General features: G+C 49.2%; 43 protein-coding genes, 2 tRNA genes, 1 rRNA gene and 1 pseudogene. 37 read left to right on the top strand and 10 right to left on the bottom strand.

What is annotated here, in order from left to right; all coding sequences use genetic code 11:
* Positions 1 to 10 precede the first annotated feature (10 nt).
* Positions 11 to 126 (top strand): 5S ribosomal RNA (rrf, locus tag AYY16_RS17615).
* Positions 127 to 1,507: 1,381 nt separating this feature from the next.
* Entirely contained in the window at positions 1,508 to 3,661 is a 2,154-nt protein-coding gene (locus AYY16_RS17610) for an autotransporter outer membrane beta-barrel domain-containing protein (protein WP_067369632.1), read from the top strand.
* Between the two features lie 62 nt (positions 3,662 to 3,723).
* Here AYY16_RS17610 and AYY16_RS17605 read toward each other — a convergent pair whose 3' ends face one another.
* Positions 3,724 to 4,167 (bottom strand): PACE efflux transporter, encoded by a 444-nt coding sequence (locus AYY16_RS17605; protein WP_067369629.1) that lies wholly within the window; start codon positions 4,165 to 4,167, stop codon positions 3,724 to 3,726.
* Positions 4,168 to 4,276: 109 nt separating this feature from the next.
* Here AYY16_RS17605 and AYY16_RS17600 point away from each other — a divergent pair, with 109 nt between their 5' ends.
* From AYY16_RS17600 to AYY16_RS17575, 5 genes are all read left to right on the top strand, one after another.
* The gene (locus AYY16_RS17600) at positions 4,277 to 5,173 is read left to right on the top strand and encodes a LysR family transcriptional regulator (RefSeq protein WP_067369626.1); all 897 of its coding nucleotides are present in this window, start codon (positions 4,277 to 4,279) and stop codon (positions 5,171 to 5,173) included.
* A gap of 40 nt (positions 5,174 to 5,213) precedes the next feature.
* Positions 5,214 to 5,873 (top strand): ATP-binding cassette domain-containing protein, encoded by a 660-nt coding sequence (locus tag AYY16_RS17595; protein WP_067369623.1) that lies wholly within the window; start codon positions 5,214 to 5,216, stop codon positions 5,871 to 5,873.
* A gap of 446 nt (positions 5,874 to 6,319) precedes the next feature.
* A complete protein-coding gene (gene phoA, locus AYY16_RS17585; protein WP_067369617.1) occupies positions 6,320 to 7,756 on the top strand; it encodes an alkaline phosphatase in 1,437 nt (478 codons plus the stop codon).
* A gap of 381 nt (positions 7,757 to 8,137) precedes the next feature.
* Positions 8,138 to 9,802, top strand: coding sequence for a Na/Pi cotransporter family protein (locus tag AYY16_RS17580; protein ID WP_067369615.1), 1,665 nt, complete (start codon positions 8,138 to 8,140; stop codon positions 9,800 to 9,802).
* A gap of 241 nt (positions 9,803 to 10,043) precedes the next feature.
* Positions 10,044 to 10,304, top strand: a complete 261-nt coding sequence (locus AYY16_RS17575) for a DUF1435 family protein (protein WP_067369612.1) — start codon at positions 10,044 to 10,046, stop codon at positions 10,302 to 10,304.
* A gap of 62 nt (positions 10,305 to 10,366) precedes the next feature.
* Here AYY16_RS17575 and AYY16_RS17570 read toward each other — a convergent pair.
* The 3 genes from AYY16_RS17570 to rsmC all read right to left on the bottom strand — a co-directional run bounded on the left by AYY16_RS17570 (position 10,367) and on the right by rsmC (position 11,703).
* Positions 10,367 to 10,453: transfer RNA gene (locus AYY16_RS17570), tRNA-Leu, on the bottom strand.
* Positions 10,454 to 10,501: 48 nt separating this feature from the next.
* Positions 10,502 to 10,588 (bottom strand) — tRNA-Leu (locus AYY16_RS17565).
* A gap of 101 nt (positions 10,589 to 10,689) precedes the next feature.
* On the bottom strand, positions 10,690 to 11,703 hold the full coding sequence (rsmC, locus tag AYY16_RS17560; protein WP_067369609.1) for a 16S rRNA (guanine(1207)-N(2))-methyltransferase RsmC: 1,014 nt from the start codon (positions 11,701 to 11,703) through the stop codon (positions 10,690 to 10,692).
* A gap of 91 nt (positions 11,704 to 11,794) precedes the next feature.
* Here rsmC and AYY16_RS17555 point away from each other — a divergent pair, with 91 nt between their 5' ends.
* The 14 genes from AYY16_RS17555 to deoD all read left to right on the top strand — a co-directional run bounded on the left by AYY16_RS17555 (position 11,795) and on the right by deoD (position 24,505).
* Positions 11,795 to 12,202, top strand: coding sequence for a DNA polymerase III subunit psi (locus tag AYY16_RS17555; protein ID WP_067369608.1), 408 nt, complete (start codon positions 11,795 to 11,797; stop codon positions 12,200 to 12,202).
* On the top strand, positions 12,174 to 12,626 hold the full coding sequence (gene rimI / locus AYY16_RS17550) for a ribosomal protein S18-alanine N-acetyltransferase (RefSeq protein WP_067369605.1): 453 nt from the start codon (positions 12,174 to 12,176) through the stop codon (positions 12,624 to 12,626). Before AYY16_RS17555 ends, rimI begins: the two co-directional genes overlap by 29 nt.
* A 100-nt stretch (positions 12,627 to 12,726) precedes the next feature.
* The gene (locus AYY16_RS20655; RefSeq protein ID WP_208020748.1) at positions 12,727 to 13,053 is read left to right on the top strand and encodes a hypothetical protein; all 327 of its coding nucleotides are present in this window, start codon (positions 12,727 to 12,729) and stop codon (positions 13,051 to 13,053) included.
* Positions 12,983 to 13,720 carry a flagellin lysine-N-methylase gene (fliB, locus tag AYY16_RS20650; RefSeq protein WP_208020747.1) on the top strand — a complete coding sequence of 246 codons (738 nt, stop codon included), beginning with the start codon at positions 12,983 to 12,985 and terminating at the stop codon, positions 13,718 to 13,720. Before AYY16_RS20655 ends, fliB begins: the two co-directional genes overlap by 71 nt.
* Positions 13,689 to 13,961, top strand: a complete 273-nt coding sequence (locus AYY16_RS20645; RefSeq protein ID WP_208020746.1) for a hypothetical protein — start codon at positions 13,689 to 13,691, stop codon at positions 13,959 to 13,961. Before fliB ends, AYY16_RS20645 begins: the two co-directional genes overlap by 32 nt.
* Before the next feature lie 161 nt (positions 13,962 to 14,122).
* Complete coding sequence (prfC, locus tag AYY16_RS17540; RefSeq protein ID WP_067369602.1) at positions 14,123 to 15,712, top strand: peptide chain release factor 3; 1,590 nt, start codon at positions 14,123 to 14,125, stop codon at positions 15,710 to 15,712.
* 121 nt (positions 15,713 to 15,833) lie between these two features.
* A complete protein-coding gene (locus AYY16_RS17535) occupies positions 15,834 to 16,244 on the top strand; it encodes a BON domain-containing protein (RefSeq protein ID WP_067369599.1) in 411 nt (136 codons plus the stop codon).
* Between the two features lie 30 nt (positions 16,245 to 16,274).
* Positions 16,275 to 17,327 carry a patatin-like phospholipase family protein gene (locus AYY16_RS17530; RefSeq protein WP_067369596.1) on the top strand — a complete coding sequence of 351 codons (1,053 nt, stop codon included), beginning with the start codon at positions 16,275 to 16,277 and terminating at the stop codon, positions 17,325 to 17,327.
* Between the two features lie 9 nt (positions 17,328 to 17,336).
* On the top strand, positions 17,337 to 18,119 hold the full coding sequence (locus tag AYY16_RS17525) for a TatD family hydrolase (protein ID WP_067369593.1): 783 nt from the start codon (positions 17,337 to 17,339) through the stop codon (positions 18,117 to 18,119).
* Between the two features lie 374 nt (positions 18,120 to 18,493).
* Positions 18,494 to 19,756: a NupC/NupG family nucleoside CNT transporter gene (locus tag AYY16_RS17520; protein WP_190973113.1), complete on the top strand. Its 1,263-nt coding sequence runs from the start codon at positions 18,494 to 18,496 to the stop codon at positions 19,754 to 19,756.
* Between the two features lie 477 nt (positions 19,757 to 20,233).
* Complete coding sequence (deoC, locus tag AYY16_RS17515) at positions 20,234 to 21,016, top strand: deoxyribose-phosphate aldolase (protein WP_067369588.1); 783 nt, start codon at positions 20,234 to 20,236, stop codon at positions 21,014 to 21,016.
* Positions 21,017 to 21,107: 91 nt separating this feature from the next.
* Positions 21,108 to 22,430: a thymidine phosphorylase gene (deoA, locus tag AYY16_RS17510; protein WP_067369585.1), complete on the top strand. Its 1,323-nt coding sequence runs from the start codon at positions 21,108 to 21,110 to the stop codon at positions 22,428 to 22,430.
* 60 nt (positions 22,431 to 22,490) lie between these two features.
* On the top strand, positions 22,491 to 23,714 hold the full coding sequence (gene deoB, locus AYY16_RS17505; protein ID WP_067369582.1) for a phosphopentomutase: 1,224 nt from the start codon (positions 22,491 to 22,493) through the stop codon (positions 23,712 to 23,714).
* Positions 23,715 to 23,785: 71 nt separating this feature from the next.
* The gene (gene deoD, locus AYY16_RS17500; RefSeq protein ID WP_067369579.1) at positions 23,786 to 24,505 is read left to right on the top strand and encodes a purine-nucleoside phosphorylase; all 720 of its coding nucleotides are present in this window, start codon (positions 23,786 to 23,788) and stop codon (positions 24,503 to 24,505) included.
* 840 nt (positions 24,506 to 25,345) lie between these two features.
* On the opposite strand, the gene AYY16_RS17495 is transcribed toward deoD, so the two are convergent.
* From AYY16_RS17495 to AYY16_RS17475, 5 genes are all read right to left on the bottom strand, one after another.
* Entirely contained in the window at positions 25,346 to 28,132 is a 2,787-nt protein-coding gene (locus AYY16_RS17495) for a M16 family metallopeptidase (protein WP_067369576.1), read from the bottom strand.
* Positions 28,122 to 29,822, bottom strand: coding sequence for an ABC transporter ATP-binding protein/permease (locus tag AYY16_RS17490; RefSeq protein WP_067369574.1), 1,701 nt, complete (start codon positions 29,820 to 29,822; stop codon positions 28,122 to 28,124). The genes AYY16_RS17495 and AYY16_RS17490 overlap by 11 nt, the downstream gene beginning before the upstream one ends.
* Before the next feature lie 42 nt (positions 29,823 to 29,864).
* On the bottom strand, positions 29,865 to 32,627 hold the full coding sequence (locus tag AYY16_RS17485; protein WP_067369571.1) for a secretin and TonB N-terminal domain-containing protein: 2,763 nt from the start codon (positions 32,625 to 32,627) through the stop codon (positions 29,865 to 29,867).
* A gap of 89 nt (positions 32,628 to 32,716) precedes the next feature.
* On the bottom strand, positions 32,717 to 33,682 hold the full coding sequence (locus AYY16_RS17480; RefSeq protein ID WP_067369568.1) for a FecR family protein: 966 nt from the start codon (positions 33,680 to 33,682) through the stop codon (positions 32,717 to 32,719).
* Entirely contained in the window at positions 33,682 to 34,221 is a 540-nt protein-coding gene (locus AYY16_RS17475) for an RNA polymerase sigma factor (RefSeq protein ID WP_067369565.1), read from the bottom strand. The genes AYY16_RS17480 and AYY16_RS17475 overlap by 1 nt, the downstream gene beginning before the upstream one ends.
* Before the next feature lie 245 nt (positions 34,222 to 34,466).
* On the opposite strand from AYY16_RS17475, the gene AYY16_RS17470 reads away from it, so the two are divergent.
* From AYY16_RS17470 to crcB, 16 genes and pseudogenes are all read left to right on the top strand, one after another.
* Positions 34,467 to 35,189, top strand: a complete 723-nt coding sequence (locus AYY16_RS17470; protein ID WP_223861242.1) for an energy transducer TonB family protein — start codon at positions 34,467 to 34,469, stop codon at positions 35,187 to 35,189.
* A gap of 672 nt (positions 35,190 to 35,861) precedes the next feature.
* Positions 35,862 to 37,457, top strand: coding sequence for an ABC transporter substrate-binding protein (locus tag AYY16_RS17465; protein WP_067369559.1), 1,596 nt, complete (start codon positions 35,862 to 35,864; stop codon positions 37,455 to 37,457).
* Entirely contained in the window at positions 37,457 to 38,425 is a 969-nt protein-coding gene (locus AYY16_RS17460) for an ABC transporter permease (RefSeq protein ID WP_067369556.1), read from the top strand. The genes AYY16_RS17465 and AYY16_RS17460 overlap by 1 nt, the downstream gene beginning before the upstream one ends.
* Positions 38,422 to 39,228, top strand: coding sequence for an ABC transporter permease (locus AYY16_RS17455; protein WP_067369553.1), 807 nt, complete (start codon positions 38,422 to 38,424; stop codon positions 39,226 to 39,228). Before AYY16_RS17460 ends, AYY16_RS17455 begins: the two co-directional genes overlap by 4 nt.
* The gene (locus AYY16_RS17450; RefSeq protein ID WP_067369549.1) at positions 39,228 to 40,028 is read left to right on the top strand and encodes an ATP-binding cassette domain-containing protein; all 801 of its coding nucleotides are present in this window, start codon (positions 39,228 to 39,230) and stop codon (positions 40,026 to 40,028) included. Before AYY16_RS17455 ends, AYY16_RS17450 begins: the two co-directional genes overlap by 1 nt.
* 453 nt (positions 40,029 to 40,481) lie before the next feature.
* Positions 40,482 to 40,784: an urease subunit gamma gene (locus AYY16_RS17445; RefSeq protein WP_067369547.1), complete on the top strand. Its 303-nt coding sequence runs from the start codon at positions 40,482 to 40,484 to the stop codon at positions 40,782 to 40,784.
* A gap of 28 nt (positions 40,785 to 40,812) precedes the next feature.
* On the top strand, positions 40,813 to 41,235 hold the full coding sequence (locus tag AYY16_RS17440; protein ID WP_067369545.1) for an urease subunit beta: 423 nt from the start codon (positions 40,813 to 40,815) through the stop codon (positions 41,233 to 41,235).
* 64 nt (positions 41,236 to 41,299) lie between these two features.
* Positions 41,300 to 43,018: an urease subunit alpha gene (locus tag AYY16_RS17435; RefSeq protein ID WP_067369542.1), complete on the top strand. Its 1,719-nt coding sequence runs from the start codon at positions 41,300 to 41,302 to the stop codon at positions 43,016 to 43,018.
* A gap of 85 nt (positions 43,019 to 43,103) precedes the next feature.
* Entirely contained in the window at positions 43,104 to 43,793 is a 690-nt protein-coding gene (locus AYY16_RS17430) for an urease accessory protein UreE (RefSeq protein ID WP_067369539.1), read from the top strand.
* 24 nt (positions 43,794 to 43,817) lie between these two features.
* Complete coding sequence (locus tag AYY16_RS17425; protein WP_067369536.1) at positions 43,818 to 44,504, top strand: urease accessory protein UreF; 687 nt, start codon at positions 43,818 to 43,820, stop codon at positions 44,502 to 44,504.
* 33 nt (positions 44,505 to 44,537) lie between these two features.
* Positions 44,538 to 45,177: pseudogene (gene ureG, locus AYY16_RS17420) on the top strand (urease accessory protein UreG).
* Positions 45,174 to 46,139, top strand: a complete 966-nt coding sequence (locus tag AYY16_RS17415) for an urease accessory protein UreD (RefSeq protein WP_067369534.1) — start codon at positions 45,174 to 45,176, stop codon at positions 46,137 to 46,139. Before ureG ends, AYY16_RS17415 begins: the two are co-directional and overlap by 4 nt.
* A 93-nt stretch (positions 46,140 to 46,232) precedes the next feature.
* Positions 46,233 to 47,225 carry an urea transporter gene (gene yut / locus AYY16_RS17410; protein WP_067369668.1) on the top strand — a complete coding sequence of 331 codons (993 nt, stop codon included), beginning with the start codon at positions 46,233 to 46,235 and terminating at the stop codon, positions 47,223 to 47,225.
* 12 nt (positions 47,226 to 47,237) lie between these two features.
* Positions 47,238 to 48,404 (top strand): NAD-binding protein, encoded by a 1,167-nt coding sequence (locus AYY16_RS17405; protein ID WP_067369531.1) that lies wholly within the window; start codon positions 47,238 to 47,240, stop codon positions 48,402 to 48,404.
* Positions 48,405 to 48,416: 12 nt separating this feature from the next.
* Positions 48,417 to 49,496 (top strand): FUSC family protein, encoded by a 1,080-nt coding sequence (locus tag AYY16_RS17400; RefSeq protein ID WP_223861243.1) that lies wholly within the window; start codon positions 48,417 to 48,419, stop codon positions 49,494 to 49,496.
* An 8-nt stretch (positions 49,497 to 49,504) separates the two neighbouring features.
* Complete coding sequence (gene crcB / locus AYY16_RS17395) at positions 49,505 to 49,888, top strand: fluoride efflux transporter CrcB (protein ID WP_067369525.1); 384 nt, start codon at positions 49,505 to 49,507, stop codon at positions 49,886 to 49,888.
* A gap of 52 nt (positions 49,889 to 49,940) precedes the next feature.
* On the opposite strand, the gene nadS is transcribed toward crcB, so the two are convergent.
* Complete coding sequence (gene nadS / locus AYY16_RS17390; protein ID WP_067369523.1) at positions 49,941 to 50,246, bottom strand: NadS family protein; 306 nt, start codon at positions 50,244 to 50,246, stop codon at positions 49,941 to 49,943.
* Positions 50,247 to 50,383: the final 137 nt, after the last annotated feature.

Raw genomic sequence — 50,383 nt, 5'->3', positions numbered from 1 at the left:
ACAGAATTTGCCTGGCGGCACTAGCGCGGTGGTCCCACCTGACCCCATGCCGAACTCAGAAGTGAAACGCCGTAGCGCCGATGGTAGTGTGGGGTCTCCCCATGTGAGAGTAGGGAACCGCCAGGTTATTATTTAAGCCAAGAAGCCACCCTTTGGGTGGCTTTTTTGCGTTTGGGCGAAAAAGTAATCAACAATCAGCCTGACTGTAATAAATTCACTGAATAAACAACACTACCGCTATTTTTTACCTGCCTGATATCCCCCGGTTATCCTCCTCCTGACCTGATGCAGTAAACCCCGATACTATCCATGAATGAAACAACGGTTTCTATTTTGCGCCGCTGGCGGTAAATTAAATGTCCATAATAAAAACCGTATAGTGCTGCATTCCCGGTTGTATCACCGAGATGAGCAACGCAGAGGAAATAACTGTATACCCCGCCGGATGTATGGGAATGGAAGTAAGGCTAGCTGCTCCATTTCCGGGGCCACACATGATAAATACACTGTATGTGATAGTGTTTTTCCGGAAAGGGTATTGCTTTCGTCCCGGGGGCGTATTTATTCGGACTCTGAAAGTCTGCCCTTCATCTATTTCTTTATGATTTATATAGTTATACCCGCGGTATATGCACTGTATCCTCCCGCTCAAAAGTGATTTTCCTAACGCCCTTTTTTTTTAATACGAATATTTACTGAATAACCTCTGTGCTTGTCTGATCTTTTAAATGGTCTGATATGTGGGAAACTGATAAATTATATACTGTCTTCTTCTACACATTTCCTTGTAGTCTTCTGAACCGGTATTTTATCGTACGGACTCTGTTATATTGATAACTCACAAATCAATGCTATGTACGGGCTGTAACCGTGCGAAAAATTGTAAAATGTCGGCACAATATCGCATAGATCACTGGCAGTGACGTCCACTGTAATCCTCTGTTAAATATATAATAAAACTATGCCTGAAAGTATATTGATCAATCACTAAGAATAAGTGTATATATTATTAATGTTAATTTTCGGATAATTATAATTTTATTAAGATGGTGCAGGTGAGATATCACTATATGCATCTTTGTATTATATTGGTACATGATTATTCTTCATGATAAAGATGCGGGTTAAATATTTTGTTGTATATTGTAAATATATGGAATTTTATGGATATTAGAATGCGCCATATAATGATCTATCTTTTTAAGAATAGAGTAAATAATGAATTTTATATTAATTTTTAATTTTTTTATATTATACGCGATTAGTAAAAATATATTATTTATATGATTAATATCGCTGTGTTTAAGTTATATATTTGCAGGTTATGAAAACCACATCATCATTAATAATTGTTATATTATGTTTGTGTATTTTTGACGGAAAATTATGATTTTTATCATGATGAATTACCAAATATCCCGTTTGACCTGATAGCCATGTCTGGTGGAATTTTGTTCTAATTTTTGTTTGTTAGCAGGAAATAACTTATAGAATATGGAATAACATAATGATGAAAAGAACAGTACTGGCAACCGCTATTTGTAGTGGATTAACATTGAATACAGCATCAGCTGCCATAACATATGTATATGATAAAGTTATTGAAAATGATACTGTTTATGATAATCAGGTTGGTATTAATCCTAATCAGAACCCGAATGCTCCCATAGATAATGGTGCTCAGGATATCCGGAAAGGCGGGAAATCAGTTAACAGCTGGGTTTTTGATCGAGGAACAGTGACTGTTTTCAATGGTGGTATCCTTGATAAAGCCAAAGTGGGTGCACCAAGAACAGCTGATGAGTTGAATAATACCAGCAGACAAAATTTATATTTGCCATCATCCTATGACGGGCAGGTTGATATCACGGATGGTGGTCTGGTAACCGATTCTCAGATTATGGGTAAAGGAAACATTAATGTACACGAAGGCGGAACAGCCAATAATACCTCAGTCAATCAAATGGGGGTCTTACGGTTTAATGTCGGTGGGAAAAGTACAGGTGCACTGAATGTCGGACAACAAGCTTTTGTTATCATCGATAATGATAACTTTTACGATTCCGATGATAATACATTAATTGAAAAAATGAATCTCTCCGGTAATCTTTATATTCAGGATATGTCGACGGAAAGAAACAATGATTTATTTGGTTTTGAGTGGGAAGGCCGTGATGTTGAGGTTGATGCTGCCAGTGATTTCCAGGTTGCCAATATTGATAATCTTAACCTTAATAATGGTTCAGTTAGCTTAAAGCCTAAAATAGATAATAAAAATGTAATTTTTAACCAATTAGTTGTCAAGGATCTCAGTGGTCAGGGGGCATTTTCATTTCATTCGCAAATTGCCGATGATGTTAGTGATAAACTGGTTGTGACAAATAATGCAACCGGTGATTTTAAAGTCAATGTCTATGATACCGGTAAAGATATTGTTGATCCTGATGAGACAGTCGAGCTAATTGAAATTAATAAAGGGGATGCTGAATTCAAACTGGCCGGAAATACTGGTGTAGTCGATCTGGGACTTTATAAATACCGTTTAATCAAAGGTGTAAAAAGTAACGGAAAATCAACCTGGTATTTAGCTACTAAGGCCGACCATATACCATATCCGGATATCGACCCGGATGGTGAGACACAGGCCGAACCTGAAATAGATAAAGACGATAAATATGTTCAGGAAATTGATACTGAAACCGGTAAAGATGTCAGTCATGATACCGGCACTCCAGCTCTCCGGGACTCTTTGTCCAATAGTGCGTTGGCGGGGTTGAGTATGGCCTCTGTAAATCGTCACATTTTACATAGTGAAAATTTATTCGGTCCGTCACGTCGTCATATCACAGATACACAGTCAGATAAAAAATACGGAATGTGGATGAATTACCGCTATGATAAATCAAAATTCAGCGATAATCGCGGTGTTGCATTTAAAAATAGCATGAATCTCGTGGAAATAGGATATGACAAATTAAATCAGGCTCGTTTTGGTGAAATTGCATTTGGTTTATTTACCAGTACCGGAAAAACAAAAACGACATTTGATTATGTTACCGGGCAGGGAAATACGGATAGCTTTGCTATCGGCGGATATACCCACTGGCAATATCAGGATTGGTATGTTGATGGCATGCTGAAAGGTTCGCATTTTAAAAATAGTCTGCATACACAAAGCAGTGGCGGCGGAGCAGTTAATGGTTCTTTTAAACAGAATGCGCTGACTGTTAGTTCTGAAACCGGAAAAAAATTACAGATTACGCCTGAGGTATCATTAACACCTTATGGGCGGATGAGTTACAGCCGGTTTAGTCAGGCAAAATACCCGTTATCCAACGGTATGGATATTCATGAGTTTAACAGTGATAGCGCTGTCGGTGAGGTAGGTTCACGGTTGACTATGGATACTCATATTAATGATATAAAGGTTAAACCGTTTATTAATGTAGGTGTCTCCCGTGAATTTGTTAAAAACAATAAAGTGGCACTGAATAATAAAGTATTTTCTAATGGTAACGAGTCTGTAACCGGGAAATATCAGATGGGGGCAACGGTTGCTTTAACGCCGGATACAATGCTTTCCGCAAGTCTGGGTTATAGCCATGGTGACAAAATGGAATCACCTGTCAGCGCATATATCGGATTAAAAGTCAGTTTTTGATTTTTTATTCGTATGCTAAATTTTGCCATACCGTTTTTGGTATGGCTTTTTTGGTTATTGCATCAGTGAAGAATTTTTTCCTGCCGTGGACGGGCTGAATCCGGCACACCAAATATTTTGTCAAATGCCCAATTGAAGAAAAAGGTATAGATCGGAATAAAAATAATTAATGCGAAATCCAGTAAGAATGCCTGTAATAAACTGACGGATAACCACCACGCAATTAACGGAATAAGAAATACCACGAGTGTCAGCTGAAATAATACAGCGTGTACCAGCCTGCGGCGCAATGTCCGCGTACGCGATATCTGACGTGATTCCCAATATTCAAACAGGCTGTTAAAAATAAAATTCCAGCTCACTGCGATAGTGGTAATAACCAGTGCCAGCGGGCCGGTAACACCTGCTGAATTACCGGAGAGCAGCGCCAGTCCCAGAGATGAAATTATCCAGCCAATCACTTCATAGGCGGCAATAAAGACCATTTTCCGTTTTAAACCCTGCATACTTTTTGTGTCCTGTTTCTTTTGCTGTGTGAACCGGGAAGCAAATTAAATCAATAGAGATGATAAATAAAGTCAGCTACTATCAGTTTTTCTGACAGAGGGAGGGCGTATGCCTTTTACCAGTGATAATTTACAGCTCTTTCTTACCGTGCTTGAGAAGGGATCGTTTTCAGCGGCAGCACGGGCATTGCACCGGGTGCCTTCTGCGGTCAGTATGGCTATCGGTAATCTGGAAGCTGAGCTGGGATTTGCGCTATTTGACCGGGATGGCAGGGCGCCGGTGCCGACAGAAAATGCGGTCGCACTCGCACCTTATGCAAAAGAAATTACAGATAAACTTCATCAGTTGAATGTGTTTACCCGCGAACTGACGCAGGGAGTGGAGAGCACGCTCGCCATTGGTGTGGCAACGGATGTGAACCCGCAGTGTTTGTTTGCGGCACTGCAAATACTTAATCAGCGCTACCCTCTGATGAAAACAGAGCTTCTCTCTGCTCCGCAGGATGATATTTTGCCTTTGTTGCATCAGGGGCGTATTCAGCTGGCATTGGTGTTTGGCGGATTATATGTGGATCCGCGCGAGCAGTTCCACTGTATCGGTCATGAATCTCTTGTGGCAACAATTTCAGCCTCTCATCCGTCGCTTTCTTTACAGCCATCTGTTTATATTGAAGATTTGGTGCAAACCCGGCAGGTTATTATTGCCAGTCATCATCATACTCTCAGTGATATCAGAACTCAGGTTGCGACAAAAACCTGGCAGACAGATAACTTTGCGATGGCGCTCGGGTTGGTAAAGGCAGGGATCGGTTGGGGTAATTTGCCTGAATCGTTGATTCAGACAGAACTGGCGGCAGGCACACTGCGGGTGCTGTCATTCCGCAATACCCGTAACGGGCTGGTGCTTCCGGTACATATTGTCAGCCTGAAAGGGGACGTGCTTAAACGCGGTGCACAAGATTGCATCGGGTTGCTGACGGAAAGCCATGTGTGTCCGGGAAATTAGTTGCTATGATAATAAGATAAATCAGCCCACAGGAGCACATATGTTTGAAATCCGTGATTTACAGGTGATTCAGGGTGGTAAAACATTATGGGAGAGCCTCTCTTTCCGGCTGAATGCAGGTGAGCGTTTTGGTATTTCAGCGCCGAGTGGTTTCGGAAAAACGACGCTGGGGCGGATACTCGCGCAGTGGCAAAAACCACACTCCGGTGAATTGTTGCTTGACGGAAAGCCGGTCCCGACGTCCGGCTATTGTCCTGTTCAACTGGTGCCGCAACATCCGGAGAAGTGCTTTAATCCTTACCGCACCACCGGCGCCGGGCTGTATGATGCATGGAAACCGGATGCACAATGGCTGGACAAACTGTGTATTGAGCCGGAGTGGCTCTTGCGCCGCCCGAATGAATTATCCGGCGGTGAGCTGGCGCGTATTGCGCTATTGCGTGCGTTAGATCCGCGTACCCGGTTTTTGGTTGCAGATGAAGTGACCGCGCAGTTGGATGCACATATTCAGGCACAGATCTGGCAGGTTCTGATAGATGAATCACAGCGACGTCCGCTTGGGTTGGTTGTGTTCAGCCACAATAAAGCGCTGCTTGAGAAAGTGTGTACCTCTCTGTGGATTGTCAGTGAATCGCCCCGTCCGCCGGTAACCCGCGATCCCGCACCGGATGCTTTCATTACAGGGGATATCCGGGGATAAATGGAAGTTAGTACTCACCAACTATCTGTCCCCGTCAGAGCAGGGTATTTTCTCTCAGGCGGTGGACAGGATGATCCGATGACTCGCCTTAATGATACTGATATCTGGTTCCGTTCTTATTCTTATATTGTGCCGCCCGATACCCTGAGTCAGTACAAAATTTCCCCTGATATCCCGCCGATTGATACCACGGCTTTCATACTCGTCGCAAAGAATTGCTGTTCCTGCCCCGCGTACGATTATTTTGGCTCTTATTGGTAGTCTCCGGAGGGGGGGAGCCGCCTGAGTGGCTGGTTCGCAGGTTTGCAAGCACTGACAAACTTCCGGCTTACAAACCCTGACTGACACCAAGAGGTCACAATAGTGTCACGTTAATGTCATCTGAGCAGCCTAAGCTTCCCTGCGTTGATAACCGACGACTTTATTTAATGACAAGGATCCTGCTGATGCTTCATGCGATGATTAAAACACGGGTTGCTGTTGCCGTTCTGGCTCTGTTAACAGGTTCTGCACTGCCGGCAGTTGCGGCAGGAAATTCAGATACCATTGTGGCGCAGGATCGCGCTGCCAAGGGAAATATTACGGAGTTTGGTGGTGCTCGCCGCCTGACATCCGATCAGACTGACGCATTGAAAGCGGCTATCGGTCAGACCAAAGCAAAAAATGTGATTTTGTTTATCGGTGACGGTATGGGGGATTCTGAAATTACAGTTGCCCGTAACTATGCCGAAGGCGCGGGTGGTGTGTTTAAAGGGATTGATGCCCTGCCGCTGACCGGGCAGTACACCACGTACGCGCTGGATAAAAAAACACAGAAACCTAATTATGTTACAGATTCAGCCGCATCAGCAACCGCCTGGGCGTCCGGTGTCAAAACCTATAATGGTGCGCTGGGTATTGATGTTTATGGCAAACCTCACACCACTATTCTCGAACTGGCAAAGAAAAACGGCAAAGCGACCGGCAACGTCACAACCTCTGAAATTCAGGATGCCACACCTGCTGCACTCATCTCTCATATCAGCCAGCGTAAATGCTATGGTCCGGAAGAAACAGCGGAACGCTGCACGCCGGAAGCACTGGAAAACGGCGGATTGGGATCAATTAGTGAACAGTTACTGAATGCCCGTGCCGATGTTACGCTGGGTGGTGGTGCGAAAAGTTTCGGTCAAACCGCCAAAGCAGGTGAGTATTCAGGAAAAACCCTGGAAGAACAGGCGGTTATTCGTGGATATCACATCGTGAAAGACGCGAAATCCCTGGCGGAAGTAAAAGCAGCAAATCAGGATAAACCGGTACTGGGATTATTCAGTGACGGCAATATGACCGTTGCCTGGGAAGGTCCGAAAGCCTCTTATCGCGGGAATCTGGATAAGGCGGTTGTTGAGTGTAAACCAAACTCAAAACTGGATCCGAATGCCCCGACACTCGCTCAGATGACAGAAAAAGCAATCAATCTGCTGGAAAGCCATGAGAACGGCTTCTTCTTACAGGTTGAGAGTGCGTCAATCGATAAACAGGATCATGCGGCAAATGCCTGTGGTCAGATTGGTGAGACTGTTGCGCTGGATGAAGCCGTACAAATTGGTATGGAATATGCGAAGAAGCACGGTGATACATTGGTGATTGTGACCGCTGACCATGCGCATTCCAGCCAGATTATTGAAGCCGATGTAGTATCACCCGGCCTGACTCAGGCGCTGATGACGAAAGACGGCAGTGTGATGGCAGTGAACTACGGCAACTCAGAATCAGATTCGCAGGAGCATACCGGCTCGCAGCTGCGTATAGCAGCATTTGGACCGGGGGCGGCGAATGTGGTCGGTTTAACGGATCAGACTGATTTATTTTTCACCATGCGTGAAGCAATGGAACTGAAGTAACTGTATACCCTTATTCATTCAAACTACAGGTTCGTTGGCCGCATCCTGAATGACGTTGGGTATATATAACCTGATATTCACAATTTTCTGCTCTGATTTTTTTTATATTGATTGTTTTGCTGATTTCAGCAGTGGCTGCCACCGGTACTATGTGCCGGTGGCTTTTTTGTTATTGTTTGTAACACGATGATTTTTGAAATATATTTTGCATAAGATATACTATTCTGATGTCCCGGCTCCGGGGCGGTACTCTTTATTCCGTAAAACCCTGTGTTTTATGCGATTTTTTCTGATAGCGGCGGCGTGTTTTTTGTCATTATCACATGGTGACTTTGCCATCGTGTGATATACCGTTTATCTGATCGTTATAACGGGAACACTATGCTGACATTACTCCATCTTCTTTCATCAGTGGCTTTGCTGGTCTGGGGAACGCACATTGTGCGCACCGGGATCATGCGGGTTTTCGGCGCGGATTTACGGCGGCTGCTGGAAAAAAGTATCCGGAAAACATCGCGGGCATTTCTCGCCGGACTGGGGGTAACAGCTCTGGTTCAGAGCAGTAATGCCACGGCGCTGCTGGTTATCTCTTTTGTGGCGCAGGGCATGATCGCACTGCCGCCCGCACTGGTGATTATGTTGGGGGCAGATGTTGGTACTGCACTGATGGCGCGGGTACTGACGTTTGATCTCTCCTGGCTGTCTCCGCTGCTGATCCTCGCAGGTGTCAGTACGTTTCTCAGCCAGAAAAAAAGCCGTACCGGGCAACTGGGGCGCGTGGGAATAGGGCTGGGGCTGATTATTCTTGCCCTGCAACTGATTGTTTCCTCAGCAGAACCTATCACACAGGCGTCAGCGGTTCAGGCAATTTTTATCTCTCTCAGCGGTGACGCTGTTTTGGCACTGCTGGTGGGCGCACTGTTTGCGATGGTAAGTTATTCCAGCCTTGCCGCCGTGCTGTTAACTGCCACACTGAGCGCTACCGGGCTGGTGCCGCTGCATATCAGTCTGGCGATAGTCATAGGCTCAAACCTCGGCAGCGGGTTTCTTGCTATGCTGAGCAGCCGCGGACAGAATGCGGTTGCCCGCCAGGTGGTGCTTGGCAGTATGCTGTTCAAGCTTATTGGTTGTGCCCTGGTGCTGCCGTGGATACAGCCTTTGTCAGTCCGGATAGCGCAGTACAATTTACCGGCGGCAGAAGTGGTGATTTATTTCCACGTTGTCTATAACTTTGTCCGCTGTGTCCTGATGCTGGCACTGGTTAAACCAATGGCCCGGTTCTGTCGGCTGTTAATAGCAGAACCGCCGGTGGATACGCAGAGTATCGCTCCGCGTTATCTGGATCAGAGCGCGCTGGACACTCCCTCACTTGCGCTGGCGAATTCAGTGCGGGAAACGCTGCGGCTGGGTGATGTTATTGAGCAGATGTTGCAGCGCTTTGACAGTCAGTTGTCGGGAAAAAGTGAACAAAAACGGCTGATTAATCAGTTGGAAGATGAAGCTGAGCTGCTGCACAGCAGTATAAAATTGTATCTGGCTCAATTACAGCAGGCTGATTTGGGAGAGAGTGATTCCCGCCGCTGGGCCGAAGTCATTGATACGGCAATGAGTTTACAGCAGTCTTCATCGATTATTGCGCGTATGGCACACGATGTTGCGAACCAGACTGCCGATCCGCAGCGGATTTTCTCGAAGGATGGTTACGGTGAGCTGACCACCATGATGTCGCGGCTGCAAAATAACCTCAATCTGGCCATGTCAGTGTTTGTGTCCGGGGATGTGGATAACGCGCGACGCCTGCGCCGGGCAAAACACCGCTTCCGTTTGCTGAATCAGCGCTACTCATTTGCGCATGTGGAGCGCCTGCATGTCAACAATATGCAGAGTATGAGCAGCAGCCGTTTACATATCGGATTGCTGGGGGATATGAAGCGTCTGAACTCTCTGTTTTGCTCAGTGGCGTATCATGTGCTGGAAGGTGTTGCCGATACAAGAAGCGAGACAGCAAATGATGATACGTCTCATGAGACAGCCGGAACACCCTGAAATTCAGATAATAATGTCTGTTTAATTTATAGACATACAGTTTATATACCCAACGTCATTCAAGGTGCATGCAGCCAACGAACCTGCAATTTGAATGAATAAGGGTATAGGCATATGATTTATAGGTATATAATTATATGCCTTTTTTGCGTTTTAAGACTGAAAAGGCTTGCAACATCCGGCAGGTTATTTATGATAACGGGAATTGTTCTCATTTACGTTATCGTGAAGGGTGGGTGTCATGCAAATCAAAAACTCGCTTTCATCATTTTTCTGGCAGCACATTACCGGTGTCGGTGGCGTGATGCTGGCACTGGTGCCGGTCTTGCTGTTTCTGTCGCCGGGACATGAAGAGGACGCAGCACGTATTGCGTTGGTGGTCGTCATGTTGCTGACAATGCCGATGTTATATAATCGCGTATTGCGTCATTTCCTGCTGATACCGGCAGGAATTGCATTTGTTCTGGGAAGTCTGCTCTGGTTTGAGCATCTGAGGATATAGCCGGGGGAGATAACAAAATTGAATCAGAGTACGCGGGGCGCGTAATGAATGTGTGATAACAGTGGTGCGAAGGGGGGGACTTGAACCCCCACGTCCGTAAGAACACTAACACCTGAAGCTAGCGCGTCTACCAATTCCGCCACCCTCGCAGTACTGTCATTCACTATGCTGTCGTTTGTTGTTCAAGCCATCCTGATTGGTGCGAAGAGGGGGACTTGAACCCCCACGTCCGTAAGAACACTAACACCTGAAGCTAGCGCGTCTACCAATTCCGCCATCCTCGCAAACCAGAACTATCTTGTACCGATAGCATGGAGGCGGATTTTAGCGGTTTTATCCGCGCCGTCAATATTTTTTTGCTGAACCTGAAGACTTCGCGTAATTATTAGGCATTTGTCGCAATATAGACTTTGAATTTTCCGGTTTGCGCCAGAACATGATGCTGACCAAACGTGCTGTCCAGCAGTGCCGGGTACGGTAAAAAAGCATTTGCCACGATACAGATTTTCCCGCCACGGTTTAAGCGCGCTTTAGCGCCGGTAATCAGCTGCTGTGCTGCATTGTAACTGGTATTCAACCCGTCATGGAACGGCGGATTAGAGACTATCCAGTCATATTTTCCGCTGAGGTCAGAATAGACATTACTGGCAATAACGTCACCTTCCAATTGGTTACGGGTGAGCGTTTCACGGCTTGCGGCGAGAGCGGCGGCAGACACATCACTGAGTGTCAGTACCAGACCCGGGTTACGTTTTGCCAGTACAGCGGCAATAACGCCACTGCCGCAGGCGATATCAAGCAATTTTCCGCTCAGCGGACGGGTCAGCGCGTTTGTCAGCAGCGCACTGCCGTTATCAAAATTATCCTGGCTGAATACGCCCGGCAGTGTGGCAATGTTTGCATCACCGACCTGATATTCTTTCAGCCAGTCAGTCAGCGTAAACTGAGCTGCAGTTGTCAGTTCGCCATAATAAAGACCACAACGACGCGCGCTGTCTACTTTATGCAGGGGGACAAATGCTTCAGTCATTTTTTCAGCACTGCGCACACCACTGCGGTTTTCCCCGACAATAAACACATGGCTGCCGACCGGCAGACAGGAGAAAATTTGTGTCAGCTGAAATAAGGCTTCCTGCTTGCTCTTTGGCCAGAAATAGATCAGGGTATCGCAGCGTGCCGCTGCTTCAGGGCTGACAGTCAGTTCAAACGCGCTGTTATCACCAAGTTGCGGGTGCATCGCCTGCCACTGATGATATTGTGTGGTACTGGCATACACTGATTTTGCAGTAAGCTGAGCTGCAATAAGATCCTGAATGTCCCCGGCAAGCAGGACATGGCTCTCGGTAAATTCTTCTGCGTGGCGTAAAATAACTTCACTGGCCGGGGTAAGCATGGACATCCGTTAACTCCTGTAAATCATGATTTGACAGCATTGGCGCATGCAGCGCGCTTTGCTAATATACGGTCGTTTGGTCTTTCAGGGATACATTATGACGCGACGAGACAGAATGCTGGCTCAGATGGGGATAACCCAATGGACGCTGCGGCAACCACAGCGCCTGAAAGGGGAGCTGTCAGTACAGATCCCGGCTTCGGCACGCCTGCTGATCATAACCGATGAGCAGACAGATCTCACCTGTGATTTATTCAGCGATATATTTCGTTGTCTGAATATCACGGCAGATGATGTTTATTGCATCGCGCCTGAGAATATACAGAGCATTCCGGAACAGACATCCTGCCTGTGCTGGTTACCGGGCGTTGATGCAGACTTGCCGGATACGTTTCCTTTATTACACACTCCGTCTCTTGCAAATCTGTATCAGGATGTGCAGGCGAAACGCGGGTTATGGACACAAATTTATCAATATGATCAAAATATTACCGCTGCTTCCTGATGATTTCGATGCGGCGTTCCGCATTGAACAGGCGGCACATAGCTATCCCTGGAGTGAAAGTACGTTCAAAAGCAATCAGGGCGAACGTTACCACAATCTCAGGCTGGAAGCTGATGGTGAACTGGCGGGATTTGCCGTTAACCAGACGGTTCTTGATGAAGCCACGCTGTTTAATATCGCGGTAGCACCTGAGCATCAGGGGAAAGGCTATGGTCGTCAGTTGCTGATGAAAGTGATTGAGGATTTGACAGAAAAAGGCATTGTCACTCTCTGGCTTGAGGTCAGAGCGTCAAACAGTCCGGCGATTGCACTGTATGAATCTCTGGGTTTCAATGAAGTATCAGTGCGGAAAAATTATTACCCGGCGAAGCAAGGCAAAGAGGATGCCCTGATTATGGCGCTTTTTCTTGATATCGGGATGTAATACGGTAATAAGTCAGATAAATCGGCGGTTTTTCATCCCTTTCAGCAATTTTTTTGCGTGTTACCGTGATGAGATACATTCATCACGGGTGCGCCTCACCATGTTTATTCATAAAATTATTACACCGATGTTTATCAAACGCTTTCAGTGCGTTGGTTCTGAGTGTCTTTCTCATTGCTGTCAGGATTGGCTTATCACTATTGATAAAAAAACCTATAAAAAATATCACAGCTCTGAAAGTATTGAAATTAAACAGATTTCACAAGATCATGTGATTAAATCTGAGAACGGCGACGATTATGCGTTTATCCGTCTGACAGACGAAAAAAAAATGCCCGTTCCTGACCGAAAAACGGTTGTGCAATATTTACAGCAAACTGGGTCCGTCTGCGATGAGTCGCACCTGCCGCGTTTATCCGCGCAGTGAGGTTAAATATCAGAATGCAACCTTTAAGCGGCTGTCCCTCTCCTGCCCGGAAGTGGTACGGCAACTGCTGTTTTCTGCCGATGCAATGCAACTGACGGAAGAAGATCAGTATCTGAAAGAAGCCACGCAGGATGACGCGCTGACAGATCCGCAATATCTGATGTACCTCTGGTGCCTGAATCTGGTTCAGGTGCAGTCATCTGAATTTGAAGATAATCTCTATGCGGTCATGCAGCTACTGATCTTTATCGACAAACTGGATTATGAGATTGAAGCCAATTTTGATCGTATTCAGGGCGTGTATGAATTTTTACTCTCGGCTATTGAAAACGGGGACTTGATGGCAGAGCGCAGAGCGTTGCCGCACCCTGTCACTTTTCAGGTCGCCGTTCTGGGTGTTTACGGCAAATTTATTCCGCAGTTGTCCCGCAGCGGTACTCTTTTGCTTTCGACCTATGTTAATACGCTAAATAAGCTGGAACTGGATGAAAATCAGACGGCTGAGCGTACTGAAGCGAATATGGCACGGCTTCTGACCGGATGGAAAACCCTGATGCAGGACTCCTGTCTGAGTGAACCTCACACGTTGCGCAATCTTTTTTTCTTATCTGTTGTATCACAGTCAGTTTCCTCATGTGGCAAATTTCAGCGAAAAAGTCGCGGGTGAAAAAAATGCACTGTCGCACTTCAGTTTGCTGGTAATGGATTACTTTTATCTGCGTACAAACCTGTCGGCTCTGGTGGCAACAGAAAAATGTACGGTAGCGGAAACGGATGTGCAATTACTGGTGAGTGCCTATTTTTCATTGAAAATGCATATGAAAGGCATTAATACGGATTTACTGGCTCTGATGGAAACGTGTCAGATGAGTGATGCACTGGCGTGTATCTGCTTGCTGGATGGCTGAGCTTGTCGCCTGCGTGTATCCCGAATTATTCAGAGTATAAAGCGGCAATCAGAAGCTTTTGTTGTCTCAGGGGGCAAACCGGGCGAAAATAAGTACCATAATGAGAAATCAGAGGTGAAAACCAGTGTGTTTTTACCTCACAGCCCCAGAAGAACAATCTGATGTCGAATAATACGATTTTACAGGAAGTGTCCAGGCGCCGCACCTTTGCGATTATTTCGCACCCCGATGCCGGTAAAACAACCATTACCGAAAAAGTCCTGCTGTTCGGACACGCTATCCAGAGAGCCGGTACAGTCAAAGGCCGCGGCTCTAATCAGCATGCAAAATCTGACTGGATGGAAATGGAAAAACAGCGCGGTATTTCCATCACCACGTCAGTGATGCAATTTCCGTATCAGGATGCGCTGGTAAACCTGCTGGACACCCCGGGACACGAAGACTTCTCCGAAGATACGTACCGCACACTGACCGCGGTAGACTGCTGTCTGATGGTGATTGATGCGGCAAAAGGGGTCGAAGACCGCACCCGTAAACTGATGGAAGTTACGCGTCTGCGTGATACGCCGATCCTGACGTTTATGAACAAGCTTGACCGTGAAATCCGTGACCCGATGGAGTTACTGGATGAAGTGGAGAATGAGCTGAAAATAGCCTGTTCACCCATCACCTGGCCGATTGGCTGCGGTAAGCAGTTTAAAGGGGTTTATCACCTGTACCGCGACGAAACCTATCTGTATCAGAGCGGGCTGGGGCACACTATCCAGGACGTCCGTATCGTTAAAGGACTTAACTCTCCGGAACTGGATGCCGCCGTCGGTGAAGACTTTGCAGGTCAGTTGCGCGATGAGCTGGAACTGGTACAGGGTGCATCAAATGAATTTGATGAAGAACTGTTCCTTGCCGGTGAACTGACGCCGGTCTTTTTTGGTACGGCACTGGGTAACTTTGGTGTCGATCACATGCTGGATGGTCTGGTGTCATGGGCGCCGACGCCAATGCCGCGTCAGACTGATGTCCGCGAAGTGATTGCACAGGAAGATAAATTTACCGGGTTTGTGTTTAAAATCCAGGCGAATATGGATCCGAAGCACCGCGACCGTGTTGCATTCCTGCGTATCGTTTCCGGTATCTACGAGAAAGGCATGAAACTGCATCAGGTGCGTCTGAAGAAAGACGTGGTGATCGCAGATGCGCTGACGTTTATGGCCGGTGACCGTGCGCATGTGGAAACGGCTTTCCCGGGCGACATCATCGGGCTGCATAACCACGGAACCATTCAGATCGGGGATACATTCACCCAGGGTGAAATCCTCAAATTCACCGGTATTCCGAACTTCGCTCCGGAACTGTTCCGCCGCATCCGTCTGCGTGATCCGCTGAAACAGAAACAGCTTCTGAAAGGGCTGGTTCAGTTATCTGAAGAGGGTGCAGTTCAGGTCTTCCGTCCGCTGACAAATAACGATCTTATCGTTGGTGCGGTGGGTGTGCTTCAGTTTGATGTCGTGGTATCGCGCCTCAAAAGCGAGTACAACGTGGAAGCCATTTATGAGGCGGTCAATGTCTCAACGGCGCGCTGGGTTGAATGTAATGATGTGAAGAAACTGGAAGAATTCAAACGCAAGAATGAGCTGCATCTGGCGCTTGATGGCGGTGATAACCTCTCTTATATTGCCCCGACTATGGTAAACCTGAATCTCACCCGGGAACGTTATCCGGATGTGAGTTTCCATAAAACCCGCGAACACTGATAAACGCGCCTCCGGGCGCGTTTTTTTTATATCTCAGTACTCCGGATATCACATTTTTATCGAATACGGACATTCATTATTCGTGTTATTGTGAAGTCATTATTGTGAAAAGGAGAGCGACATGAAAACGCGTCTGAATATGAAATCACTGAGTATCCTGCTGGTCAGCGGCGCATTATTCAGTACTTATGCCACAGCAGATGACTCTCTGACCCAAAAAGCCGGACAGACATGGAACAATGCATCTCAGTCCGTTGAATCCTTTGGTAAAAAGGCAGAGCAAAAACTCGACAGTACGGTTAAAGATGCCTCTCTGCTGGTGGATGACAGCACTATTACAGCAAAAATCCGCGGGCAGTTATTAAATGCATCCGGTATTGACAGTAATGATATTGCAGTGAAAACCATCAACGGGACTGTTTATCTTTCCGGTTTCGTGACGACAGACGCACAACGTGTACAGATTATTGATATTGCAAGAAATGTACCGGGTGTCCGTGCTGTTGAAGTCAGTATCGGCCAGTATAAATAACGCTCTGTCTGATTTTAGCTGACGACGATTATGGGAACCTATATTCCGGTTACACCGGGAAAAATTGCACCGCTGGCGTGGTTACCAGATCCGCTGCTGGCGACCGGGAAACTGGCGCTGGTTTGTGAAGGCGGCGGTCAGCGCGGTATTTTTACCGCCGGTGTGCTGGACGAATTTCTGAAAGCCGGGTTTAATCCGTTTGATCTGCTGCTGGGCACGTCTGCCGGGGCACAGAATCTTTCTGCTTATATTTGCGGACAGCGAGGTTACGCCCGTCACGTTATTACCCGTTACACCACAGATAAGCAATTCTTTAATCCGCTGCGGTTTATCCGTGGCGGACATCTGATCGACCTCGACTGGCTGATTTCCGCCACATCCGATGAGAGCCCTCTTGATATCACTCATGCGTTGCAACGTTTTGAGCAGGGGCAGGAATTTTATATGTGCGCCAGCCGGGCAGATAATCTGGATGCAACCTATTTCAGTCCTCTTGAGGCCGACTGGCTGGATATCATCAAAGCCTCCAGTGCTATTCCGGGATTTTACCGCGAGGGCGTAGAGATTAACGGTGTCACTTATCATGATGGCGGGATCAGTGATGCGGTTCCGGTTATTGAGGCGTGGCGGCGCGGTGCGACCCGTATTGTGGTGATCCGGACAGTGCCGTCACAGCTCTATTACACCCCTGAATGGGTGAAACGGATGGAGCGCTGGCTGGAAAAAAGTAATCTGAAGCACATGGTGGCGATGATGAAACAGCATGCGATCAGCTATTACCGGACACAAAAATTTATTGAATCACCGCCTGATGGCGTTGAAATTGTTGAAATATATCCGCGTTCACCACTGGCAAGCAGCGCCCTGGGCAGCCGGGTGAGTACACTGATGCAGGATTACCGGCTGGGACGGCGCAGCGGACGCTATTTCCTCGCGACCCTCGGGGAGCGCTGGGCATCACATCAGCCGGCGCACACATCAGTACTGCGGGTTCCGGTTGCATCCAATGATAATGACGTTTTGTTGCCGGAAACGGACGGTTCCGCTGCCATCTTGCATTCGCCGCATGAATTATTGGATTAAGAGGCCGCAATGTTATTTATTGATACACATTGCCATTTTGACTTCCCTTTTTTCACGGATGATTTACCCCGCCATAAAGCCAATGCGGCACAGGCCGGACTGACAGATATCATTATTCCGTCAGTCAGTCACTGGAATGTTGAAACGGTCACCACACTGTGCCGGACATCCGGGGACGAGCTTCCCCGTCTGCACGCCGCGCTGGGGCTGCATCCGCTCTATATTGCCGAACACACGCAGGCACATCTGGAGCAGCTTGAAACCCTGATAACGCAGGCTGGCACAGAATGTGTTGCTGTTGGTGAGATAGGTCTGGATCGGTATATGGCGTCACCGCAGTGGGAAAAGCAGCTTGAGTTTTTTATTGCGCAATTACAGTTAGCTGTGCGCGCAGATCGCCCTGTGATACTCCATTCACGTAAAACCCATGACACACTTGCCGGCATTTTAAGACGCCATCCGGTACCCCGGCGGGGCGTGGTTCATGGTTTTTCCGGCAGTTTTGCCCAGGCTGAAGCATTTGTAAAGCTGGGGTATTATATTGGTGTGGGCGGGACGATAACATACGAACGTGCACAAAAAACCCGTAAAGCCATCGCACAGCTTCCGTTGTCCTCGTTACTGCTGGAAACGGATGCGCCTGATATGCCGCTCAGTGGATTTCAGGGTGAACCAAACCGCCCGGAACGGATTGTCAGCACTTTTCAGGTACTTTGTTCACTGCGGACAGAGTCACCGGATGAGATTGCTGCTCAGATTTATCATAACAGCCGCAGGCTTTTTTCTTTGTAACTCTCTATTTCGGACTGCTGAATCAATTTTACCGGTATTTTATTCTGCCCGGTTACACCTGTTATGTGTCAAAATACACAAAATAACGGATATGTGTGAGCAGGTATTATTTCACCTCCTTTTTTTGATTAAATTTCCGGCAATTATTTACCTCTCCGGGCTATTTTCAGATAAAAACAGTTGAATAATGTGATTGTCATCATATTTTTGTATTTTTTGTTACTTTTTTCAGTCGTTATTTGTGACGTATGTTGGTTGTTCGCCGGAGTGACCGGGTATAATCAGCGCCACACGGCCTTATTTTTTGAACTGCATGCAAAATCAGGCTATTAATCTACACTATCGTGAACAGGGATACTTCCATGCAACTCCTCATGAGTCTGGTCGGGATGGCAGCGCTGATTTTTATCGCAGTACTGTTTTCCAGTGATCGCCGGGCAATTAAACTCCGTACTGTCGTTGGTGCATTTATTATTCAGGTGCTGATCGGGGCATTAGTCCTTTATGTTCCGATGGGCCGGAAAATTCTTCTCGGCATGTCTGACGGTGTTGCCAGTGTTATCGGCTACGGGCAGAAAGGGATGGATTTCATTTTCGGTGGTCTGGTTTCACCTAAAATGTTTGAGGTGTTCGGTGGTGGCGGGTTTGTTTTCGCACTGCGTGTTCTGCCGGTTATTGTCTTCTTCTCTTCTCTGATCGCGGTGTTGTACTACCTCGGTATCATGCAGCTTGTTATTAAAGTTCTCGGTGGCGGCTTACAGAAAATTCTGGGCACTTCCCGGACTGAATCCATGTCTGCAACAGCCAATATCTTTGTCGGACAGACAGAAGCGCCGCTGGTGGTTCGTCCGTATATTGCCGGTATGACCAACTCTGAACTGTTTGCGGTAATGTGTGGTGGTCTGGCATCCGTCGCCGGTTCTGTTCTGGCAGGTTACGCACAGATGGGCGTACCGCTTGAGTATCTGATTGCCGCTTCCTTTATGGCAGCTCCCGGCGGATTATTATTTGCCAAGCTGATAGTGCCGGAAACGGAAGGATACGACGACAAAGCGGAAGCTATTCTGGAATCTGAAGAAGAGCGCCCTGCAAATATCATTGATGCAGCGGCAAGTGGTGCATCTGCCGGTATGCAGTTAGCCCTGAACGTGGGTGCGATGTTGCTGGCCTTTATTGCCCTGATTGCGTTACTGAACGGGATCCTCAGTGGTGTCGGCGGCTGGTTTGACTATCCGCAACTGTCACTGGAGTTAATCCTGGGCTGGTTGTTCTCGCCAATCGCATTCCTCATCGGTGTGCCGTGGAGCGAAGCAATGACCGCCGGTTCCTTCATCGGTCAGAAAGTGGTGGTGAATGAGTTCGTTGCCTTTATGAACTTCGGTGAATATATGAAGCCGGATGCACAGGTGATCGCCGCAGGTCTGCAACCATTGTCAGATCACACCAAAGCAATTATCTCCTTTGCCTTGTGTGGTTTCGCAAACCTTTCTTCCGTGGCTATCCTGCTGGGTGGTCTGGGCGGTATGGCGCCGACGCGCCGTAAAGATGTGGCCCGTTTAGGTATGAAAGCCGTGATGGCAGGGACACTCTCTAACCTAATGAGTGCAACCATTGCCGGTTTCTTCCTCGCGCTGTAATTGATTTATCCGCACAGGTGATGTTTATTCACCTGTGCTTTATACCCTTATTCATTCAAACTTTCCGCACACTGATTCAGTGTACTTGCCTTTCTGTCTCTCCCTGTTTACCCGTCACCTGCGCTATACTGTTCAACGAATATGCACGGCTGTTTTGTGTATATCGCCCTATTGGTGTGATTTTTATCACATAATTATATGTATTGATGTAAATGCTGTTATGTAAACGTGATGAAAGGCACGTATTATAGCGCCAAGACATGCTCCAATAAGGCATGGATACCATGTAATGGATTCGGTGACCGTCTTATAACCGTCACCTGTATTACAGCGCGGTGAGAAGGATCTCAGCGTTACCGTTATCGCAAGAGAGGCAACGTCTTCACGGAACCAAGTCCCGCTCGCCAACACATTTTGCATCATTCAGACATTGTGTCTGTCCGCAAACGGAACAGACCGGTACCGTTGGAGAGTTTTATGACCGATTTAACCGCTGCAGCGCAGCATGCGCTGTCCTTAATGGATTTAACCACCCTGAATGACGACGATACTGATGCGAAAGTAACCGCACTGTGTCATCAGGCGAAAAGCCCGGCAGGACAGACTGCGGCTGTTTGTATTTATCCCCGCTTTATTCCGCTGGCGCGTAAAGTTCTGCGTGAGCAGGGCACACCGGAAGTCCGTATCGCAACAGTGACTAACTTTCCGCACGGCAATGATGATATTGATATTGCTCTGGCTGAAACCAATGCTGCTATTGCTTACGGCGCAGATGATGTGGATGTCGTGTTCCCGTACCGCGCACTGATGGCAGGCAACACTCAGGTCGGTTTTGATCTGGTGAAAGCTTGTAAAGACGCATGTGCAAAACATCCCGGCGTACTGCTGAAAGTGATTATCGAAAGTGGCGAGCTTAAAGATCCGGCGTTAATTCGTCAGGCATCTGAAATCTCAATCAAAGCCGGTGCCGACTTCATTAAAACCTCCACAGGTAAAGTGCCGGTTAATGCCACACCTGAAACCGCAGAAATCATGATGACCGTGATCCGCGATATGGGTGTCGGTAAAACCGTTGGTTTCAAACCTGCCGGAGGTGTGCGTACTGCTGAAGAAGCGGCGCAATATCTGGCAATGGCTGATCGCATTATGGGTAAAGGCTGGACAGACTCCCGCCATTTCCGTTTTGGCGCATCCAGCCTGTTAGCCAGCCTGCTCAATGCACTGGGCTACGCTGACGCCAAATCTGACAGCAAGTATTAATCACTCTTACCGGACAGCATTTGCTGTCCGTTTTTTTGATTAACGTCCGGCGGTGAACCGCCGGTACGTATCCGGTATTAAGGAGATAACTGTGTTTCTGGCTCAGGAAATTATTCGTAAAAAACGGGATGGACACCCACTGTCAGATGAAGAAATTCGTTTCTTTATCAACGGGGTCCGCGATAATTCCGTCTCGGAAGGACAAATTGCTGCGCTGGCAATGACCATTTATTTCCATGATATGAACCCGCAGGAGCGTGTTTCTCTGACGCTGGCGATGCGGGACTCCGGCTCTGTTCTGGATTGGAAAAGCCTTGATTTACCGGGTCCGGTTGTGGATAAACACTCCACAGGCGGTGTCGGGGATGTGACTTCCCTGATGTTAGGTCCGATGGTTGCTGCCTGTGGCGGATTCATTCCGATGATCTCCGGTCGCGGACTGGGTCATACCGGGGGCACCCTCGATAAACTGGAAGCGATTCCGGGATTTGATATTTTTCCCGATGATGAAACCTTTCGTCGTATCATTAAAGAAACCGGTGTTGCTATTATCGGTCAGACAAATTCATTAGCACCGGCAGATAAACGTTTTTATGCCACCCGCGATATTACGGCGACAGTTGACTCCATTGCGCTTATCACCGCCTCGATCCTCGGCAAGAAATTAGCTGAAGGTCTGGATGCATTGGTGATGGATGTGAAAGTCGGCTCCGGTGCATTTATGCCGACATACGAATTATCAGAGCAGTTGGCACAGGCGATCGCTCAGGTCGCTAATGGTGCGGGCTGCCGGACAACGGCACTACTGACGGATATGAACCAGGTGCTGGCATCCAGTGCGGGAAATGCGGTTGAAGTGCGTGAAGCGGTCCGTTTCCTGACCGGCGAATACCGAAATCCGCGTCTTTATGAAGTGACTATGGCGCTGTGTGCTGAGATGCTGGTTTCCGGCGGATTAGCAGACGATCGCACACACGCGGAAGAAAAATTACAGCGCGTACTGGATAATGGTAAGGCTGCGGAAGTCTTTGCCCGGATGGTGGCAGCGCAGCGCGGCCCGTCTGATTTCATTGAGCGTTATTCGCACTATTTGCCATCGGCAGTCCTCAGTAAACCGGTCTATGCTGAAACAGAAGGTGTTGTGACCGCTATGGATACCCGCGCACTGGGAATGGCGGTGGTATCATTAGGCGGCGGACGGCGAAAAGCCAGTGATCCGATTGATTACAGTGTCGGGTTAAGCGACATTGCGGCAATAAATACCGTTGCGGATGGTCAGACACCACTGGCAATGATCCATGCAAACAGTGAAAGAGAGTGGCATGAAGCGGCTCAGACCGTACGTCAGGCCATTACACTCAGTGAGCATCCGGTCGCGGACACCCCGCTGATTTACCGCAGAATCAGCGGATAGAACGATTTTGTTATTCACGTGGAGCCTGCATTCTGACGTGATCTGTCACAGGAGAAAATTATGAAACGTACGTTTATTATGGTACTGGATTCATTCGGTATCGGCGCGGCACATGATGCTGCTGATTTTGGTGATACCGGTGCTGACACGTTAGGTCATATCGCACAGGTTTGCGCCCGTGGTGATGCTGATAAAGGGCGTAAAGGTCCGTTGCATCTGCCGAACCTGTCCCGTCTGGGATTGGGTAAAGCGGCGGAGGAATCCACCGGTACGTTCCCGGAAGGTCTGGATAAAAATGCAGACATTATCGGCGCTTACGCGTATGCGGGTGAACTCTCTTCCGGCAAAGATACGCCGTCAGGTCACTGGGAAATTGCCGGTGTGCCGGTTCTGTTTGACTGGGGCTATTTTAAAGATGAAGAAAACAGCTTCCCGCCGGAATTACTGGATAAACTGGTTAAGCGTGCCAATTTACCGGGCTGGCTCGGAAACTGCCATTCATCCGGCACCGTGATCCTCGATAAACTCGGTGAAGAGCATATGAAAACCGGTAAGCCGATTTTCTATACCTCCGCAGACTCCGTATTCCAGATTGCCTGTCATGAAGACACCTATGGTCTGGAAAAACTGTATGAACTGTGTGAAATTGCCCGTGAAGAGCTGACGGCGGGTGATTATAATATTGGTCGTGTTATTGCCCGTCCGTTTACGGGTGAAAAAGCCGGTTCATTTGAACGTACCGGTAACCGCCATGATTATGCGGTAGAGCCACCGGCTGCGACCATGCTGCAAAAGCTGGTGGAAGAAAAGCAGGGTGAAGTTGTTTCTATCGGGAAAATTGCGGATATCTACGCCCATGTCGGTATCACGAAGAAAATCAAAGCGACCGGTATTGATGCATTATTCGATGCATCCCTGGAAGAAATGAAGCTGGCGGGTGACAACACGATTGTGTTCACCAACTTTGTGGATTTTGACTCTTCTTATGGTCATCGCCGTGATGTTGCGGGTTATGCAGCGGCACTGGAACTGTTCGACCGCCGCCTGCCGGAAATGCTGAAGCTGGTTAAAGAAGACGATATTCTGATCTTCACCGCTGACCACGGCTGTGATCCGACCTGGCCGGGAACGGATCATACGCGTGAGCATATCCCTGTTCTGATTTACGGACCAAAAGTAAAACCGGGTTCTCTGGGATATCGCGAAACCTTTGCTGATATCGGGCAGACTGTCGCGTCTTATTTTAATTTATCCCCGATGGATTATGGTAAAAACATGCTGTAATGTGTCACCTCTTTCGGGCAGGCAGCGGTTGCCTGCCCTTTCCCTTTGCGATTTACTGAAAGGAATTTCTTATGGCTACCCCTCACATTAATGCTGAATTGGGTGATTTTGCAGATGTTGTTCTGATGCCGGGCGATCCGCTGCGGGCGAAATATATCGCAGAAAACTTTTTAGACGACATTAAACAAGTTAATGATGTGCGTGGCATGCTGGGTTTCACCGGAACGTATAAAGGCCGCCGTATTTCAGTAATGGGTCACGGAATGGGGATCCCATCCTGCTCTATTTATGCAAAAGAGCTCATTACTGAATTTGGCGTAAAAACCATTATCCGTGTTGGTTCATGCGGGGCAATCAGCCCTGATGTTAAACTGCGCGATGTGGTTATTGCCATGGGCGCAAGTACGGATTCCAAGGTAAATCGCCTGCGTTTTAAAGATAATGACTTTGCCGCAATCGCCGATTTTGGTCTGGTGCGCAATGCGGTTGATGCAGCAGAAAAGGCGGGTATTCCTGCGCGTGTGGGGAATATTTTCTCTGCTGATTTATTCTATACGCCGGATCCGCAGATGTTTGATGTAATGGAAAAATACGGTATTTTAGGCGTGGAAATGGAAGCTGCCGGTATTTACGGTGTTGCCGCTGAGTTTGGTGCGAAAGCACTGACTATCTGCACTGTTTCTGACCATATCCGTACCGGTGATAATCTGCCTTCAGATGAGCGTCAGACTTCATTTAATGAAATGATTACGATTGCACTGGAATCAGTATTACTGGGCGATAAACAGTAATTTATTTTCGTCATCATAATAAAAACCTCTGCCGGTATTATTCCCCCGCAGAGGTTTTTTTTATTAATTGTCTGCGCAGAGATAGAGTATCTTTATCTCAGAGCTTCCGTCACTCAGTAATAAAGAACGTATTTCATTACTTTTTAGCTTTGACGCTAACAGAATAGTAAAACAGATCATAATAGTTACTGTGATTACCGTTGTATCTGTTTTAGTCAGTTTTATATTTTTAACGAAAGAACGTAATAATGAAGGTTTCATAATAATAGGGCCATAAGTTAATTGTTTTATTTACAGAGTCAGATAATAAAAATAAGGTGCCTAATTTACTGCTACCTGTAACAGAGAGAAACGGGGGGATTTCTCCCCCCTCAGCATTAATTACCTTTATGAGGTGATTGTGTCTGAACCAGGATATTACCGTCACTCACTGACAACGAAAAATAGCCGGTGTTATTGAGTGAAAATGTAATACAAAGAATTAAAGTCATTGTAATTACAGTTGAATCTTTAACGGGTAGTCTGGTCATTTCTCTTGACTCCTAAAAGTGAAGGAGGCAAAATCCCTATTGTTCAGGTAGGGATCCAGCCTCGGTTTATGTTGAAAAACGTAACCGGGGCTTTCTTCTGACCGGAACAGGGAGTATATAACCTGATCCGGACAGAATCAGGCACCCGCGAAGAGAATAGCAGAGAGATTTGATGAGGGTGAACGTTAATTTAGGTCATAATGTAGATATATATCACATAACAAATCACTGTCATATGTAAATACAACCATTGTTACTTTTATATTTTAGATTAAATAATAAAAAAGCCTCTGTTAAGAGGCTCTGTATATTATGGCGGTGTCAGCATAAATACTTTTTCATTCTCTCCGCTGTAGCGGGATAATGCCTGATTAAGGTCGTCTGTCGTTATATTTTTAATTAACGCTTCTTCCTGAATTATTCGGATGAAATTATTATCATCACCGGCAATTTGTGCCAGAGATTCAGTCCAGAATGCGGCACTCTGATAAACCTGCTGTTTTTCCAGTAACCAGTTTGCTCTGGCCTCTTTCAGCGCGTCTTCCGGAACGCCCTGTGATTTAAGGGTGTTAAGGACGTGACGGCTCAGTGTGGTCATTTCAGATGCGCGCTGAGGGTCGGTTGTGAAGTTCAGCCTGGCGCTGTAATACGGTGCCGGGAGTTTTGCCAGCATGGATGAAAAACTCAGGGCATAAATTCCGCCTGCCTGTTCACGTAATGCGCCGCGTAATTGACGGCTGATAACACTGTCGAGCAGTTGCAGCACCAGCGTTTCTTTCTGTGACCATTGTGCCGGTGCGGCATACTGAATGCTGACCATGGTTTTATCTGAACTGGCAATCGGGTAAGTGCGGCTGAGTGGTTCCATCTTTGGTGCGATTTTCGGATCACGCCATTGCAGGCGCTGCGTGGACGCGGGAAGGGCAGCTATCCATTTTTCGACAGACTGTTTAATCTGCTTTTTATCAGCAGCGCCACTGATAACCAGTGTCATATCCTGTACCGGGCTGAGCAGAAGATGGTTATTATTCTGCAATTGCGCAGCAGTGAAGTGACGCCATCCGCCATTTTCATTGATAACCAGACGCCCGCCGTTGGTATGACTTTCCTGATTGATAGCATCAAGGAACCGGTGTTCAACCGGCGTATTGTTCAGGCTTTCCAGCGTCGCCTGCTGATTGCGCAGCAGTTTTTCACCGCTGAACTGTGGCCGGGTTATTTTCAGGTGCAGCAGTTTCAGCAGTGTGTCCAGCTCTTCCGGCGGGGCTTCGCCACGGAAACCGTGGTTCAGTAATTCACTGTACGGACGCAGTGTCAGGCTGTGTTGTTTGCTGAACAGCGCCAGCTCCCGCGCACTTAAATCCCCATAACCGCTGCTTTCCGGCAGTTTCAGCGCCCATTCGGTTAACCCCTCCTGACCTGTCGGTTCGAGTGAGCGACCACCCGGAATACGCAGGTTTATCTGAATATTATCTTTCAGGGTTTTATCCTGATGCACAATAATGCGCATCCCGTTAGATAACTGCCAGGATTCGGTTGCCGGCAGCGGCAGTGATTGTTCTTGTACGATAGTGCCGGGCGCTGTCGGCGTAACATTCAGCGCCACCTGACGTACTGTCAGTGTGAAAGGACCGGGCGCGGATTTACGGATTTGCTGCCAGCGCTCTGTGAATGCTTTTTCGTTAAACTGAGATTTCTCACTATCCGGACCGATGACTGCCAGGCGGGGTGAGGATGCCTGCAGGAACCCTGCGACATGGTTTTTCAGTGTGTCCGGTGTGACCGGTTTAATCAGTTCCCATGTAGTGGTGAGTTGCTGGCGCTTGTCCTGCACCGGCATCCGGTACTCCAGAGCGGTCGTGATATTATCAGCAAGATAATCATTACCGTAGCGGGACTCCCCGGCGGCCTGCTGACTGAGTTTTGCCAGCAGATTCTGTCTTGCATCATCCAGCTCTGCCTGTGTAACCGGCTGAGTTGCCAGGCGCTGAATTTCAGTCCACAGCAGAGAGATACCGGTGAGGTAATCTTTGTTCTGCGGATGAATAATCATCAGTTGCTGGAGGCGTTTTTTATCCAGCATGGCGCCCTGCGGGTTAATACTGGCTGAAGGTAATTGCCCGTTATCCACCAGTGCAGTCAGACGCTGATTGAGGATAGCGACCCAGAGGTTATCCAGTAAATCATCATATTGTCCCCGGCGGGTATCAAGCGGTGCGCGGATATCCCGTTGCAGCGCAAACTGCATAATTCGCTGACCCTGCTCTTTATCAAAGACCGGTTTTACCAGCAGATCCGGTTGCGGGGCAAAGTGCTGCCACGCGGAGTCGTCCTGTGCGGCATTGGTTTGCGCGGGCTGATTAAAATAGGTTTTTGTCAGTTCACTGACATCGTGATGGTTAAATTGCCCGATAACCACCAGGCTCATACGCTGCGGCTGATACCAGGTCTGATAATAGTCCTTTGCGGTACTGACCGGGGCATTACGGATAATATCCAACAATCCGATAGGGTCACGCTGTGCATAGCGGCTGCCTGCGTAGCGAAGTTGCTCCAGCGCATTGTTAATACGAAAGCCTATCCCCTGACGCAGACGCCACTCTTCAATAATAACCGGGCGCTCTTTATCAAAGGCAACCGGGTCGAATGTCATGCCCTGCGCCCAGTCGGCAAGCACCTGTAAGCCGGTTTCAACCTGTGCCGGTGTTGCCTGTGGTAATGACAATTTATAGACAGTGGAATTAAGGCTGGTGGCGGCGTTCACATGGCTGCCAAGATTAAGCCCCTGTTTTTCAAGCTGTTTAAAACTCTGTGTGTCAGGAAAGTGGGTGGTGCCTTTGAACGCCATGTGCTCGGTAAAATGCGCCAGACCGCGCTGTTCTTCTGTTTCCTGCAATGATCCGCTTTCTACCAGCAGGCGCAGTTCAACACCGGGCTGCGCCCTTGAAAGCAGATACACATTCATGCCGTTCGCCAGGCGGATATGCTGTAAATCGCTGCGTTGTGCAAGCGGGCGGTTATCCGCTCCGCTATTATTAACCACAGCACAGCCGGTAAGGGTCAGTGCCACACCTGCCATAATAAATTTATAACGCATAACTGACTCCTGATGTGCGGGTTGCGGCAGGGGCGCTGAGTATGATCACCTGATCGGCCTCCTGCTGAAGAAAACGCTGGTGGCTGACCAGTAAAATAGTGCTGTCAGGCAGGCGCTGTCTGAGCAGACGGATCATGCGGATGGCATAGTCATCATCTAAAGCGGAAGTCACTTCATCGAGCAGCATCAGCCGGGGTTTATTCAGTAACAGGCGGGCAAACAGCAGGCGCTGTTGTTCTCCGCCGGACAGACGCTGACGCCAGTCCGTATCAACATCGAGCTGTGGCTGTAGTTTTTCCAGCCCGACGGCAGCCAGCACATCATGGTAAGACGCTGTTGTGAATTGTGCCGCCGGCAGCGGATAGGCAAGCAGAGATTGCAGAGTGCCTGATGGCAGATAAACCGATTGCGGAACCCACAGCACATCCTGCTCACGGCGGATTGAACCCCGGTAATATGGCCAGTGCCCGCTCAGGGTGCGCAAAAGGGTGGATTTCCCCAGACCGGAGCGTCCGCTGATAATGGCAAATTCACCTGCGCGCAGTGACAGAGAGATATCCTGCAACAGCAGGGTATTGTCCTGAAGCAGAATATCAGTGGTAGCTTCCAGCCGTACAGAGGCGTGATTTGTCTGCGTGATATCAGATGTTGTGTCATTGTCCAGCAGACGGACAAAATGATACAAACGGGTCACGGTTGCCTGCCAGGCGGCAATCTCTTTATAGGAAAAAATAAACCAGCCGAGCGATGTGGCAACACTGCTGAATGCCTGGCGCAGCTGCATCAGCCCGCCCAGCATCAGTTCACCGGCAAGAAATTTCGGCAGTGCAAACAGGATCGGCGCAAGTGCGGTAACCTGCTGATAACCCACCGTATAGAATGACAGATTCCGCTCACAGCGGATCAGTTGATTCCAGTTTGCCGCGATGCGGGCAAAGCGTGACAGCAATTGTTGTTTATCCTGGTTTTCGCCCCGCTGACCTGCGATGGCATCACCATGCTGTTTACGGGTGATCAGCGCCGCACGGTAATCCGCTTCGCGCTGCTGTTTTTCCATATTCAGTTTGCGCAGCGGACCGCCGATAAGCTGTGTCAGCGCGATCCCCACCAGGGTATAAGCGATACAGGCCCAGAACATATAACCGTCTATCCGCCAGTCATGACCGGCAACAGACAGCAAAATGCTGCCGGAAAGCTGCCAGAGAATAGCGGCAAAAGAGACCAGGGTCAGCAGCGAGTGCAGAAAGGTAATCAGCAGGCTGAGTGTGGACTCCACCAGCAACCGCACATCTTCAGCGATACGCTGATCCGGGTTATCCGGCTCCTGTGCGGTAAGACGCAGCAGATAGTGACGGCTCTGTGGCGACAACCAGCGGCTGAGGATCTGCTCTGTCATGCCTTCCCGCCAGCGGATAGCCAGTTTTTGCCGGAAATAAGTGCCGAGCACCACCACGAGTATCAGCCCGCTGACCAGGATCACAAAGAATTTGATTAGCTGATACAGCGCTGCGCCGTCCAGCTTTTGCAGTGCATTATAGAAATCCCCGTTCCACTGGTTCATGCGGATATTGAACCAGACGGAAGAGAGCGTCAGCCCGAGGGAGAGTAACAGTAAGAACCAGCAAAACAGGGCAGCGCGCTGCCCCCAGAACGGTTTTACCAACCAGAAAAAATGTTTTATTGTTTTCATTTATTATTCATAAAGTTAAGAGACATTGCTCACATGCTCAGATTAAAAATCGTAATTCATCTGTAACCAGAACTGACGGCCCGGATCGTAGGCAATCACTCTGTTTCCGCCGTAGATAAAGGTATCGGCGACATTTTTATTATTCAGTACGTTGTTGATTTCAACAGATACCGATGCGCCATAAGCAAACTCAGGTTTCCAGTTCACGCGGGTATCCCAGGTGAATTTAGAGGCAAAGTTTTCTTTCTGATACACACGTAATTCGCCGTATTCCGGATCACGGATAACTTCGTTTTCATGACGGACTGCCTGGCTGCGTGCGCCCCACCATTGCAGGCGGTTATATAAAGAAACGCCGTAGTTATCCCAGTCGCTGGTCAGCTCAACATTAAGTTTCAGCGGTGAATTGAAGTTACTTGCCGGCAGGTCGCTGACATCAATGACCTTGCCGCCGTACATAACTTTGTCGGAGTTAATCGCCGAGCCCGGTTCAAAGAACGCGTAACCCTGGTCAGACGGGAAGTTGCTTTTGGTCTGCTGCCAGACAACGGAAGAAGAGAAAACATGAGATGCCTGCGCCCATTCCCACGGCTGACTGTTGCTGACGGCAAGTGTGACTGAGTCGTGCTTGCTGCGTCCGGCGTTATCAAAGGTGCGGATCTTTCCTTTGTCGCTGTATTTGTCCGGACCGGTTAAGTCAGTGTATTTTGTCCGGCTGCGCACTTCGTCATAGCCTTCGCGGTGAACATAGGTCAGACGCCAGGTGGTGCTGAGAATTTCCTGCTGAAGACCGAGTGAAATCTCGTCGTTATACGGGGTTTTCAGTGAATCCAGACCTTCGTAATCATTTGTGGTTTCCCATGACGGCGGCATGTCCATAAAGCCGCACATATAGCATTTTTCCAGCCCGGCATTCTGTGCGCCGTAAAGTGCATACGTCAGCATAGAGCGACCGTAATAGCGGTTGGCACCGGCAATCAGCAGCGTATTTTTATTACCGAAAAGGTCATAGGTTGCGGCTAAACGCGGGGCAATATTGGTGCTTTGCACAAAATCATCACGATCAACACGAACACCCGGACGCAGTGTCAGGCGGCCGATCTCAATATTGTCATCGGCAAACAGGGAATAGTTGTTATAACTGACAGATGCGGTGCCCGGCAGGAAACGGTGAATATTCATCACCGGATCATCAATTCCCATCTCCGCGTAACTGACTCTGTCTTCACTGGTGTGATAATGCGCTTTATCACGGATGTAGCGGCCTTTGGTATAGGTGGTTTCCATTCCCACTGTCGGGCGGTGTGTCATTCCCCAACCTTCTGATTGCAGGAAACGGGCAACAGCTTTGGTGGTGATATTGTCCTGCTCTGTCCGCAGGTCGCCCAGTCCGCCTATTTTCGTGTTGTAAATCGTATCCTTATCTTTAATTTTGTCTTTTAACTCATAAAAATTATCTTCATCATTTATCCGGTCATCTTTCAGTTTTTGATAGCCTAAGGTGAATTCCAGATCCGCCAGGCTGGTCTGGTGTTTCAGGACGCTGGTGAATCCTAACCCTTTGTGGTTATTGTCATAACCGGAGTTGGCGATGTTTGAGGCAAACAGACGGGATTTATAATCGGAATAATTCATGGAGATATCCGCGGTTGTCACCGGGGAAATGTCCATCGCATATTTTACAAACAGGTTATCGGATGTGCGCTTCTGGTTGCGTTTGCGTTTATCGAATTCATAACCAATGGTTTCTTCGCCTTCCATTACCGCCATCAGCACTGAGGTATTGGCCGGAATGTCGGAAGTACGGCGGGACGCTGAAACGGTCAGACCGCTGTTTTCAGTTACACCCACTTCAAACCAGCCACCGAAATCCTGCTTGTTATATTCATTCTGGAAACGTGCCGGGTTACTGATGTCATTCTTGGATGAATCAATCGGCTGCGAGGAGTCTTCAAACAGGGTGTTCCAGGAGGAGCGGGTGGTGCGGTAATACACATGTCCGCTGTTTTCCCCGTTCCAGCGGCGGCTGGTTACATCCACGCTGCCGCCGGTAAATCCGCCGAATTCCACCGGGATATTGTTGTCATAAACCGTCACGCTGTCGATCAGGCGGCTGTCGATATACAGTCCCTGGTCACCGGTATCCACGCGGGTGGAGGTTTCACCGAGGGTATTTTTTGCCGGGTCAAAATCGTTGTTAAAACTGATGCCGTCGAGCTTATAGGCATTCTGGAAACTGGATGCGCCATGAATAGAAATACGCGCCGGTTTGATCTCACCCTGGTTCAGTGAGGAGCTGTCGTTTCCGGCAAACTGTACCGCAGGGTTTGTGCGCAGCAGTTCCGTCACGTTGCCGTCGCCGGTGCTGCGCTGGCGGATTTCTTCTGATGTAATATATTGCGGAGCCGACATCACATCGGTTGCCGGATGATACGCAATTTCACCCTGTACGCGGGTTTCCGGAATAAGAATGGTATCCCCGCCGGTGGTCAGCGGGCGGATAACAAAACTGTTTCCGGTTTGCACCATGGTCAGACCGGAGCCTGCGAGCAGAGTCTGGATTGCCGTTTGTGGTGAATAGCTGCCGTGCAGTGCCGGTGCGCGCAAGGCGTTTAACTGACCGGCATCATAGAGTAATTGGATCTGCCCCTGTTTTGCGATGCTGTTCAGTGAGCTGGTGAGCGGCTGCTCCGGCAGATCCAGCGTGATATCGGCCACTGCCAATGGTGTCACCGCCAGCCCGAGTGCCAGCACAATGGCTGAGCGCAGCGCTTTTGCGGTGTATGGTGAAGATTTTATTGTCATTGTTATTATTTCCGAATATGCCATAGGTATCCCCTATGACAGAAGACGCGGAAATGATAACTATCCTCACCTGCGAATCGTTCTTTTTTTCATTTATTTTTATTTTTCTTAATAATCAACAGGGTGCCATTTGGCTGTTCTGCCACACTAACAGGCAGAACCTGCGGCAGGGCAGTAAAAAAGGATTCGGCATCGTCAATATTGACCCGCCCGGAGACGCGCAGGTCTGCGGCATTCGCAGCAAGTGAAATGGTGCGGTTGTGATAAGGCGCGAGGCGGGAAACCACGTCGCGAAGAGGGGTGTCTGTCAGGCTGATTTGCCCGTTACGCCATTCTCCGGACTGCTCCGGCGGAATATGGCTAATGACCGGTTTACGCCCGGCAGCCGCACTGACCGCTTCATCACCGGCTTTCAGATAAACCGGGGTGTCTTCTGCGGCATCGCGCAGAGCAACAATGCCGCGGGCAACGGATACGGTGATTTCAGTGCCCTGTTTGCGGACATCAAATTCGGTGCCGACAACGGTTATCTCCCGCCCGTCCGCCTGAATAATGAATGGCCGCCACGGATTGGGTTTTACCTGAAAAAAAGCATTGCCACGGACAAGTGTGATGCGCCGGTGTGTCTGCTCATAAGCAATATCGGCCTCACTGTCACGGTTGAGAAAGATCCGGCTGCCATCCGGTAATATCATGGATTTACTGTCTGATGTGGTGGCGAGTGTCAGGTTATCCATCAGCAGCGCAGGTAACTGGCTGTAAGGCAGAAACAGCATGATCAGGATAAAAAAACCGGCAAGGGTGTGACGCAGCGGGCGCAAAACGGAAAAGGTGCGGGCAGGCTTTGGTGCGGGAACGGACGGGCGCGGCAGAGAGGACATATCACTCCACATCTGCGCCATTTCATCAAACGCCTGCTGATTTTCCGGGGATGCCGCCAGCCATGAGCGCAGCTCATTTTGCTGATGCGCGTTCATGCTCTGACTGTGCCAGCGCGTGAACCACAGCGCGGCGGCATCATCCCGTTCGTCCTGCTCCTGCGCGGTATCTGCCATTATCCGTCCTTCTGTTCTCCGGCGTTCATGGCACGCTTGCATTGCAGCAGGGCGCGGGCGATATGTTTTTCCACCATACTGACTGAGATATCCATTTGTTCCGCAATATCACTTTGTGAAAGTCCGTCAAAGCGGTAAAGCACAAACGCTTCACGCTGGCGGGGCGGTAATTCGTTTAACACCTGATATAGCCGCGTCAGGCGCTGCTGATGTTCGAGCTGTACCTGCGGATCTGCATTATCCTGTGCAATATCAACCGTATGTGAATCATCCCATTCACTGACCTGATCGCGGCCTTTGCGCTGGCTGTGACGCCAGTGATCGACCAGTACATTGTTGGCGATTTTAAACAAGAATGCCCGGGTTTCCTGCACAGAGGTGTTTCCGCCGCCTTTAAGCCAGCGGGCGAATACATCCTGCGACAGATCCCGTGCATCCTGACTATTGCCCAGCCGCTTGTGGAAGAAGCGGACAAGCTGATGGTAGGTTGAGTGATAGGCGCCGGCGATCAGCCTGCTTACCGATTTTTCAGTTGTCATTTCTCTGGTGTATATCAACGTCATTGTAAATGAAGGGATCATTACGCACGGCTTGGAAAAATCCAAAAATCTTATTGTTGTTATTAGAATTATTATTAATAATAAAAAGGAATATCATTTGCATTATCATTATGCCTGTAATTTTATAAATTGAAATACGTAAATAACGATTAAAAAAAGTGAGCTGAGTGATGTTGAATGTGGCTGCATCCTGTTATCAAAACAGGCGATATCCGATAGGTGGTATGGTTGCGAGTCTGGGGGTTCATGCGCTTTTGCCGGTGCTGTTTCTGGGCTGGCTGACATTCTCTTCTGATGAGCAGAAAGGAATGCTGCCCCCGGCGTTTGAACTGACGGCGGGGATATATCAGCTGGAAAGCGCACCGCCGGAAAAAGTGGAAGGTATAAAACAGGTAATGTCACAACCGGCACCACAGCCGGTTACTGAGCCGGAGCGCGAGGCGCTGACAGATAAACTGGTGCAGTCTGACCGGGGAACCTGGACACGAAAAGCAGAAAAACCTAAGAAAAAAGCAGAGAAAAAGCCGCTTACTGTCGTGAAAACACCGGAAACACAAAGTCCTTCACCTGTGATGGCGGAGAGCACATCAGCACCGCGTCAGGGAGACAGTTCCGCCAGCCGTGCTGATTTTACCAGCTATGCACCACAAGCCGTCAGCGGAAGCGCCGGTTGGGAAAGTGCGGTTCATACACATCTGGCGAAATACAAACGCTACCCGCGGGCACTGTTGCGCTATAAATCCACCGGGGTTTCTCATGTGAAAGTTACCCTGAATATGCAGGGCAATGTTCTCTCGGCTGAGCTGGTTAATTCTTCCGGTACAACACTGCTGGACAAAGAAGCCCTTGCCACTGTTCAGCGGGCAGCACCGTTCCCGTTACCGCCACACGAACGCATCCGCGACGGACATATTGAGATCGTTACCCCGATTGGTTTTTACCTGTAACCAGCAGACAATTCCCGAAATAGCGTAATTATAATTAGGAATTGTCTGTATTTTTCATTTTTCCCCTGTTTTTTCTCTTCTTACATCGTCTTTTCTTCATCAATCTTTCGGTTTTTCTATGGGTTTTCTTAATTAATCTAAATGAGTTTTAGTTACTCATATCGTAACTGTACCGGTAAAGCCTGTATGCATCTGAATAAAGTGCAATGGCGGCAGAACTAACCGGAGCTAAATACCCTTTAATAATTAAATTAATTTATATATAAGGTGGTAAATAATCCAAAGGTGAATATAAAAAAGAGTGTGTTACACTGCGGGAAAGCGTCAGTTTATGTTCATGGGATATCTGCGCCAACCGGTCATTATGTTGATTTAACTCAGTGGGAAATCAGCGATTTTTAGTCTGTATTTGTGTAAGGTGTTACCCGTTGTTTCAGGGCGAAACTATCCGGAAAATATGTAACATTGTTATTATTCGGCGGACATGTTGAATAAAAGAATTTAATATATAAGAAATTTAATTTTTGCGATGATTCATTAATATGCATCATTTTCAGACTGAGCTTCAGAGGTATACACTCTGTTCTCTGACAGATTAATTTCCATATGGGTAATTTCGCTTAATTCCGGATTAATTAAAAATTATTAATTTTAGTTAGGTAAGGATAAAAAATGATCAAGAAGTCGATTTTTGCACGAACACTCGTTTCTCTGCTGCTGGGCACAGCAATCAGTGCTTCTGCACTGGCTGCGACAGAAAACACCGGTCATACATTACGGCTGGCTATCGGCGCAGAGCCGACCGAAGGGTTTGACCCGATGCTCGGCTGGAGCCACGGCAGTTATTTATTACTGCACAGCCCGTTACTGAAACAAAAGGCCGATCTTTCCTGGCACAGCTATATGCTGGACAACTATACCCACAGTGATGACGGAAAAGAGTGGACGCTGACGCTGAAAAAAGACCTGAAATTCTCGGATGGCTCTCCGCTTGCCGCGAAAGACGTGGTCTTTACCTATAATAATGCGGCAGCAAGCGGTGGCAAAATCGATATGGGGAACTTCGCCAAAGCCGAAGAAATTAACCCGCAAACCGTCAAAATTACTCTTTCCGCCCCGCAAAGTACGTTTATTAATGTCTTAGGCTCTCTTGGTATTGTTTCCGCCGATAAATACGATGCAAAACAATATGCTCAGAAACCAATAGGTGCGGGTCCGTACCGTCTGGTCAGCTTCCAGCCGGGTCAGCAACTGATTGTTGAAGCCAACCCATACTATGCCGGACCGAAAAATGACTTTAATAAACTGATTTTTGTTTTCCTGGATGAAGATGCCGCCTTTGCCGCAGCACAAAGCCGCCAGCTTGAAGTTGTCCGTATTCCGCCGGTGATAGCAGCGACCGCCGGGGATGTTAAGGGCATGAAGCTGGTTGAACGCGCCAGTGTGGAGAACCGGGGTATTGTGTTCCCTATCCCGAAAGCGGGTGAAAAAGATGCGCAGGGCAATCCAATCGGAAACGATATCACCTCTGATGTGGCTGTCCGTAAAGCAATTAACTATGCGATTGACCGCAAATTGCTGGCGGAACAGGTGATGGAGGGCTATGCCGTTCCTGCCTTTACCGGGGTTCACGGGTTGCCGTGGAATAATCCGGACGCTGCATTTAAAGATGGTGATGCGGAAAAAGCAAAACAGATTCTGGAAGATGCCGGCTGGAAACTGAACAAAGACGGTCTGCGTGAAAAGGACGGAAAAGTCGCGAAGCTGACTCTGTGGTACACCAGCGGAGACACCACCCGCCGTGATCTGGCGCAGGCGCTGCGTGCATTCCTGAAACCTGTCGGAATCGAACTGGATTTACAATCCGGCAGTTGGGAAACGGTTGAACGCCATATGCATTCGAACCCGACACTGTTCGGCTGGGGCAGCCTGGATCCGATGGAATTAGTCCATCATTACAGCAGCAAGGCCGCCGGTGTGGAGTTCTACAACCCGGGCTACTATAAAAATCCGCAGGTGGATGCCATCCTGGAAAAAGCCATGAGTGCCGCCGATCAGGAACATGCGATCCCTGTCTGGCAGCAGGTGGACTGGAACGGTAAAACCGGTACCGGGATTAAAGGTGACGCCGCCTGGGCATGGTTGCTCAATGTTCAGCATACCTATGTTGTGAATAATTGTGTGGAACTGGGTACAGGCGCGCCGGAAATACACGGCTCGTGGTCACTGTTAAACAGCGTGGATGACTGGGCCTGGACCTGTAAATAATGCGCAGTGCACTATTTCTTTTTGTGCGGTTTGTTTGTCTGCTGACGGTGACAGCTGCGGGGGTGTTTATCCTCCTCAGCTATTCACCGATAGATCCGATCAGAGCCTATATCGGAAACGATTTATTGCACGTACCACCGGAGCAATACCCGGTGATCGCCGCCCGCTGGGGGCTGGATCAACCGCTGTGGCAGCGTTTTTGGATCTGGTTTTCACAGATGATCAGAGGCGATCTCGGGTATTCGATGCTGTATAACGCGCCGGTGTCTGAGGTGATTTCAGCAAGGCTGGGTCCGTCACTGGCGCTGCTTATCAGTGCCTGGTTTTTCTCCGGTATTGCCGGGCTGCTGATGGGGCTGGTGGCAGGGCGATATCTGAATCGCTGGCCGGATAAAATTATTTCAGCACTATCCTATCTGTTGGCGTCGATCCCGACATTCTGGATAGGGCTGCTGTTACTGTCCCTGTTTGCAGTTTCGCTGCAATGGGCACCGGTCTGCTGCGCCTGGCCGATGGGCGAAGATGCTGACAGTGCAACATTCGGACAGAAGGTTCACCATCTGATCCTGCCGGTACTGGCGCTGGGGTTGCTCGGTGTCGGAAATATCGCTCTGCATACGCGGGCAAAAGTGGCGGAAGTGATGAGCACTGAATTTATCCACTACGCAAAAGCGCAGGGGGATAAAGGCTGGCCGATGATTAAATTTCATGTGCTGCGCCACGCGATTACACCGGCGCTCTGTTTACAGTTTGCGTCTGTCGGGGAATTACTGAGCGGCTCCCTGCTGGCGGAAAAGGTGTTTGCCTATCCGGGACTCGGGCAGGCGACAATAGATGCGGGGTTGCGGGGTGATATCCCGTTACTGATGGGCATTGTGATGTTTTGCGCTATCCTGATTTTTATGGGCAACAGCACAGCCGATATTCTGCTGCGCCGTATTAACCGGGGGGTTATCCGCGAATCATGACCTATAACCCGAACCGTGCACTGCTAAGACTGATCGGCACATTACTGATGCTTGTCCTGCTGGGCGTGTACGCCATCTGGATAACGCATCTTGATATTGATATGGATTTCCTGGCGCGGCGTCAGGCGCCGTCTGCCGCTCACTGGTTTGGCACAGACAGCCTGGGGCGCGACCTGTGGGATCGCACCTTTCAGGGGATGGCGACCAGCCTGCAAATAGGGCTGATTTCCGCCATGACCAGCGGAATGGTGGCGCTGATCATGGCGGGGCTGTCCACGGTGAACAAGGGAACGGATTATCTGGTCCGTGGTGTGATTGATGCCCTGCTGGCACTGCCGCACCTGTTGTTACTGATTTTAATCTGTTTCACGCTGGGCGGCGGAAAAGCAGGGGTTATCTGGGCGATAGCCCTGACACACTGGCCGAAACTGACCCTGATCCTGCGCTCGGAGATTTTACGGGTACGGGAAACAGATTATGTGATGCTGGCACAGCGCATGGGAAATTCGCGCCTGTATTGCTGGCGTCATCATTATCTGCCAATGTTATTACCGCAGTGGATTGTCGGCACATTACTGATGTTCCCGCACTCTGTACTGCACAGTGCAGCGCTCAGTTTTCTGGGCTTTGGTCTGGCGCCGCATGAGGCATCACTGGGCATTTTGTTATCAGATGCGCTGCGTTATCTCAGTACCGGTTCCTGGTGGCTGGCGTTCTTCCCGGGATTTGTGCTGGTCGGGTTGGTCTTACTGTTTGACCAGTTTGCAAAAGCGTTACAACAGCTCTGGCTGAGGATCGCATAATGCTGAAATTTGACCAGCTTGCTATTGATGTCGCACAGTTTAACTGGCTGAGAAAAAAACGCTGGCAGCCGCTGCTGAAAGATATCTCCCTGACTATTCATCCGGGAGAGCTGGTGGCACTGATTGGCAGCAGCGGTGAAGGTAAAAGCCTGTTACTGCAAAGTGCGCTGGGATTGCTGCCGGATAATATGCGCTGCCGTGGTGCCATTTCTCTGGCAGGGGAAACGCTGACAGAAGCGACAAAACAGCGCCACCGCGGAAATACCCTGTGTTATGTGCCGCAGGGGGTCAGTGCGCTGAACCCGCTGGTGCGGGTTGGTCCGCAGCTTGAACGCGCGGCAACACTAAGCGGAATGCACGTAAAAATGCATGATGTGGCGCGTCAGCTGCAACGTTATAACCTGCGTCCGGAGCTGACGGATGCATTTCCGAACCGGCTGTCCGGCGGAATGGCAAAGCGGGTGCTGACCTGTGGCGCAACACTGACCGGCGCACAGTATATTTTAGCGGATGAAATAACGTCCTGGTTGGATGATGAACACGCAGGGCAATTGCTCGCGCACCTGAAAGTATTGTGCGGGGACGGGCGTGGAGTGTTGTGGGTCACGCATGACCTGGCAATGGCGGCGCGTTTTGCCGACAGAATAGCGGTTCTGCGTCACGGGGTTTTACAGGAAACGCTGACCTCACAGGCATTGCTCAGCGGAGAAGGCAGTCCCTGGCTGCAATCCTTATGGGATGCATTACCGGAGCACCGTTTTCTCAATGGTGCAAAACAGAACCGGCAGTGGCACCAATAATAATGACCGGCGATCCGGATGCAATAATATGTTTTATTTTATCCGGATATGAGTATTGCTATTTTATTCGCTGAAAATCAGCGTAACGTAAAATTTTACATTTAAATACAGTAACAAATATTTATTCTCTTATATGCGGTCACGGAAGCGCCGTATAATCTGAAAAGGAATCAAAACCTCGTTTTCTTATAAGGAGAACAGCGGTGAATGATTTATTTTTATTATTAATTAATTAGTTACATATTTCACTATCTGTATTTCCGGTTGTGCGTACGCGCATGCCCGGCGGTCAGTGATGTGTTACGCCTGAAAGGTAAGGTGTCTTTATTTCAGGCGGATATTCACTGAAACAAAAAACGGAAACTACGGTGATACGGAGAAATCAATCATTCCGCTCCCGTGTTTTTAAATGCTGGTTTCAAGATCCTGTTTTCAATCCATTGTGGAGGCACTATGCAATTAACCCCGAGAGAAGTTGAAAAACTAATGATTTATACCCTGGCCGATGTCGCACAGCGACGCCGGGACCGGGGCGTAAAACTTAATTACCCGGAAGCTGTCGCGATTATTACGGTAACAGCTCTGGAAGGCGCCCGGGATGGCAAAACAGTGGAAGATGTGATGAAGGAAGCTGCCACGGTTCTGACCAGAGCCGATGTAATGGAAGGCGTTGATGATTTGATCCCGAATGTTCAGGTTGAGGCCATTTTTACAGACGGCAGCCGCCTGGTCACTGTTCATAACCCAATCAAGTAAACGCATAAGAAAGGTGAGGTTTCTGATTATGAGCAATACAAAACAACCGACGCCATTAGGCGGTGTCATTTTTGCGGATACCCCGATTGAATTTAATACCGGCAAACCGGAAACAAAAATTAAGGTTCGCAATACCGGTGATCGTCCTATCCAGATAGGCTCACATTTTCACTTTTTTGAAGTCAACCATGCTCTGGAATTTGATCGCGAAGCGGCTTACGGCAAGCGCCTGAATATTTCATCAACGACGGCTATCCGTTTTGAACCGGGCGATGAAACCGAAGTATCACTGATTCCTTACGGCGGCAAACAGACGGTTTACGGGTTTAACAACCTGGTGGACGGTTGGACCGGAACAAATGTGAACAGCAGCGAACGTCCGGCAAAAGTGATTGCACTGAACAATGCGGTTGCCCGGGGTTTCAGCCATAAAGCGCAAGAGAAAAAGTAATTCTCCGTACTTATGATTTCCCGGCTGTGATGCGAAGGCATCCTGAATAGAAAAGGAACATGTTATGCCACAGATCTCCAGACAAGAATATTGCGGTCTGTTCGGACCGACCACAGGGGATAAAATCCGCCTGGGTGATACCGATCTCTATATCGAAATTGAAAAAGACTTACGCGGCTACGGCGAAGAATCTGTCTATGGCGGGGGAAAATCCCTGCGTGACGGGATGGGCGCAAACAACACCCTGACCAGTGACAATGGTGTACTCGATCTGGTTATCACTAACGTGACAATTGTTGATGCCAAATTAGGTGTTATCAAAGCAGACGTTGGTGTGAAAGACGGCAAAATCGTCGGTATCGGCAAGAGCGGAAACCCGAATCTCCAGGACGGTATTACCCCGGGCATGGTTGCCGGTGTATCGACAGATGCCATCTCCGGTGAGCATTTGATCCTGACGGCGGCGGGTATTGATACGCACATCCACCTGATTTCACCACAGCAGGCGTATGCAGCACTGTCCAACGGCGTCACCACCTTCTTCGGCGGTGGTATCGGGCCGACAGACGGCACCAACGGGACAACCGTTACCGCCGGGCCGTGGAATATCCGCGCCATGCTGCGTTCACTGGAAGGTCTGCCGGTCAACGTCGGGATGCTTGGTAAAGGTAACTCTTTTGCCCGTGATCCGCTGGTTGAGCAGATTATTGCCGGTGTTGCCGGTCTGAAAGTTCACGAAGACTGGGGTGCGACATCCAACTCGCTGCGCCATGCCCTGCGTGTAGCTGATGACTATGATATCCAGGTCTCCGTCCACACTGACAGCCTGAACGAAGGCGGCTATGTGGAAGATACCATTGAAGCCTTTGAAGGCCGTACTATCCACACTTACCACACTGAAGGCGCAGGCGGCGGTCACGCACCTGACATCATCAAAGTGGTCAGCCAGCCGAACGTGCTGCCGAGCTCAACGAACCCGACACTGCCGTACGGGGTCAACAGCCAGGCAGAATTGTTCGACATGATTATGGTCTGTCATAACCTGAACCCGAACGTGCCTGCGGATGTCTCTTTTGCCGAAAGCCGTGTGCGCCCGGAAACTATCGCTGCAGAAAACGTCCTGCACGATATGGGGGCAATCTCCATGTTCTCCAGTGACTCTCAGGCGATGGGGCGCGTTGGCGAAAACTGGCTGCGTATTGTCCAGACGGCAAATGCGATGAAAGCATCGCGCGGCAAACTGCCGGAAGATGCAGCGGGGAATGATAACTTCCGCGTACTGCGCTATGTGGCAAAAATTACTATCAACCCGGCGATCGCGCAGGGGATCAGTCATGTGCTCGGATCAATTGAAGTGGGCAAAATGGCGGATCTGGTGCTGTGGGATCCGCGTTTCTTTGGCGCCAAACCAAAACTGGTTATCAAAGGCGGCATGATCAACTGGGCGGCAATGGGTGATCCGAATGCGTCTCTGCCGACACCACAGCCGGTCTTCTATCGTCCGATGTTTGGTGCGATGGGTAAAACATTACAGGATACCTGTGTGACCTTTGTATCTCAGGCGGCGCTGGATGATGGTGTGAAAGAGAAAGCGGGTCTGGAGCGTCAGGTTATGGCGGTTCAGGGATGCCGGACAACCACTAAACGTGACCTGGTCCGTAACGGTGAAATGCCGGATATTGAAGTGGATCCGGAAACCTTCGCCGTGAAAGTGAACGGGGAGCATGCAACCTGTCAGCCGATTTCGGTGGCAGCGATGAACCAGCGTTATTTCTTTGGTTAACAACGTCCGGGTTAATAACGTCCGGGCTGATTGACACCCCGGCGGGCAGATATCTGCCTGCCGGGCATAATAAAAAGGTAATTCCATGATCCTCATTGAGCACATTCTCGGTAACGTCAGAAAAGAGACGGCGTGGGCTGAAAAAGCAAATGATATGACGGTGGATATGCTGATCCTTGATCAGCGGGAAGCCCAGAAAAGTCGTTGTCGTAAACATACCCAAAACGGGCTGGATCTCGGGATCGCATTAGATCGCAATGTCCTGCTGTCTGACGGCGACGTTATCTATACCGATGATGCAACAAATACCATGGTGGTGGTTCAGATTGACCTGCGCGATGTGATGGTTATTGATCTTCAGCGTCTGCAGGGCAGTACGCCGTCAGAGCAAATCCGTATCAGTTTCGAACTGGGACATGCGCTCGGCAACCAGCACTGGAAAGCCGTGATTAAAGAAAACAAAGTCTATGTTCCGCTGACCGTCAGTGAAAAAGTGATGGAGTCGGTCATGCGCACTCATAACTTCGGCAATGACACATTTGCATTTGTAAAAGGCGAAACCATTCTGCCGATCCTGACAAATTCAGAATCCCGTCTGCTGTTCGGCGGCGCGGAAGAAACGGATACCCATGTGCATGTGGCACATCATCCGCGTCACGATCACGGACATTCGCACAGCCATGACCACGGTGACGGAAACAGTCACGATCATAGCCATGATCATAATAACGATCATGGTCACGGGCATGAGCACGATCATGACCATAAGCACTGATCAATCAGACGGAGGGTAAGTAAGATGAAAGCGTCTGATCTTATCCGGATCATGCAATTCGGTGATTCTGCACTTCCTGTCGGTGCCTTTACCTTCTCAAACGGGGTGGAATCGGCGATCCATACAGGCGTTGTGCACAATGCAGAAACGCTGAAAGGCTTTGTCCGCACAGCACTGAAACAAGCAGCAAACGGTGACGGCATTGCCGTTGTCGCGGCACACCGCGCAGTAATGGCAGAAGATAATGAGGCCGTTATGCAGGTGGACCGGGCGGTAAATAACCGCAAACTGAATGAAGAAGCCCGCCTGATGGCAACGCGGATGGGTAAAAAACTGGCAGAAATATCTATCCATATTTTTGATAATCCGACCATTTCCTGGTGGCTGGCACAGATTAAAAGCGGCGCCACGCCCGGAACGTTGCCTGTGACTCAGGCAATGGTAATGGCTGTACAGGGAATTGGTGAGCGTGAAGTGGTGGTGATGCACCAGTACGGAATTGCGATGACTATCCTCAGCGCGGCAATGCGCCTGATGCGGATCACGCACTTTGAAACACAGCACATTTTATTCGAACTGAACAACGACATTGAGGCGTTCTGTGATATCGCGGCCTGCGGAGACATTGAACAGATGTCCTCGTATGTGCCGGTCATTGATGTCCTTGCAGCGGTTCATACCAAATCTTTTGTCCGCCTGTTTATGAACTGACAGGCGGCTGACTTATTTTTTAGGGAGTTATTCATGAAAAAAATGACACGGATCGGAATCGGTGGCCCGGTAGGATCAGGTAAAACAGCCATTATTGAAGTGATCACCCCGATCCTCATTGAACGCGGGATCAAACCCTTAATCATTACCAACGACATCGTGACCACGGAAGATGCAAAACAGGTAAAACGCACACTGAAAGGGATCCTCGACGAAGAAAAAAATCCTTGGTGTGGAAACCGGTGCCTGCCCACACACTGCGGTGCGCGAAGATCCGAGCATGAACATTGCCGCTGTGGAAGATATGGAAGAGCGCTTCCCGGACAGTGACGTCATCATGATTGAGAGCGGCGGTGACAACCTGACACTGACCTTCAGCCCGGCACTGGCAGATTTCTACATCTATGTTATCGACGTGGCGGAAGGCGAGAAAATTCCGCGCAAAAATGGTCCGGGACTGGTGCAGGCAGATATCCTCGTCATCAATAAAATCGACCTCGCGCCGTATGTCGGCGCAAGCCTGGATGTGATGGAAAGCGACACTAAAGTGGTGCGTGGTAACCGTCCTTATATTCTGACCAACTGCAAAACCGGTGAGGGCATTGTTGAGCTGGTGGATATGATCATGGATAAATTCCTGTTTACACATCAGGTGGCAGGAGCAAAAGCATGACACAACTGAGGGCTGAGATTACCGGGACGCCAACACGTCTGCGGGCTCATCTCTTAGGGGAAAAGGCGCCGGAAATGGCGCCTTACCAGGATGAGCCGAAGCAAATGCAAAGTGGTGCGATCGGAAAGAGCGGTTATCTGAAACTGCGGTTTGCCAAACGGGAATACCGCAGCGAACTGGCGGAAATGGAACGCCGGGTGCCGTCTCTGGTTCAGCGGGCGCTGTACTGGGACGAACTGATGCCGCAAATGCCGTGCGTAACCATGATTTCAACCTCCGGTTGCCTGTTACAGGGCGACCGGCAGGCGCTGGATCTGATTGTGGAAGAGGGCGCGTGTGCGCATGTCACTACGCAATCTGCGACCAAAATCCACATGATGGAAGCGAACTACGCCACCCAATATCAGAATGTGGTGGTGGAAGCGGGCGGCTATCTGGAGTTTCTGCCGGATCCGATTATTCCGCACCGTACGGCGCGTTTTATTACAGACACGCACATTACGATTGATCCGACGGCAACCCTTCTCTATTCCGAGATCCTGATGTCCGGGCGGAAATATCACCATCCTGATGAGCAGTTCGGGTTTGATATTTTCTCCTCAAAGATCCGCGCGCAAGATCCCGCCGGAAAAGAGTTATTCGTTGAGAAATATGTTCTGGAGCCTAAAAAAGAGCCGCTGAATGTCGTGGGTGTGATGGGCGGGTTTGACGTGTTCGGTAATGTGATTTTACTGACCCCGAAAGAGCATCATGCCCGGATCCTTGAGCGTCTGGAAGCGCGTTATAACACAGATGAAGAGGTCGCGTTCGGGGCAACACAATTACCCAATGAATGCGGACTGGTGTTTAAAGTGCTGGGCGTGGACAGCCCGAAAACCAAAGAAGCGGTTCGTTACTTCTGGCAGATAGCCCGGGAAGAGATCCTCGGGATAACATTGCAAAAGCCGTTCCTGTGGCGCTGATGCGCCATGTGATGATAGCGGCGGTTACTCAGGGGATTGATTGTGCCGGTCATAATCAATCCCTTTGTATGGTTCACTTTCGGGAGCAAAACGATGGCAGATTCAACAATCAGCCTGAACGGCTGGAATAAACTGGCAGGCTCCAATCCTGTCATCCATTTTATTGATATCACGTTGCGTGGTTGCGCGCAGGTGATGTTTCAGAATAACCCGCTGACCGGATTATTCTTTTTTGCGGCCATTTTTACCGGCGCTTACAGTGAAGGTCTTCCGGCGGTCGCCTGGGGCTGTCTGCTGGGGACAGTGGTATCGACGCTGACGGCATATATCAGCAAACTGGATACCGGATCACTGAGCGCCGGGCTGTATGGCTACAACGGCTGTCTGGTCGGGGTGGCACTGCCGACTTTTCTGGAAAATACCCCGTTTATGTGGGCATCCATCGTCCTCGGCAGCATTGTCGCGGTGATCGCGACTATCTCCCTGACGGATTTCCTGAAAAACTGGAAAGTCGCGGCACTCACCGCGCCCTTTGTGCTGGTGACCTGGACTATCCTGCTGGCAAGTTACAGTTTCTTCGGCATCAAAGGCGTCAGCCTGCCGGAACCTGCACTGCCTGCGCAATATGTGGCTCCCGTTGATGGTATTCCGTACTCTGATCTTCTCCCGGACATCTTCCGTGGCGTATCGGAAGTATTTCTGCTGAGCAGTATTACTGTCGGCGTACTGTTTGTTATCGGGCTCGCGGTAAGCTCTCTGTGGGCGGCGGTATTTGCTGTACTGGGATCGTTACTGGCCTTTGGCGTTGCTTCCTTCCTGAAAGCAGATTTCGGCAGTGTTCACACCGGGCTTTACTCTTTCAGTGCCGTATTAACGGCGATCGCACTGGGATCGACCTTTAATAAACCCAGTTTCAAAGTGCTGGTCTATACCATCGTTGGTGTGATTTTTACGGTCTTTGTGCAGGGAGCGCTGGACGTGGTATTAACACCGTTCGGGATCCCGACACTGACGATGCCGTTTGTCCTGGCATCCTGGCTGTTTCTTGTGCCTAATCAGGATATTATGCCGGAACACCGTCAGTAATAGGGGAGAGATATGCTGATTAATAAATTGATGGCAGGGGTACGCGGATTACTGAATCTGAGAGTGATCCTATCATTACTGCTGCTGGCTGACGGAGTAATGATCCTGTCGCCGGTTCTGTTTTCCTACACCGGTGATATCGCCTGGAAGGATGGTGGCTTCACCGCGTGGCTGCAATCCCTCGGGTTTATGAAGCTGCTGGATATTCCCCGCTTTATGATGGGGTTACTGCTGGTGCTGCTGTCACTGCTGATGCTGACCGGGGCGCGTATCGCGTGGCTGTTCTCTCTGTTTATTCTGCTGATCATGGCGCTGATGGATCTGGGACTGGCGCGTGAGTATTCCGGACAGGGCTATTTCTCTCTGGCACTTTTGATTGCCAACGGCTGCCTGTGGCGGAAATTCCCGCTTCACAGTCTGACCAGCGCCGGGGTTGTCGCGATAAGCAGCATTATCCTGCTGGTGGTCTATTCTGTGTTCGGCACACTGTATCTCGGTAACGAGTTCCAGCCGCATGTGACGGATATCTCCTCGGCGTTCTATTTTGCCCTGGTCTGTATGACAACGGTCGGGTTCGGGGACATTATCCCGATAAGCACTGAAGCGCGGATGTTTACCCTGACGGTGGTTGTTTTCGGGATCACTATCTTTACCACATCCATTGTCTACATTGTGGGTGTTGTTCTGCGCGGCACGCGTGAGATTGTCAAAAAGAGGTTGTTACACATGAAAGAGCACTATGTTGTCATCGGCGCGAACCCGCTGGCGGTCAATCTTTATAAAGGACTGAAAAAACGCGGCCTGGAAGCGGTTGTTATCTGTACGGCTGATCAGAAAGCCAATTTCCCGGACGGCACGATTGCCGTGATCGGTGACGGCGCGGATGCCGCTACACTGGGCAGCGCCAATGTGAAAGATGCGCGCTGTGTTATGGCGGTCAGTGACAGTGATGCGGACAACACATTCACTCTGCTGGCAGTGAAACAGCTTGCCGGGGAAGGGGTGAAAACAGTGACCATTGTGAATCAGGAAGAGAACCGCGGAAAAATGCGCCTGCTGCATGCGGACATGTCATTTTCCCTGTCACAACTCGGCAGTGAAGTGCTGATGAAAATGCTGTGCGGTGAAAATATTGATAACAATGTGATGGCTGATATTTTATTAGCCAAAACGCCGTAAGCAGACCTGCCGGTGAAACATAAAAATATTAACCTGAGCCACGGGATTTCCCGGGCTCAGTCATTCTTCTATACCCGGTTTAAGCAACTGCACGGCATGCGTATCGCGCTGGCCTTTACACTGACGTTTCTGGTGTTCCGGGAAATGCACAGCGATAAACTCGATTACATCATCATGACGCTCATTTCTATCCTGATGCCGATGCCGTACTGGGGAAATGTGCTGATCCGCTCGATGCAGCGCACCCTCGGGACGATTATCGGATCACTTGCCGGGATGTTGCTGCTGTATACAGAAACCCACTCTTTCCCGCTGATGCTGGCGCTGGCGACAGTCGCGATGTTTATCTGCGGGTTGATAGCGCTGGGTAAAAATATGTATGTCGGGATGCTTATCGGCATGACCATCAGTATTGTTGCCACCGCCCCGGTCGGAGATATGGACTCTGCACTTATCCGCTCGGCACAGACGGTCGGCGGCTCTGTCCTGGCGCTGCTTTTCTCGGCTATCCTGCCGCTGAAAGGCTTTGTTTTCTGGCGCATGAATATCAGTAAAATTCTGCATGATACGGCACGGCTTTATGATGAGCACATTATGAAACTGACCGTAACAGACCCGGATAAGTGGGATAATCAGCTTAAAGACACATTGTCCGGATTGCTTGCCTGTAACACTTATATTGCTCCATCAGCAAAGGAAACCCATGTTCCGGCGGCGACATTTTCTGCCATTCACGGGCGGATCAGGCGGCTGGTGGCGATCCTCGAACTGCTGACAGATACATTCAGCAAAAATTATTTCAGCCATGCACTGAATACAGAAAATCCGTACATTGTGCAGCTACAGAAAAGCAACAGTGCAATAATGAAGATCCTCGCGGATATTTTTGTGCAGGGGAAAGATAATGATAAACTTGCACACCTTCAGGCGCTGCGGGCGACCACACATGAGCTGCATCAGAAAATTAATGCACAGCCGGAAAGTAACACATCAGACGCTATGATGGTCGGGATGAGTGTGGAAGTGATCAAGCTGCTTGATGAAGTGTGTGGTCTGGTACAGATTGATATTTCAAAGCAGATACTTAAATAAGGTTTTTTATGTTGAATGTGATCCTCAGTATTTCCGCAGGATCGGTACTCGGCGGCCTGGGGCGCTGGGTGCTGAGTAATAAATTTAACCCGGTTCTGGCGATGATGCCGCTGGGGACGTATCTTGCGAACATTATCGCCGGTTACATTATCGGGCTGGCGGTGGCCTTTTTCGCCTCACACCCGACTCTGCCCGCCGAATGGCGGCTGTTTATTGTCACCGGGTTTTGCGGCGCGCTGTCTACATTCTCCACCTTCTCGCTGGAAATCGTCCAGGCGTTCCAGGCCGGGCGCATTCATCACGGCATGGCAGAGATTGTGCTGCATGTGGCAAGCTCCCTGCTGATGACTTACCTCGGCCTGCTCACCTGGCAGATGTTACAGCAGCGGTAGCGGGGGGCGGGCAAATGACCATAAGTAATCTCTTTGCTGATTTTACTTATTGTCAGCTGATTGTCATTGCTTTTAACGTACAGAGGAGCGCCGGCTGTTTCTCAATAAGACACAGCATCTTTAGTGCAATCCCTGACGGAATACGGCGCTGTTGCTCCCAGCTACGGACAAGATCAATACTTGAACCGATCGCGTCAGCAAACTCTGATTGTTTTAATCCTGCATGTTGCCGGATAGCTTTAACATCCGGAACCGGATGTTTATGTATATTCTCTGGTGCAGGAATAATATGGCCTGCTTCAATAGCTACCATTTCCTCCATGCTACTGATCAAATCATTGAAAAGTTTCTTATCCATAATGAATCTCTCCTGCCGGAAGTGTGGGAAGTTAGTTATATAAACTTAATCCAGTTTTTGAGAAAACGATCTGAGTATGGCCTTTTCATGACTATCCAAATCATCTTTTATACTTTTAGGGTAGATAAGCAGAAGAT

This window comes from Morganella psychrotolerans (assembly GCF_001676155.1).
GTDB lineage: Bacteria > Pseudomonadota > Gammaproteobacteria > Enterobacterales > Enterobacteriaceae > Morganella > Morganella psychrotolerans.
The sequence above is the reverse complement of the archived record's forward strand: the minus strand, read 5'-3'. Positions and strand labels throughout refer to the sequence as shown.

Bases quoted from the DNA above. Each gene is read 5' to 3' on its own strand.
- AYY16_RS17610 (WP_067369632.1), top strand. From the start codon at position 1,508: ATGATGAAAAGAACAGTACTGGCAACCGCTATTTGTAGTGGATTAACA.
- AYY16_RS17605 (WP_067369629.1), bottom strand. From the start codon at position 4,167: ATGCAGGGTTTAAAACGGAAAATGGTCTTTATTGCCGCCTATGAAGTG.
- AYY16_RS17600 (WP_067369626.1), top strand. From the start codon at position 4,277: ATGCCTTTTACCAGTGATAATTTACAGCTCTTTCTTACCGTGCTTGAG.
- AYY16_RS17595 (WP_067369623.1), top strand. From the start codon at position 5,214: ATGTTTGAAATCCGTGATTTACAGGTGATTCAGGGTGGTAAAACATTA.
- phoA (WP_067369617.1), top strand. From the start codon at position 6,320: ATGCTTCATGCGATGATTAAAACACGGGTTGCTGTTGCCGTTCTGGCT.
- AYY16_RS17580 (WP_067369615.1), top strand. From the start codon at position 8,138: ATGCTGACATTACTCCATCTTCTTTCATCAGTGGCTTTGCTGGTCTGG.
- AYY16_RS17575 (WP_067369612.1), top strand. From the start codon at position 10,044: ATGCAAATCAAAAACTCGCTTTCATCATTTTTCTGGCAGCACATTACC.
- rsmC (WP_067369609.1), bottom strand. From the start codon at position 11,703: ATGTCCATGCTTACCCCGGCCAGTGAAGTTATTTTACGCCACGCAGAA.
- AYY16_RS17555 (WP_067369608.1), top strand. From the start codon at position 11,795: ATGACGCGACGAGACAGAATGCTGGCTCAGATGGGGATAACCCAATGG.
- rimI (WP_067369605.1), top strand. From the start codon at position 12,174: ATGATCAAAATATTACCGCTGCTTCCTGATGATTTCGATGCGGCGTTC.
- AYY16_RS20655 (WP_208020748.1), top strand. From the start codon at position 12,727: ATGTTTATTCATAAAATTATTACACCGATGTTTATCAAACGCTTTCAG.
- prfC (WP_067369602.1), top strand. From the start codon at position 14,123: ATGTCGAATAATACGATTTTACAGGAAGTGTCCAGGCGCCGCACCTTT.
- AYY16_RS17535 (WP_067369599.1), top strand. From the start codon at position 15,834: ATGAAAACGCGTCTGAATATGAAATCACTGAGTATCCTGCTGGTCAGC.
- AYY16_RS17530 (WP_067369596.1), top strand. From the start codon at position 16,275: ATGGGAACCTATATTCCGGTTACACCGGGAAAAATTGCACCGCTGGCG.
- AYY16_RS17525 (WP_067369593.1), top strand. From the start codon at position 17,337: ATGTTATTTATTGATACACATTGCCATTTTGACTTCCCTTTTTTCACG.
- AYY16_RS17520 (WP_190973113.1), top strand. From the start codon at position 18,494: ATGAGTCTGGTCGGGATGGCAGCGCTGATTTTTATCGCAGTACTGTTT.
- deoC (WP_067369588.1), top strand. From the start codon at position 20,234: ATGACCGATTTAACCGCTGCAGCGCAGCATGCGCTGTCCTTAATGGAT.
- deoB (WP_067369582.1), top strand. From the start codon at position 22,491: ATGAAACGTACGTTTATTATGGTACTGGATTCATTCGGTATCGGCGCG.
- deoD (WP_067369579.1), top strand. From the start codon at position 23,786: ATGGCTACCCCTCACATTAATGCTGAATTGGGTGATTTTGCAGATGTT.
- AYY16_RS17495 (WP_067369576.1), bottom strand. From the start codon at position 28,132: ATGCGTTATAAATTTATTATGGCAGGTGTGGCACTGACCCTTACCGGC.
- AYY16_RS17490 (WP_067369574.1), bottom strand. From the start codon at position 29,822: ATGAAAACAATAAAACATTTTTTCTGGTTGGTAAAACCGTTCTGGGGG.
- AYY16_RS17485 (WP_067369571.1), bottom strand. From the start codon at position 32,627: ATGACAATAAAATCTTCACCATACACCGCAAAAGCGCTGCGCTCAGCC.
- AYY16_RS17480 (WP_067369568.1), bottom strand. From the start codon at position 33,682: ATGGCAGATACCGCGCAGGAGCAGGACGAACGGGATGATGCCGCCGCG.
- AYY16_RS17475 (WP_067369565.1), bottom strand. From the start codon at position 34,221: ATGACAACTGAAAAATCGGTAAGCAGGCTGATCGCCGGCGCCTATCAC.
- AYY16_RS17470 (WP_223861242.1), top strand. From the start codon at position 34,467: ATGGTTGCGAGTCTGGGGGTTCATGCGCTTTTGCCGGTGCTGTTTCTG.
- AYY16_RS17465 (WP_067369559.1), top strand. From the start codon at position 35,862: ATGATCAAGAAGTCGATTTTTGCACGAACACTCGTTTCTCTGCTGCTG.
- AYY16_RS17460 (WP_067369556.1), top strand. From the start codon at position 37,457: ATGCGCAGTGCACTATTTCTTTTTGTGCGGTTTGTTTGTCTGCTGACG.
- AYY16_RS17455 (WP_067369553.1), top strand. From the start codon at position 38,422: ATGACCTATAACCCGAACCGTGCACTGCTAAGACTGATCGGCACATTA.
- AYY16_RS17450 (WP_067369549.1), top strand. From the start codon at position 39,228: ATGCTGAAATTTGACCAGCTTGCTATTGATGTCGCACAGTTTAACTGG.
- AYY16_RS17445 (WP_067369547.1), top strand. From the start codon at position 40,482: ATGCAATTAACCCCGAGAGAAGTTGAAAAACTAATGATTTATACCCTG.
- AYY16_RS17440 (WP_067369545.1), top strand. From the start codon at position 40,813: ATGAGCAATACAAAACAACCGACGCCATTAGGCGGTGTCATTTTTGCG.
- AYY16_RS17435 (WP_067369542.1), top strand. From the start codon at position 41,300: ATGCCACAGATCTCCAGACAAGAATATTGCGGTCTGTTCGGACCGACC.
- AYY16_RS17430 (WP_067369539.1), top strand. From the start codon at position 43,104: ATGATCCTCATTGAGCACATTCTCGGTAACGTCAGAAAAGAGACGGCG.
- AYY16_RS17425 (WP_067369536.1), top strand. From the start codon at position 43,818: ATGAAAGCGTCTGATCTTATCCGGATCATGCAATTCGGTGATTCTGCA.
- AYY16_RS17415 (WP_067369534.1), top strand. From the start codon at position 45,174: ATGACACAACTGAGGGCTGAGATTACCGGGACGCCAACACGTCTGCGG.
- yut (WP_067369668.1), top strand. From the start codon at position 46,233: ATGGCAGATTCAACAATCAGCCTGAACGGCTGGAATAAACTGGCAGGC.
- AYY16_RS17405 (WP_067369531.1), top strand. From the start codon at position 47,238: ATGCTGATTAATAAATTGATGGCAGGGGTACGCGGATTACTGAATCTG.
- crcB (WP_067369525.1), top strand. From the start codon at position 49,505: ATGTTGAATGTGATCCTCAGTATTTCCGCAGGATCGGTACTCGGCGGC.
- nadS (WP_067369523.1), bottom strand. From the start codon at position 50,246: ATGGATAAGAAACTTTTCAATGATTTGATCAGTAGCATGGAGGAAATG.